Source organism: Rosettibacter primus (assembly GCF_036860675.1).
Classification (GTDB): domain Bacteria; phylum Bacteroidota; class Ignavibacteria; order Ignavibacteriales; family Melioribacteraceae; genus Rosettibacter; species Rosettibacter primus.
The window spans coordinates 57,672-115,342 of record NZ_JAYKGK010000005.1; the positions used below are offsets into that span (position 1 = coordinate 57,672).

A 57,671-nucleotide genomic window follows, 5' to 3' on the forward strand; every position below is an offset into this window, starting at 1 on the left:
TGAATTCTGGTTCCTGACTTCTATAAATCAAGTAACCTTCAAAATCTTTTTTGTAACCTTTTCTTGGGTCGCCATCCTGATAACCAAGAAATGGGTCGCGTGATTCTTCGGCTTTTCTATCCCAGTAAAGAAATACTTTTTTATCTCCAGCTACAGCAGTTAGAGTTGGTTTATAAGGTGGTTTAGAGAAATTATAATTAGCATTATAAATTTGTTGAACTGTTTCTTTATTAAAAATCATATCTTCTTTATCACTTCCAAAAACCAGAGCCATCGAGAATCTTTCTCGTCTATTTAATTTAAGCGGGAAAGGACCTGAACCAAAAACCATACTGATATTAGAATTTTGTAATAAAGTATCGAAGTTAGCATAATTCATCTTACGCCACATTACTTCATCATTTTTAGGCCAGCCATCTGTTGGACCTTTTCCTGCTAAGCGATAAATAGACAAACTTGTTAAGCCAATCTGGTCTGACTCATCTTTATCTGTTTTATCAAAATTTGGCTCACCATCAGTAGGCAAGCCATCTGCTTCACCAATATCTGGACCTTTATATTGTGGGTCCCAAGGACCAACACCATCCTGTCCAACATCATCGTTCAGAGGTTCACCAACATCCCATGTTCCATTTCCATTTAAATCTGAGAACGGAACCCAATCGCCATCATTATCAATTCCATCATCTCTTCTTTCGTCAATCATTCCATCTTCATCGTCATCAAAATTATTCCATGGATTACCTGGGCTTTCGAGATAAGCATAGCCAACATATCCAACTTTCCAGTTATCTGGTGGTGCTTTGCCATCGTTATCAAATCCGTATGCAATATCAAGTTTAGTATCATACGAAGCACAGTCGTCACCGTTATCATCGACTCCGCCTACACCTGTATCGCAGTAGAAACCAAAATAAGTTGTATCGTAATCGAAATCGGACAAGTTTACTATATCGAAGTGCCAGAAAATTATATCTTCGGCAAGAACATGAGACCATTGAAAACCACGCACTTCAACTCGGAGTCCGAGTCCACCACGATTCGGGTCAGCAGCAATTGGGAAATAATTATAAGGCGGACGGGTAAACTCTTTATCTTTTGAATCATCCATGACATAAAAAGTTTCGAAGTCAGCATTTTGAACACCGCGGCCAAAGTAACCATACCAATAACCGTCCCAATTAGCATCAATATTTGGGAGGGCACGGGGCCATCTTTCAGGCCAAGTTTTTGGTTTGTTACTTATTGCCGGTTCTTCTGAACCTGGTGCAGCATAACCTGGTACAGGCTCCATAACCCATAGTTCATTTGTAACAGGGTCAAAATCAACTTCTTCTCGATATGATGTTTGACATGGATGAATTAATTGTCCATTGCCAGGAGCAATTACAGCAGAACTAATTAAAGGAGTAACACCATCAATGTAATTGTGGCCTGTACCTTTAGGCCATTCGCCTGATGGACGGTCGGGCCATGAACCAACCTGACCATCATTTCTAAAAATTGTTCTAATTAAATTTCCATCCATTATTCCTTTTTTTCGATATGTTTTATCCCCGTATGGTTCATTTCTATATTTTTGTATCTGGGGATCAATCTGCGGAAAAATAATTCCCGCATTTATCAAAAAGAAAATTATAATCAAAATATTTCTCTTCATTCTTAACTCCATTTTCTATACTCAATTTTGTCGTTCTAAAAATTTACATTTACCCCTAAACTAATTCTGCGAGGTGCAGAAAAATTACCGGGGTTTTTAATGTATTCGTCAATTGTATTTAATCCGATTACTGGACCGGCAAATTTCACATTCAAATCTTTATCTGCTCTTCCTGTGCTTGCATAAACTCCAACTTCATTTTTAATATCAAATAAATTGTAAATTAGCAGGAAGAAATTGAAATCGTAACCGAATATTTTAAAATGTTTGTTTGCTTTTAAATCTACATTAATGTAAGAAGGACGTCTTCCATTGTTTTCAAATCTAAGACCGCGTGTATATCTTGGCTCTTCTGTATAAGGCATACCTGAGCCATAATTAAAAATTATTCCAGCAACCCAATCATTAGGGTCGCCTACATTAAGTACAATATTTAAAGTATGAGTTTGATCCCAGTTCAATGGAACAACTTTTTTATTTGATTCTACAGGCGGGTCAGATTGATTATTGTTGAACTCTGCCATAGGGTCAGATGCATTTCCCGCTGCAACTTGGTAAGTATAATCAATTCTTGCACTAAAGAAATCAACAAATCTTTTATCAAGAGATAATATTATTCCTTTAACATTTCCATAATCTCTGTTTATATATCTTCCAAAAATAAATCCTTCATAAGTTTCCATTATTTGCATACCAAGGAGATTTCTGATATCGCTGTAGTAAACAGATAAATCAATTGAAACATTCGGGAAAATTACCTGCTGTAAACCAAGTTCATATTTAACTGTCTTTTGTGCTTTTAATTCAGGATTCCCTATATAAGAAGAAAGTGAAGTTGTCTGGTCAATAATATAATTTGGATTGGTATAAAGATTAGAAAAAGTTGGAATCTGGAAAAAATGACCATAAGAAAAATGAATAGCACCTTTATCGGAAATTGGGAAAGATACACCTAAACGTGGACTAATTTGATATTCAGCTTCAGCTTTTCTTTTCTTATTAGCTCCAGGAAAATTAGGATTGTTCAATGGATTTCTTAAATCGAGTGGAAGTTCTGCATTAGAATTAAAATAATCAAATCGAACTCCTGCATTTATTATCATTATATCATATTCCATTTTATCTTGAATGTAAGCAGAAATTTCATAAGGATTTCTTTTGTAAGATTGATTGTATTTTGTGCCCGGGTCACTGTAGCCAAGGGTAAAAATTGGATTGCCAAGTGAATCTAATTGTCCTTCTGTCAAATTTCTAATTGTTTTCCAGTGGTCATAAAGTGTATGTAGTCTTCCCTCAACACCTAATTTTATTTTATGCTCTTTTGTTATTTGTGATTCTAAAGTCCATTGTGCAATATATGTTAAAGTATAACGATTATACCTATCTGTTTCATTTCCTCCCTGACTGAATGTATAACCTGAATATGGGCTACCTTGATTGGGTTCTACATATCTTGGGTCATATTCATCAGCATATAAATGTCCCCAGTATTTAAAAAGATTAGAAGATAATTTCAATGACGAATATGTGCTTTGACTCGGGAAATAACTTACTTGAAAGTTATTTGTAGTATTTACCCTGTAATGATTTTTAATTGCATCAGGAGTCCATCTATAATAATGATTGTAATATTTATTCCAGTTATACTCCCATGCAAAATTGTAACTGAACTTAAAATGTTGAGTTAAATATGTAAGTTTACCATTGAATGACCTTCTTTGAGTTGGATTCATTGGGACATAAGAACCATCGCCGGTATGCCGGTCAATCCATATTGTATTATCCATCGGGTCTGGAAAGATTGGCCGATTATCTGTTGTATTATAAACTTTTTTCCCATAGATATAACCTTCATCGCCAAAATATCTTCCAGAAATAAAGAAGGTAAGATTATTCAAAACTTTAGTTGGACCACTTAAACTGAATTGGATATCTCGTGGACCTTTAGGATTGAACCTGTTCAAATTATAAAATATATCTGTATGATTTGTGAAGTAACTTCCCATGTATGCAGAAACATTGCCTTCAAATTTTTGTCCACCATCCTTAGTTACGATATTCACAATACCGCTCATCGCTTGTCCATATTCAGCATTAAAAGTACCGCTAATTACTTCCATCTGACGAATTGCATTATTCTCAACCTGAATACCCAGACCACCATTGTAAGCATCTGTCACCGAAACACCATCAACAAGATAAGCAACTTCGCCTGTTCTGCCTCCTCTGAAATGTCCATCAATAACACCTGCCTGCAGATTAATTATCTGGTGAATATTTTCTACTGGCATAAGTTTAATATCATCAGAAGAAACAATTGCTGAAGAAGCTGTTAAGTCTTTGATTACTAATGGTTGTGTTGCAGTAATTACTACTTCACCTACACTAACAGCAGTTGAAGTTAATTGAACATCAAGACGTGTTGTTAAATCTATTTTAATAACTACTTTTTCGATAGTAACTTTATTATATCCAACCATACTAACAGTGACTGTATACACCCCTGGTGGAATATTATTGATATAATAATAACCATCTATATCAGCAGCTGCGCCAAAGTTTGTTCCATTAATTATTACATTGGCACCCATCAATGGTTCTTTTGTATCTGCATCTATTATTTTGCCGGCTAATTTACCGGTAGTTCCAGCAAATATATTATATGCAATAACAAAGAACGCTATCAATGTTAATCTAAGAATGCTGGAATTGCACGGTTTACAAAATGAATTAAATATTATCATTTTATTTCTTATCAGTGATTTAATTTTACACATAGTCAAATCCTCAAAATTTTATAATTGTAAATAAACGAGCGCAGCATATTTCAGCTGCGCTCAATAAAAATTATTTAATGAGAATCATTTTCTTAATATCAATAAAGGAACCACTTTCAAGTTTATAGAAATAAACTCCTGTTGAAAGTTTGGAAGCATCAAATGTCACATTGTAAATGCCCGGCTGCTGGAATTTATTTACAAGTTCTGCAACTTGACGTCCAAGTATATCATATACTTTCAAAGTTACATTACCTTCTTTTTCAATAGAGTATTGAATTTGAGTAGTTGGATTAAATGGATTAGGATAATTTTGTGAAAGTGAATATGTAAGAGGAACCGAGCTAATTTCAACATCTGTAATAGGACTCATCTTGTTTCCAATGAAGGTATAAGTCCATCTTGAAACATCAGCCCATGACTGGTCTTGATTATCAGGTGAATAGCATAATATTCCTTCTCTGTTTCCAGTTGCATCATTGTCATTAATTGAGAAGTCAATTGGAATTCTGTATCCTTCTTTAACATAAATTTTGTCTTTCTTTGCATCTGGATTTGCGCGTTTATTCATTAAATCGTTCAAAGGAATTCTTGCTTCTACAATATAACCAGCCGGGAATTTTTCCTGCCAGTAATAATTTGGACCTGGAACTACAAGAGAATCAGTATCGCTTCCACCACCTTCAATTCTAATATGATTTTTATGGAATCTAATATGATAATCCGGTGCATCACCCCTTTGATATGCTGTGTGTTTTAATCCTGTCATATTATACATACCAATAAACAAATCAGGAGCGTCATTAAGATATGATTCCGGTCGAGATGTAGGATTAACAATGTCATCATTTACATCAAATGCTACATAGAGATATTGCTGGTCAATTGCAATCCAGGATTTGACTGAAAGATCATCATCGTTATCAATAAAAGTATTAGGAGCAACGAAAGCTGTTCCTTGTTTTAATTCAAATGGAACGATACCACTCCATTCATCTAAATTTCCATCAGCTTGGAAGTTGACTGATTTTATAGCTACGACTGGAACACCTTTTGCCATATTGGTAACAGGATTATCTGTAATTGCAGGAAGAGAAGTATTGCCTGCTTTATCTGTACATGTAATTGCATAGTAATATGAAACATTCTGGTCATTAAGAGGAGCTCTTAGAACATGTTCGACAACTCCAACACCTTCCGGAACATTAGCTTTAACAGAACTAACTTTTGGAGAGGTCAAATCTGTAATTGGTTCTGGACTAAAATAGATTGTATATTTTTCACTTGATTCACCCGGCACATCAGTCCATGTAATTAAATTAGTATATGAACCTGGAACTACAGTTAAACCTTGTGGTGCTTGTGGAGGTGTTTTATCTGTTTCCTGAAATCCTGATGGAATTAAGAAGTCAAATAAAATTGTTCCTTCAGCAATTACATTTGTTCCAATAGGACCATCTGCATTTATTGAAAATTCAATTTTGAAACCACTTATTGCACTGGTATTAAACATTCTATCATCATTTCCTTGACCATCGGGATTTTTGAAAACTCCTACCTGAAGAGCCCAATCATTTACATCTGCTTGAACGAGAGGAATACGAACTGTTGTCCAATCTGATGGTTCATCAATATTAATATTAAATAACGTAAACCAGCTTTCGCGTGTACTACCACTATTATCATAAAGTATAAGTCTTGCTTGTAATCTTCCTTTTAATTGATTTGGTTCGAGATTTTTAATAGCAATATATAAATCTGTATTTGTAGATAGATTTCTTGGTGTATCAAACATGTGTTCAAAATTAACATAGCCGCCCCAGCTTTGAGATGCAACTGCTTTATAATGAACTTTGAGTGCTGATTCGCCTTCAAATTTATCTACTGTTTCATCAGATAATACCAACTTAGTAATCGGGGCAGCAGCACCATCCCAGTCCATTCTATCAATTGACCAATAACCTTGAATAGCAGCAGTATTATCAAATGTAGAAAGTGGAGTATACCTAGCACCAACTAAAGTAATATGGTCCCATAGTATTACGCCATCAGCCATACCACCACCAGTTAAAGGAGTTGTACATTCAATACTATAACCAACAATTTTATCTAAGTCTAATACACCATTATTTGCAACGCCACTCCAACCTGGAAGAGTAAACCCACGGTCATCTGGATTTGCATTTCCATTATCTACAAGAGGAATTAATAATTCTTTCCAGCCTGGAGTAGCATCATAAGGAACTGCAGTTTCAAAATACCAATCTTCATGGTCTGATGGACTATTCCAATAATTTGCACCGCCACCAGCTTCATGTAATTTAAATCTCATATGAACCGAACCTGGTTTGGAAGATGGCACAAGATTATTATACCAGATACTGATATGAGTTGCCATACTCATATCAATGTATTGTTTATACTCAGGACTTGTAGGTTCTGTCGAATTTAGATGCATTACTTGAACGAACCCGCCCCAGGATTCAGTATAATTAACATGCCATTCTACTTTTAATGCACCAGCACCAAATTTTTGCTGGGTTGTTTCATCTGACAATACTACGTAACCTGTTCCTGTGCCTAAACCATTTAAATTGCCAGGCACTGGATATCTCCAGAAATTACTGGATGCAGTATTATCCAGAGTATTTACTACCCATTGTGCATTAATTTGAGTAGCAAACAAAAGCAGAACAAATAACAGCGTAAATTTCTTCATACAATTACTCCTTATTTTGTTAGAAGTTTTATTACTTGTTACATAAAAAGATACCATAAACCAATTGTTAGTATCAGTATTACACCTGAGATAAGAATATTCATTTTTATATTTTGCATTCTTATATCAATACTGCTGCTTTGCATTCCCATGCTGAAAAAATTTTTTGATGCATTTAAATCATATTCTGATTGAAATAAGTAATTAAAAACAAAAATCATCAGTGATGTTATTAGGAATAAAAAGATTGCAAAGTGTAGATAATTTATTTTTGCATAAGCAAGCAAAATTTTATTGCTTATCAAATTAGACTTCATCATCAATTCAATTACAAAACGCGATAGACCAAAAAATTCACCAATAATCAAACCAATGAATGCACTCTTTGATTTTATCTTTTTGAATAACAATCCAATTATAAATACTGCAGTAATCGGTGCACTTATAAAAGCTTGAGTACTTTGTAAGAAAATATAAATCTGATTATTAATCAACTTCACAAATGGAACGATAAGCAAAACAAATACAACTATAAATATTGTAACCATTCTTCCTACAAGCACTAAAGTTCTTTCCGAAGCATTCGGATGACCTGGTTTGTAAAAATCAATTGTATACAATTCAGAAATTGTATTAAAGGAAGCAGAAAGTGATGACATCATAGCACCCAAAAATCCTGCAATGATAAATCCTCTTACACCTGATGGAATTATATTACTCGAAAGCAATACTGGATAAGCTTCGTCGCCATTAATACCTGGATAAAGAGCAGCAGAAACAAGACCAGGAAGAACCAGAATGAATATTGGGAAAATTTTTAAGAAAGATGCCAGTAAAGTTCCACTGCGAGCATTTTCAATACTTTTTGCTGCAATAATTCGCTGTAAAATATAATTGTCTGCACACCAGTACCAGAAAGCAATTATTGGTGCACCAAAGATTATTCCTGTCCATGGAAATTCCGGGTCATCAATTGGTTTGAACATCTGGAAATAATCTGCTGGAAGTTTTTCCATTAAACCAAAAATGCCACCAACTTCATTTAATCCAAATATTGTAAAAACAAATGCAGTGATAAAAAAGAAAATTCCTTGAAATACTTGAGTTCTTACAACAGCAGAGAAGCCACCTACAAGTGTATATATACCAGTAATTAAAACAATTGCAGATGCAGAAGAAAAAATGCTCCAACCTAAAATACGATTGAAAAGTATTCCACCTGCAAAAAGTGTAACAAGAATTTTTGTTATTATGTATGTGAAAATTGATATTCCAGAATAAAATTTTCTGCTTGCCCTATCAAATCTTTTCTCAAGAAATTCTGAAGAAGTAAATATTCCAAGATTTTTATAGATTGGAGAAATAATCCAGCCAAGAAGAATAAGTAAAAAAATTGCAATTAATTCAAATTGTCCTACAGCAAGACCGCGTGTTGCACCAGAGCCTGCTAATCCAATAAAATGTTCACTTGATATATTTGCAGCAAATATTGAAATGCCTACTGCTATCCAACCAAGATTTCTATTGGCAAGAAAATATTCTGCAGAATTTTTATCCTGATTACGAGCTTTCAAACCAATTGCAAGCACTGTAATCAGATAAATGAAAATTATAATACTATCGAATAAACTTATCGAATTTTCCATATTATACTTTCTGTCAAAATCAATACCACGCAAAACATTTCAAATCTGTTTCTTTTCAAAGGATTTTGTAAAAAATACTCTTAGCTCACTTATTTTTATGATAAGTTTCGATTATTATTTTAATAAGCAGGAATATTATTTAAGATAAACTATTTTGCTAATAGTTTTATTATTGTTAAAGGAATATTGAACAAAATAAATTCCTGTTGATAGGTTATATTTGAGAGGATTAAATAATAATTGATGTTCACCTGAAGTTTGTACTTCATCGAGCAATTTATCAATTTCCTGACCTATGGCATCATAAAGTTTTATTGTTACTCTTTGTGCCTTTGGAATTGACCATTTTAATATTGTAGATGAATTAAATGGATTTGGATAATTTGGATAAACTACAAATTCATTTTTAATTTCTTTATCATTATCAGTTATATCTGTAATTAAATCTTTTCCATTGCTTGGCACAGGAATTTTTTTAGAAGTAAATAACTTGAACTCACCAGGTTTTAATTCAATTGTTATTTTACCATTTTCAATTTTTATACTATCTCCTGTAAAATACTCATACCAATATCCATCACTTGAAAATGTAAATTCGTTTGTTCTTGTTATAACATCAAAGTTACCAATTATACTGACATTCATTGTACTGTCAAACAAATCGATTCTCTTAACCGAAGGATAAACATTAAGAGTGAAATTCGTTGTTTGAAATACTTTATATTTTTTTCTGAGTGAAATTAATTCGGAAATAAATTTGAAAAGTTTCTGCCTTTCAGAATAATTTTGATTTGTGTAATAATCCCACCGAATTGGTTTTTCACCCAATCTGCCGTTATAATCTATTGAATAATCATATCCCAATTCGCCAAATTGCCAAATCATTTTTGGACCAGGCACTGTTAAGAAAAATATCGATGCTAATTTTATTCTACTTAAAGCAATATTTACTTTTTTAATGTCATAACTTCCCAAAGCATTACCCCATTTAAGATTTTTATACATTAATCTTTCTTCGTCGTGACTTTCCATATATCCAACAACATGCGGCTTATTAAATCCTCTCGATTTATATGATATTCTGCTAAAATTAGATTTTCCACTTTCATTCCATCCCATAGAAGCTTCGGAGTAAGGAGAGTTTAAATTTCCCCATACCATCATTCCATAATCAGTCAATTCTTTTTCTTCTCTATCTTCTGTAAAATGTTCTAAAATTACATATGCATTAGGATCAATCGACCAGATTTTATCTGCCATTCTTTTAAGTAATTTTATTCTTGCCGGGTCATAGGTGCTTCCTTCTCCTTTTGTATTGGTTAATCCTTTCGAAAAATCAAAACGAAAACCATCAACTTTAAATTCTTTTAACCAATAAGAAGTAATTCTATCAACTAAATATTTTGTGTTGTTGCTTTCATGATTAAAATCATATCCCCAATAGTAAACTGGATTTGGGGAAACTTGATTGAACCAAGGATTATTAGCCGCGGGTCTTGCATTTAATGTATCCCAGTACATTCTTACAAATGGATTCAAACCATATGCATGATTTAAAACAATATCAAGTATTACTGCAATTCCGTTGGAATGACAGCTGTCCACAAACTCTTTTAATTTTATTGATGGTCCATAATATTTATCAACTGCAAAGTTCATCATTGGATTATAACCCCAGCTTGAATTTCCTTCATACTCTATCACAGGCATAAGTTCAATTGCATTAATATTTAGTTTCTTAAAATAGTTTATAGTATCAATCAATGTTTGAAAAGTATGTGTGCTAACAAAATCACGAACGAGCAGTTCATAAATGATAAGATTTTCTTTCGGAGGTTTATTGAAATTTTGATTCTTCCAGTTATATAAATCCTTCTTTGGCTTAAATACTCCAACAATATTTTCCGTTTTACCATAAGGATAAGATTTTAAATTTGGATATACATTTTGAGGAATTTGTGAATCATTCCAGGGGTCAAGTATTTTTTCTGAATATGGTTCAGGTATTCTCAAACTTCCATCAATTAAATATTGAAATGCATATTCTACATTTTCATTCAGGTTCGACAATTTAATCCAATATAAAACACTATCAGGACGAATTTCGTATCTATTCATAAAATAATTTGTATCAACTTTCCAATCGTTGAAATCGCCCAGCACATAAACAAATTTTTTGTATGGTGCAAAAAGAACCAGATATACATCTGAATTTACGTTATTTATTCCATGTTCTAAGTTAAAAGGCAATGTTACATTTTTTACTTCCGGATTTTTCATGAATACAAATTCTATGGAATCTTTTAATCCCGAAGTATCGGTTGCAATAATCTTAACATAATTTATCCCAGTGGGAAAACTTTTTGAATCAAATAAAAACAGAATTGAATCATTAGTTGTTTGCAGTATTTGATTATTATTTATTACTAATTTCATACCTTTAGTTTTTGTACCAATGGCAACAGATTTTGCAAATATATTCACCTTGCTTTCCTTTTCAACAAAATATGGTGACCTTAATGGGTCGCCAAATGATAAATTCACTTTTGGATTTTTTAATACAACTGAAATACCTTTTTCATAAATAGGGACAAAAATATCTTCGGTTTGTTTTTGACCATCACTGCTTCGTAACACAAAACATAGTTCGACTATCTTTACAGAGGGATTAGTGACATTATAGAATTTACGAGGATTATTAATTACAATCTGGTATAAATCTTTTCCCAATCTTATTAATTTTGGTTGTCTCGTATTATCATTCCATGTACTAATTACATTCTGCCAGCTTGAAACAGAGCCATTCTGATATTTTAAAGTAACTCCAGTATGTGCATAAACATCGCCAGTATAACCTGCAATTTTATTTTGATGTGTTGCATAAGTAACATCAAATACAATTACAATACTATCTGTTTCTACAGGATATTCTGGATAAGTTGTGAATTTAGTTTGAGCAAAAGAAAGATTGTATATTATCAAAAGGGCAATAAAAATATTTTTATTTATCATAATAATTGATTTAATTGGGTAAAGAACTAATTAATTAAAAAAATGTAATGGTGCATTCAAAAAAAATAGAAGGGAGAAATTCTATTTCAAATTTCTCCCCCTCTCAACATTCACAAAGAGTTTATTTAATTAATAACATTTTCATTGTTTTTATAAAATTAGAAGTCTTTAATGTATAGAAATAAACACCGCTGCTTAAATTCTGAGCGATGAAATCGACTTCATAAGAGCCAGCGTTCATTTCTTTATTAATTAAGACAGCAACTTCTTCGCCAAGAGTATTATATACTTTCATAGTTACAAAGTCTTTACTTGGGATTGTAAATCTTATTCTAGTAGTTGGATTAAAAGGATTTGGATAATTTTGTTCGAGTGAAAAATTCTTAGGAATTCCAAGATTTATTTCACGAACATCCGTAGGTAACCCTTGTGGCCATAATTCTACCTGATCAGATTTATCTTCCTTATCTGTCCATTTATCAAGAGGAGCAGTATAAGGTTGAACAAATTGTCGAGAACCTGTCATAGCGCAGAAACGAACTCTGTAAGCATTTTTTCCAAAACCTGCAGTTTCTTGTTTGAAGGAACCGTCTCGTTGTCTCTGGAATGCATAACGATATTCAAAAGCATTGATGCCTGGTCCTGTTACAGTTAATGTACCTTCATAAATTTTATCGCCATCGGGGTCTGTTAATTCGAAGTAAGTTTGCTCATCGCTATCAACCCAACTCATCAATCGAGCAAAAACTGGCTGTTCACTTATCCAGTAAACTTTATCACCAACTTGCATCGGGTCACCTGTTTTATTTGGGTCCATAGCATCTGTCATATCTACACGGAATTTTACAGAAATTTGTTGACCTTGAGGAACTACGAATTGCGGATAAACATCATCGTAATAAACAGGTGCAAGGACTTGATTATTATCACCGGCAAAATTGACTACTCTATTTCCACCTCCCATAGAAAGCGGTCTTTCCCAGCCGTCTTGCCACAATTCATCTGTGTGACCTAAAGCAACATAAAATTTATATTCCTGTTTAGAACCAACTTCAGTTTTAACAAATGGAACCTGTAAAAACCAGTTTGTTGGTATTAACGGATCTTGATTCATCACTGATCGAGGTGCATCACTATCACTCCAGCCATTAAATCCACCACGAACCTGTAACCTATCTACTGCAGGATCATAAATTCCAAGTTCTTCAAGTACGCTCATATCAACATTAAAAGTAATGTTCCCGTCTGCCAATTGAACATTAGGATTAATATCGTTGAAGTATCTTTCAATAACGTTATCACCATCTTCAATCCATGCTTGTTTATTTGGATCTCCTTCCCAGGTAGTTCCACCGGATTTATTTGTGTAAAGGAATTTATAATTAATCATCTGACCAGAATTTATCTGAACTGTTTTAGTATAGACAGAATCATTGTTATCATCAATAAGTTCATCCTGAGAAGTACTCCAACTATTGAAATCACCTGCAACAAAAACTTTACCAGTTCCGGGAATAAGTTCTCCCTGTTTAATTGGTAAACGCATGTCTGCCTTAAAAGTTACATTAGCTGGATTACCCGAAGGCATTGGAATATTATCATAATAAACAACATCGAGAACTAAATCAGAAGCTACATTTTGAACAACGCGATTGTCGATGCTTTCCCAGCCACCATTAGTAGCTTTTGCACCATTGTGGAAAAATTTGTATTCAAGTTTTCCTGCTGGTACCTGAGCGGTAACTTCATAAATTTTATCGCCATCAGGGTCTGCCATTGGTGTTTCACCCCAGCCATTAAAGCTTCCTCTTACAGAAACTTGATTTTGTGCGGGGTCAAACTTCCCTTTTGCAATTTCTACACTCATATTAACCTTAAAAGTAACATTATAATTTTGAGCGTACATTGCAAAAGCAAAAAAGAATAACGTAAGAAAAATAGGAATTATTTTTTTCATGAAGCCTCCATTATTATTAAGTAAATTAATTAGTTTGTTGTGATTCATCATTAGAATCCTATAATAATTCCGAAACTATGTATGTTATCTAAGTATTTGTATTTTTGGTAAGAATAATCAACTGATATTCTAAATAATTCAAAACTATATTTTATTCCTACACCAAGAGTTAATCCTTCTTGATTATCTTTTAAGAATAAACCTTTATATCCGGCTCTAAGACTAAATAAATTATCGAACAGAGATAGTTCGCCCCCGGCATTTACCCATTGATTATTATCGTTGGGGTGTATTGCATCGATTGCTATAGTGAGTCGCTGATTGTTTAAGAATTCAAATTCACGAGACAAACCGATTTGAAGCCTCAGAGGCAACTCAAACTCATCTGTTTTATAATAGGCATCGAGAGTTTCGTTATTTCCTGCTCTTTGGGGATCAGAGTCGTGCCTTATCAACAAATCTTCCCCTTCGATTTTCATTTTTGAACCATAATTTGTAATGCTGCTTGCAAATTTGATTCCATAGAAAGGTGTGTTAAATATTGTTCCAATATCAATTCCAAATCCTTGAGCAGAAGAATTAAAAATATCTTCGCGGATATATTTAACATTTATTCCAATCGTAAAATCTTGAGTTATAAATCGAGCAAAAGAGAAACCGAAAGCATAACTTGCAGCATTAAATTTTTCGCCAGTCCCTTCCGGAAAATATTCAGTAGTTACATCCATTTCCCCAACATTAAATGCTGTAACATTAAGACCAAAAGTTCCAAGATTTCCAAAAGGAATTGCAATGCCAAGATAATTCACATTCAAATCGGCAAACATTTTTGTATAAGTAAAAATTGTTTGCACTTCATTTAGATTAGCAATACCTGAAGGATTCCAGTACATAGAAGTTACATCATTTGCAACTGAGCTGTATGCACCACCCATTGCATTAGCTCGAGGACCAATACCAATACTCAAAAATTTTGCTGCGGTTGTTCCTGTCTTAGTAACTTTCTGCGAAAAAATTTGACTGCTGTTAATCAATAGGAGTGAAAGAGCAATCAATAAAAATTTATAAATCAATATAAAATTCTTTTGCATTTTCATTTTATCTTAAACTCCATTTTTATTTTATTATTGCAAATTTTCCTATCTTGGTTCCAATGCCTGGAGCATCTACTTGGTATACATAAACTCCATAAGAGACTGATAAATTATCTTTACTTAACAAATCCCATTCTGCTGAACCATCATTTAATGGGCTGTCGTGTTCAATTACATCTACAAGTTCTCCATTGACTGTAAAAATTCTTATTGTGCATTTATTTGGAAGATGTGTAAAGTGAATCGAGCGAGGTCCTCTTCCGCTTGAGTATGGATTCTTTGGTTCCCACAGAGCTGTAGCAACATAAGGATTAGGTACAACTTTGATTTTGTCTAGTTCTAATTTTGCTTTGTCAGGGTCTATATAACCTTTCTTAGCTACAAAACGATATTTATCACTTGATAAGAATGGTTTTTTCAATTTAAGATTAATTACATCACCAGCTTTCGGCAACCTGGTTCCTTTTGAAGGATTTGGAGTATCAAGTAAATAAAACCACCAAGTATAAACAGGAATATTATTTTTATTTGGTTCAACAAAAACAATTCTATCTCTTCTGGCACCATTTGTCGAAAGAATTCCATCGGTGCCATCAACCTCAACAAAAATAAAATCGATATATTTATTTTTACTTACATTGAACACTCTAAAGTTAACAGGCTTTGAAGGAAATACACTGTTCCCAAATTTTCCTTCTACAGAAGTTCCAAATCCAACATCTCCAAATTCAATTCGATAATCATTTGGTCTTTCTTCGCCACTTAAACCTGTAGGCCACACAAATTTTTCAAACTGATAATTAACTATTGTAGTATCATTCCATTTTGATTCATTTCTATTTAATTCAACACGACTTTCGTTTTTAAATTTCAATCTAAAGCCATCTATAATTGGTTGTTCTGTAGTTTCTGATAAATCTGTGATTTTGTTAAGAAGAATTTTATTTTCTGTGGAATCAATAAGTGAATAATTTTTTGTTGTTAGTGTATCTGGTTGACCAACTTTTTTAGATACCTTAATTGTATCTTCAAAAATGATATGATAAACATGACCATCTTTAATTTTATTTATATCAATAATTTCATAAGAAATAGTGCCTGAAGAGGAGCCTTCTACTCTTGCAATACTACCTAAAGTTGGTTCAACATAGCCTGCAGCTGGGGCCTCTGGAGTTACTCTAACAACATTGGAACCTAATTTCACAGAACCATCTTGCTGTAATGAAACTCGAATTGGAGATTCAGATGGAATAATTTCTCCTTCAGGGAAACCGAAGTCATAAGCAACAAGAGCATAATAATAAGTAAATCCATTTTTAACAGTAGTATCCACAAAAGTATGTTTAATGCCTGAATCTGTTCCCAAGAAATACTTCACACCATCAATGCCAACGGGGTCAAAACCTTTTATTCCATCAACAAGGTCAAATTGAGCAATAGGGGTTTTAAATTGTTTATTGCCATAACCGTTCGTAATATTTTCGGCATCAAGGAAAGCCGGGTCAGAAGAACGATATAATTTGTAACCTTCAAAGTCTCTACCTTTTCCTCCAATTGCATCAATGTAAGGGTCAAATGAAGATTCTGCCACATCATCCCAGTAAAGTGTTACTTTATTATCTCCAGGAATTGCTGTTAAAGTTGGAATTAAAGGTGCATTAGCAAATCGATAATCGTTATTATAAGTTTCTTGTGCACGCACTCTTTTACGTAATATTTCTTGTTTTCTATATTGTCCATTGGGGTCAGGAACAGGACCATTTGCTAATAAAACAACGAGGGAAATTGGTTCTGTTTGACCGGATTTCAATGGGAAAAGACCAGAAGAAACGAATAAATCATATTCACCTGCTACAACTTCAGCGGGGTCATAAAATTTACCTGGAATCATAAAGTCAAACCACATTTGCGCATCGCTGTTAATATTAAGACCGCCGGCAGGAACATAGTCAGCATTAGTAATACCAATCTGGTCTGTTTCGCTTACGTCTGTTACATCAACACCTGGTTCACCGGGTAAACCATAACGAGCACCTGAAGTTGGTTTTCCATCATTTTCCCCTGGGTCGCCAGTATCTGCTACACCATCCAGGCCAACATCATCTCTCAATGGATTCCAATCATAATCATTGTCGATTCCATCATCACGGGCTTCGTCTATTAAAACATCAATTCCATCATCTATACCTTCGTCAATTGCACCATCATTATTATTATCAATACCATCAGCATATTTTTTACCAAGCGTTGATTGAACAACATTATATAAAATTATTTTATCATTTACGCGATATCTATAAAATGGTGCATCTAAAGCAGCTTGATTAATCATATCTTGTGTAATAACAGGGCTGCCTTCTTCTCCATCATCATCATTATCAATTCCATCTTTATAAGGTAAGCCCAATTTATCGGATGTAACCATTATAAGATGAATTTGACCTTTCTGGAAATCATCAAGTGGCGGCCAGATTTTCCATTTACTTCCAGAAGCTGTATTAATCATATCTTGAGTTACTACAGGAGAATTATTTTCAACTTTAAATCGGGGATGTTTAGCAATAAAATTTGGGTCAATTGGTTGTGCAATTCTATCTGCATAAGTAACACCTCTTTGAACACCGAAAGGAATATGAGTTTGATTTTCATCTATCAAACCATTTCCATTATCATCTATTAAATTATCCGGGATTTCCCCTTCAATCATTTCTGCAGTAATAAAATTATTTAGTTCTGGGCTATCACCATCGTTATCAATTCTATCTACTGCGTTGCCTGGTGTTTCAAGGAATGCAACAGCTACAATACCTACGGGGTCTGAGCCAAATTGAGGTGCTTTATGGTCATTATCACGAGACCACGCAATGTCTTCGAGTAAATCAAATTCAGAAATATCATCTTGAGAATCGCCATCGCCGCCAACAAAATCTGCATACCAGACCGTTACACCAACTTTTTGAATATCTTTAGTTCCATCATTTTTAACATAGTGAAGTAGGTAGAGAGCATCTTCGACAAGAACTTGAGACCAGGCAAGAGCTCTTACATCAAGAAGAATTCCTAAACCTTTTCTTGTTAAATCAGTTGAATCCGGGAAATAATTTACATATCTATCATACCTATCATCAGAAGCGCGATAGAACATTTCCTGGTCTGCATTAAAAACATTTTTACCGAAGTAACCATTCCATGAACCACGCCATCCGGGATCAATTGGGTCATTCATTCTATCAGGCCAGAATGCAGGCCAGGTTTCTTCATCTACACTTGTTGCAATTTCATTTTTCTTTTCGTTGAAGTATCCTGGCACCGGTTCAAAGTTCCATGTCTTACCTTCAGGCGAACGACGAAAATTAAATACATCTATAATTCTTTGTCTTTCCCCTGCGTTATCAATAACTTCTCCACCAACAAAAACTCCAAGCATTGCTAAGTAAACATGCCCTGTATTTTTAGGCCATTCATAAGGTGTTTGAACAGAAATTGGATATTGTCCACCTTCTCTGCCAGTCATACCAAAATTAAAAACAGTAGTCCTGATTCGATTTCCTTCCATCTGACCTTTAGTTCTTTTTGTTGGATCTCCTCTTTCTTTGCCTGGTTTATATTGTGCATTAATATTTATTGTCATTAGAAGTGAAATTAAAACACATAATATTTTGAAAAACTTATTCATTTTTTTCTCTCCTTTTAGAATGATAATTCAATTCCAAATTGAACTAATCTTGGTTCTCCATAATTTGTTGGATATCTTAAATATTCTTCTACTGTATTTGGTCTCTTTGGATCATATCCAATATTTTTTCCTTCTGTAGTGTAATCAGCTTTCCCTGTATCTCCATAAACGTTTATTACAACTTTAGTATCAAATAAATTAAATATGTTGAGGAAAGATGTGAAATCTAAGCCGCCAATCTTGAATGTTTTATGCAGTCTTAAATCAAAAACATATTGATTGGGTTTTCTTCTGCTATTACGCTGCAAACCAGAAGTTATACCTCTATCGGCAATATATTGTGTTATAGAGGGGGTATAAGGAAGTCCCGTTCCATAGCGTGTAACCAAAGAAGCGCCCCAATCCACATCTCCAACAAATAAAGATAAGTTTAATAGATGTCTTTGGTCCCAATCGAGTGGTATTAAATATAAAGTTGGTTCATTATTACCAAGTTGTGCATAAAATTCATCTTCTGGATTTGAATTGCTTCCTTCGGCTACCTGATAAGTATAATTAATATCAATTGAATAATGATTGCTAAATCTCTTATTTAGATTAAAAGTGATTCCTTTTACATTGGAATAATCTTTATTTATATAAGTTGAATAACTTACAAGATTACGTGTCATTATAAGAGGTCCAGCAGTAATCCAGTTTCTTATGTCACGATAAAAAGTTGTAACATCAAGAGTAAATGATTCAAAGAATTCCTGTTTAAATCCGATTTCATACATTGTAGTGCTTTGTGGTTTTAAGTCTGGATTTCCATAAGGCCCATAACTGCTACCGGTATTTGGAACATAATAAGGACCAAGATTAAATAAATATTGAAAAGTGGGTATTTGTAAAAACTGTCCATAAGAAAAATGCAGAACACCTTTATCACTAATTGGATAAGCAATTCCAAAGCGAGGACCAATTGCCCATTTGGGAGTAGCATTTTTATAAAAGTATGGTTCTCTTTCCTTTAAAGTAAAATTAGCAAGTTCTGACCTTAAAGGTAAATTAATATTTGGGTCTGTAGGATCAACCAAAACTTTCCCTTTGGAATCAAAATAGTCAAGTCTCAATCCAATATTAATTATTACACTTTCATACTCAATTTTATCTTGAATATATGCAGAAAATTCTATCGGTGAATTTGAATACTTTGTTCTATTAGGAGTATTCTCTTCTGGTATTGAAGGAACAAATGGTTCAACAGGAACTCCGTTTATTCTTAACGGCTCCAAGTTGTAATCATCAACTTTTAGTTTATGCCATCTTCCTTCAACTCCAAATTTGATTAAATGCTTGTCTGTAATTTGACTGGTAAAATCAAATTTACCAATAAAAGTATTTGTGGTTCTAAAATATCTATGCAAATTCGTACCTTTGGAAGCAAATGCATAACCAACAGTTCTTAATGAATCGGGATGTAAATATCTTGAGTCTAATGGGTCGTCATAGAGTTTTTCATTAAAGTCTCTGAAAAAATTTGATACTTTCAAAACATAAAAAGATTTGCTCGATAGTGTGTGAGTAAGTGTAAATGTAGAATTGTAACTTTTATTAAATTTTTTCACATCGCCATCAGGATTTAGTTTGAAGAAGTGATTATAATCTTTATAATGATTTGTTGAATACAATAACTCAGCATTCATTTTTAATGAAGAAGATGCAAAAAAGCTCAAATTAATCTGTCCAAGAAATCTTTTACTCCAGTTCATTGGGGTTAATTTTTCATCACCTTTAGAACCATCGGGATTAAATTTTCTTATGCCATAGAGATAGCCATCATCATAAGTATAACGCAAATTTGAAAAGAAAGTTAATTTATCACTCGTTAAAGGGATTGGACCACTTAAGCTGCCTTGTAGATTATAGTTTGCAATTGGATTGAATTTGTCAATACCTGTGAAATATTCTGTAAAATTAGAAACATAATCGCTGCTGTATACTTTAATATTCCCATTGAATCTTCTTCCGCCTTCTTTTGTTACTACGTTTACAATTCCTGACAATGCCTGACCATATTCTGCATTAAAAGTTCCACTTATTACTTGAAGTTCTTGAATACTACTATTATCAATATCTATTCCTCTGCTGTTGTCAAATGCATCAGTTATAGAAACACCATTTACCCAGTAAGCAATTTCAGTTGTTCTCCCGCCTCTAATGTGAAATTCTCCTCCAGCACCTTTTGTTACTCCAGCCTGCAATTGTAAAATATCATTCAATTCCACTACAGGAAGATTATTAATTTCATCAGCAGTTACTTTTGCCTGGCTTGATGTAATATCTTTTTGAATTCCATAAACATTTGCTTTTATTACAATTTCTTCCAGTGCTACTGTTGATTCTTCCATTTCAACATTCTGAACAGTAGTCAAATCAATAGATATCAAAACGTTATTTACTATAACTGGTTTATAACCAACAAATTGATATTTAACATTGTATCTACCTGGAGGTATATTCAAGATAATATAATTGCCCTCGATATCGGTACTGCCGCCTAAATTTGTTCCTTCGATTGTAATGTTTACAAGCGGTAATGGTTCTCTCGACTTTTTATCAATAACTTTACCTACCAGCTTACCAGTTGTACCGCCATACATTGCAATCGAAGCAAAAATTAAAAGCATAAAAATCGTAAGTAGTTTCTTCATATAATCTCCTGCTCAATTTATTTTTATATTACTTAATATTAATTCATCATAAGTGATTTCAACATTTTTAGAAAGTTTGTCAATATAAGACTGAACAATAAATTTTGATTTTTCTTTCTTTAATAAACGATGAGCTAAATCATAAACTTCAGTAAATTCTTTAAGTCTCCCATCTTTCTTATCTAACACTTTATATAGAACAAAATAATTATCAATTCTTATCGGTCCATATACTTTCCCAATTTCTGACTTTTGAATATTGTCACTCAATGCACCAAACTGCGTTGAATTTGAGAAATCAATTATGCCTTCATTCTCTGCAGAAATTTTTCTTAAAGAAAATGTTTTAGCAAGTATCCCAAAATTTTCTCCATTTTGTATTAGAGTTAAAATACTATCTGCTAATATTTTTTCTTTTACAATAATTTCTTGAATCTTGAATTGTGGTTCTGTTTTGAAATAAACTGAATTTTCTTTATAAAAATTATAAATGACACTATCAGGGAATTTGTAATTATTATGAATTTCTTCTCTCTTATATTTTAAGAATATATTTCTTTTATACTTTTCAATTGTTGTAAGCACTTCAGTATCCTTATCATAATTTTTCTTTAATGCCAAATTCATCAATATATCTTGAACAACTATTCCTTTAACTGCTGTCCTTAACAAATCAAGTGAATTGATTTTTATACGGTGAAAAACGGGAATATCTTTAATTCTTTTTTCAAGTTCTTCTACTGTATAATTCTTGTTTTTGTATTTTGCACAAATAAGTTTGTTATTCTGATTTTCTAAATTTTTGTTTTGCATTAACATCGAAAAAAGAGTTTTTAGATTTTTTTCATCTATAGAAATGCTGTTCAAATCAACAACGTTATTCAAGTACTTTAATTCAGCATCTCTTTTCTTCCTAAGTCTAATTATTTGCCGCATATGATTTTTTTTCTTTTGAAATTCCCATTCAGTAATAATTGGATTGGTTACTTTATCTTCAACTTTTATGATGCTGTAGCCATATTTTGTTTTAACTGGTTTTGATATTTCACCAATCTTTAAACTATAAGCTGCATCTTCAAAAGCCGGGTCCATATCACCCCAGCTGAAATAGCCAAGGTAACCTCCATTATTTGCTAAAGTAGAATCAGTAAAAATTTGTTTTGCCAGAGAATCAAACGAAGCCCCATTCATTACAAGATTATATAAACTATCGGCTTCTTCTTCAGTAAAAGCAAAAAGATGTCTTGCTGCAACTTTTTGATTTGTTTTTAGGAACGCATCTCTGAGTTCTTCATCTGATGCAGTAATTTTTGCATAAACTTCGCGGTCTTTTAAGAATGCTAAGATTGTTTGTTTTCTTGCCCACTCTAATTCTTTATGATATTCCGGATTATTGAAAATATTTTTATTATCATCATAGTAATAAAGAAGCAATTCGTTAATCATATTCTGAAGAATGGAACGGCGCGTTACAATATTGTCTTTAATTCCTGATGCAAGCAGGTATTCTTCGTATCTTGTTTTAAAATCATTTACATAAATTTTATGATTGCCAACTACAGCCAGTATTTCATTTTCATAAAATCTAAATGAAAGAATTATTGGCAATGCAGTAATAATTAAAATGTATTTATATTTTATTAATGCTGTCATAAAATTAATTCAGTATAATAACTTCATAGGGCTTCAATGTGTAACTTTTATTAGAAAACATTCTATTTGTTAATAAATCTTTCCAATTATTTTTCTCTTTATAAAATGAAATTGAACCTAAATCAACACTAACTTCTTTTGAATCAATATTAGCAACTACTAAAATTATTTTATCATCAAGTTCTCTTTTGTAAATCAATAAATTTTGACTTTGTGAATCATCAAAGTAAACTTTCCCTAAGGACAATACTTTATTACTATTTCTTATCGAAGCTAACTTTTTATACCAATTAAAAATATCTTGATCAAAATAAACACTGTCTTGAGGTCTTGGTTTACCGAGTGGATGTGAAATTTCGATATCATATTTAAATTCTTTCCATACCATTGGTTTACGGCAGTCGGGGTCGTCACCTCCCCACATTCCTGCTTCATCACCATAATAAATATGCGGTGCACCAGGTAGTGTAAATTGAATTGCAACAGCTAATTTTTGTTTTTTACGTTCTTCTTCATTCGGTTTTCTTACATCAAATTCAGGATTTTGTCCTGGATTTCCATTGTGGTCATATAAATTATCCGGATTGACTATCAATGATGCTAATCTTTCTGTATCGTGACTCCCAAGTAAATTCATCATCACATAATAATTCTCTCCGTATTGATTCATCATTGTTTTGATTGTATCAATAAAACCTTTAACACCAGTAAAATATTTTTTTGAAAAGATTAGATTTTTGACGGCGCGTGTAAATCTATAATTCATAACTGCATCAAATTCATATCTTAACCAGGGAGATGCATTATACATTTCATCATTCCGCCAGTCTTTCCACCATACTTCTCCGACAAGATACGCTTCTGGATTAATCTCACGAACCCAGCTTCTAAATTTTTGCCAGAATTTATGATTGACCATTTCTGCCACATCAAGTCTCCAGCCATCAATTCCATCTTCAGGATTGCCATCTTTATTTGGGTCCATCCATCTTTTTACTATTTCATGAATATGATTTGCTGGACCTTCAACAATTCCATTTTCATCTTCTCTAATTTCAGGCAAATCTTTTACACCATACCAGCCTTGATAGTCAAATTCATTTTCAGGAGTTGATAGGTCATCAAATTTCTTTATTGTGTACCAATCTTTATAAGGGGAGTTCTGTTGGTTCTTTACAATATCTTGAAAAGCCCAGAAAGTTGTGCCAGTATGATTAAACACTCCATCAATAATAATCTTAATATTACGCTTATGAGCTTCTTTGATTAGATTCAAGAAAAGCTTATCAGCTGAAGTCCACTGCCAAGTATTTGGGTCAGCAGGATTTTCACTTTCCCAAATTTTCCTGTCACCTTCCGGGTCTGGTCCAAAATTATTATCGATATGATGATACATCGAAGCATCATATTTGTGGAGTGATGGAGATTCGAATATTGGATTGAGATAAATTGCGTTAACTCCAAGCTCTTTTAAATAATCAAGTTTGTCAATAATTCCCTGTAAATCGCCGCCATATCTTCTCAAGCCAGCATTTCTGTAGAAATCCATTCCAGTATTTATTTCCCACGATTGCATTTCATACCAATCAGAAGTCCAGGGATGAATTTGCCAATCATCAGGGACAAAATATGGCCAAGCACCTTTTATATCTATTGGTTTGGGATCGTTGATTTTATCTCCATTAAAAAATCTTTCTGGAAAAATTTGATACCATACAGCTTCTTTTGCCCACTGAGGAGGTTCATAAAAATTTGACTGGGCAATAAGATTACAGAAAATAAAACTCCAAAGCATCAAGTATTTAATAATTATTTGTTTCATCTAATTCCTAAAAAATTAATTCCAATGTTTTCAGTTCATTAGAAGCTGTAATTATTTTCAGCATTTTATTTTCATAAGAATAATTTTTTGTTTCCTTTCCATTCAATAAAACTTTATTCGGAGAGTTTGTGCCTACAAAAGTTAAAGTATACTTTTTAACACTACTTTGATAATCATTTTTAATTTTTTCGACAGTCATTTTAATTGATTTAGAATTTTGCATAACAGAAAATTTTGTTAATGTAAATTTCCCGTTTTCGTATTCATATGTAATCCCATCATCTTCATAAAAATTATATTCAGAATAAGCGGAAGGGAAAATCATAAATTCAAGTGAATCAATTGTTTTTTCACCAACATAATTCAGAACTTTTTGAAGTGGTATAATTCCACCTTCTTTTAAGAAAAGTGGAACTTTGTTGATAGGCACTTCTTTTACTATCCAATTTCCTCCATCAACAATTTTATTTTCATCAATATCATACCATTTACCTTTTGGCAGATATAATTTTTTAAATTTATCAAATGAATTTAATACTGGAGCAACAAGCAAATTTTCTCCTACCATATATTGATATTGAGCATCGTGATAATAACAATTTTCATCATTTTGAAAATTTATAAACATAGCTCTCATTATAGGCAGACCTGATATAGAAGAATTATAAAATTCATTATACCAGAAAGGAAGCAGTTTATATCTTAATTCAATGGCATTTTTTATATGAACATTTACAAATTCACTTAAATGAAATGGTTCACGAAAGCGAGTATCAATTGAAGAATGTGCTCTAAAGAAAGGCGTAAAAGCTCCTAATTGATACCAACGAACAAGCAAATTATCTGAGGGCTCGCCAATAAAACCACCTACATCTGAACCAATGAAAGGGACACCACTTAAACCCATATTAATAGACATAGTACAGGCAAGATAGAGATGTTCATCATTAGCAATATTATCGCCAGTCCATACAGCTGCATATCTTTGAATTCCAGAAAAACCGGCACGAGTAAGAATAAAATGTCTTTTGTCAGAATGTTTTCTCAACCCTTCGTAAGTAGCACGAGCCATTGAAAGACCATAAACGTTATGAATTTTTTTATGAGAAGCATAATAGCCATTATCATCGAATAATACTATGTCGGGAAAATTTTGTCCCCACACAGCAGGTTCGTTCATATCATTCCATATTCCTTCTACGCCATATTTTAACCAATCACGTAATTTTTCACCCCACCATATTCTTGTTGCTTCTTTAGTGAAATCAGGAAAGAAAGACCAGCTAGGCCATACTTCACCTTGATAATATGTTCCATCTGGATATTTAGCAAATAAATCATTCTTAATTCCTTCTTTCGCTACAAAATAATTTGTATCGGCTTTTACTCCTGGGTCAATTATTGTTACAACTTTAAATCCGAGTGATTTTAATTCGGAGAGTAATTTTTCTGGTTCTGGAAATCTTTCTTTGTTCCATGTAAATACACGATAGCCATCCATGTAGTGAATATCAAGATAAATAACATCACAAGGAAATTTTGTTTCTCTAAATGATTTAGCAATTGTTCTCACAGTAGATTCTGGATAATAACTATATCTGCTTTGCTGGTAACCGAGTGCCCACAAAGGAGGAAGTTTAATTCTTCCTGTTAATTTTGTGTAATCAGAAATTACTCTTTTAATATCAGGTCCATAAATAAAATAATAATCCATCTCTCCTTGTTCAGCACCAAACCAGTAGAAACGATTATTGCTTGCACCAAAATTAAAATATGACTTATAAGAATTATCAAAATAAATTCCATATGCTTTATAATTTTTTATTCCAATGAAAAATGGAATAGATTGATAAAGTTCATCATTCCTGCTTGTGTATGCTGGAAAATCAGAATTCCATAATGTATACTGCTTGCCGTTTTTTAAGAGGTCGTCCGATTTTTCACCAAGCCCATAAAATCTTTCATTATTAAAAAGTTTTTTGAAGCATCTCACTTCGTCATTGTCAAACGCTACACCAAAACTTTCTTCATCTGCATTTATTAAATTATTTTCAGAATCATAAATCGAAACTCTGCATGGATTCTTGGAAATGTTAATTTGAAGTTCGCCTGTTTTCACAATTAATTTTTCTTTTTGTTCAATTACCTCGAATTGTGATTTTTCAGGCAAGGAGTAAATAATACCATAAGAAGGTGCTAAAGAAAAGTCTTTTTGATTTGTAAATCGAAATCTTACAATATTTTTGTCAATTACATACAAATTAAATTTTGCATTGGTAAGCTTAAATTCAATGCGATTATCAAATACTTTATAATTCTTTATTTCACCTATAAATTCAAAATCAGCTTTTACAGAGGTATACAGGCAAAGAAAGGGCAAAATTAATAGTAAGATTTTTTTCATGGGACAAACTCAAATTGTTTAGGATGAGTTAAAATATATACTTCAATCAAAGAATTAAATAAAAATTTTTGCATTAAAATTCATGCTATCTTAGTAACAAGCCAAAACATATTACAAATAAAATACCAATAGAAAATTTAGAAATGGATTCCTTTTCAAATATAAAGCTAAAATTCAGTAATCGATTGCTTATTAATTTGATAAGTTCTGATTATTATTTTAATAAGCAAAGCAGTGATACTTTAATTTGAAGTACAATAATTGCCGAGGGGGGATTTTTACTTTTTATTTTAGTAAAATCATTTTTTTAGCTTCAAAAAATTTGTTCGTTCTTAGAGTATAGATAAATACACCAGAAGAATATTCATTGCTTGTGATTGTTCTATTTGATAATTGATAATTGTTTATTGAAAATTGAACATCATAATTCCCAGCTTCTTTGTATTCGTTTATTAGAGTTGCAACTTCTCTTCCTAATATGTCATAGACCTTTAATGTTACAAAACTTGCTTCAGGTAACGAAAAGCATATTGTTGTGCTTGGATTAAATGGATTGGGATAATTTTGTTCGAGTATAAAATTTTTATTTAAAATTTTTTCTTCTTCAATGTTAGTGTTTATAATACTTGGTAAATAATATGGGTCTGCAATTGCATCCTGATAAGCTTTTAACGAAAGTTCAGAAGAATTAATTCGCCAGTCAGTATCAACAGTACCTTCATACTTTCTTATATGGAACCATGTAACTGCTTTGATTTTGGGAAATGAATATTTTAAATAGATTGAATATGCTTTTCGAATCCATTCAGATTTACTGCCACCAATTTCAACCGATGCAAATTCGGCAATCATCAATGGTTTGTTATAGCTAACAAATTTTTGATAAAGACCAGAATAAATATCAAAAAATTCTATCCAGCCAGACCAGCTTTGAGTTCTTCCAAAATTATATCCATCGAAACCAATCCAATCTACATAATCATCACCTGGATAATAATTTTCTGGAACATTCCAACTTTCATTTGGAGAACTTCCATTGTTTGGACACCAAATCCAGACAACATTATTCACACCTTCTTCTTTGAATAAATCATGAACTCTTTTATATGCTGCTATGAATCTTTCAGGACCATCCGGTTTATTCGGGTCGCCAAAGCCATTTTTTGTTCCACCTCCATTTTTAGCTCCGCCATATGTATACCAATCTCCATTAAATTCATGTCCCAATCTTATGAAAAGTGGCTTACCAAAATTTTTTACTTGTTTTGCATAACCTCTTATGTAATTATCATAACTGCCATTAATAATTCCATCAAGCGGATATGGAGAGCCAGAAACTTGAGGCATCCAGGTTATATGCGGAACCGAACCATTCGATACAATTTCATTACATTTTATAAGCGGAAAATCTGGAACTTTGTTACTCGGCCAACCAGTGAAGAACATTTCTATTGCAATTTCTTTTTTAGCAAGGTCAACAAATTCTTTGTGTGTATTATTTCCCGTAAATGCAGCGTGGTAACAACCTGTTTCAGGAACTGGAATTAGTTGCGCATATGAAAAAGTTAAAAATATAAAGTAAAAGAAGATTAATTTTTTCATTCAAATTTCCTTCCCTTCATTTTAATAAAATCATCTTCTTAGCTTCAAAAAATTTGTTCGTTCTTAGAGTATAGATAAATACTCCAGAAGAATATTCATTGCTTGTGATTGTTCTATTTGATAATTGATAATTGTTTATTGAAAATTGAACATCATAATTCCCAGCTTCTTTGTATTCGTTTATTAGAGTTGCAACTTCTCTTCCTAATATGTCATAGATCTTTAATGTTACAAAACTTGCTTCGGGTAACGTAAAGCATATTGTTGTACTTGGATTAAATGGATTGGGATAATTTTGATAAAGCCGATATTCATCTGGAATTTTCAATTCATCTTTTTCTTTCATATCTGTTATAATTCCATCTAAATTATAAAAAGGTGCATAAAGTGATTTAAGTGCATTTGCAACTGGTTTTGCAGTTTTTCTGTCCATTGAATACAAACCCATAGTTTGCCATCCACCAGTTTTATTCTGATACCAATCAAATACTGTCCACCATGTTGTTGCTGCTAAACATCCACTCTGTTCGTTTAATTTACCAGATTCGTCATACGGCAAAAAGAATCTGAATGCTTTGAAAGTTTCATTAAGAACTTTTAGTTGAGTTTGTTCTTCGGTTCCATCTTCTCTTGACCAATATCCAAATTCTGTATCAATAATTGGTTTTGTTGAATAATAATTTTTTGCATCGAGAAGAAATTTTACTGTTCCGCCGTAATAATCAAAAGTCTTTCCATAAAAAATCCCAAAGTACATTGTCCAGCCGGGAGCATCTAAGGGAGATTGAGTTAAATCATCATAACCAGGATTATTTGCTGCTGCAGATTGAGTTATTAGTCTGCCATCGGGATAATTATTTTTTATGTCATCTTTAATTCTGTTATTGTATATCAATCTGTTCGTTGTTTCTTTACACTCATTTGAAGTACTCCACATTATAATAGATGGTCTATTAAAATCTCGAAAAACCATTTCTCTGAACATCTGTTCATGAATATGACGTTGATTATTTTGGATTTGCCATTCTTCTGCATTGTCGAACCACCAAACCGGAATCTCTTCCATTATCGATAAACCAATTCTATCTGCAATTAAATAAGTATATAAATGATTTGGATAATGAGCAGTTCTTAAGAATTTTGCATTAAGAGATTTTACCGTTTGAAGGTCAGAAAAAATAATTTCTTTTGGAATGCTTCTGCCGTAAGTTGGATGGTCTTCATGTCTTGCCACACCAGGCAAAAAAACTATTCTATTATTTAATATAAGTTTATTTCCCCTTGTTTCAATCTTTCTAATCCCAAACTGAGTATAATATTCATCAAGAATTTTTCCATCACTTAGGAGACTTACCTTTATCACATAAAGATTAGGTTCTTTCATTGACCAGAGTTTTGGATTATTAATTTTCAACTTTGTCTGCCATACTGTAAAAGAATCCGATGGAATATTGATTGTTGTTTGAGCTGTTCCTTCAACTGAAATTGAATTTCCAATTAAGTCGGCAGCAAATTCAGAAGTTATATTGTTTTCTGTTACATTAGCTTCATAAACTTCAATCGATAATGAAAAAGTCTTTGCTTCTTTATTTTTATTTGATAAAACAATTGTAGTTTCAATATTTCCATCTAAATTCAGAGGGACAATATTAGTTCGTATTACAGAAATTGGATTACTTACTTCGAGATAAACATCATGAATTATTCCTGTGTAATTAAACCAATCACATTCTGTGAAAGGAACTATATCTTTACGTGTTCCCCATTTAGGATTATCAACACGAACAGCTATATAATTTAATCCACCGTAATTAATTTTATCTGTTACATCGAATGCAAAAGATGTATAACCTCCTTCGTGATAACCAACATATTTATCATTTAACCAAACATCTGCAATATAATTGACAGAATAGAAAATTAATTTTATGAACCTTCCTGATAATGAATCATCTACAAAAAATGTTCTTCTATACCAAACTCCATCTTGATAAAGTTCTGGTGGAGTAGTTGATGAGGTAGTTACATTTTCTACTGATGGAATTAATTTAGAATTCCAATTGGAATCATCATAATTCGATGATTGTCTGCCTGCAGCTTCGTTAATTAAATTGTTGTATCCTGCAGCATCTCTTTTTGATAGAGAAATATTATCAGATGCATTAAACCTGCTTTTTTTCCATTCTCCTTTTAAGTCAATTATAATTCTTTTTTGTTTTTCGAAAGATGGTAAAGGCATTCCATTTTGATAAGGAATTTTTATTCCATTAAAATCGATTAATTTTAATGTGGGTTCGAGAGTTGCAGTTTGTGAGAATTCGGTTTCATAAAAAATTGAAATAAAAAAAATTATCGAGTAAATAATTCGTATATATATTTTCATATAAATCTTTCTTTCTTTCTTTTTTGAAAATTAAATAGACAAAAAGAATACCATAATTATTTTGGGAAAGAAATAGAAATGATTCGAATTTATTAATAAAATTTACTCGAAGAATTTAATACTTATTAAAGTGATAAGTGGTTGTTATTAAATTAATAATCTTGCAATATTTATTTGAACAAAATTTTACTCACAGATTTGCGCTGATTACTTTCCGCGAATATCTGCGACAAATACGCGCTATCTGCGTGAAAATTATCTTGTCATTCCGAGGATACTGCCGATAGGCAGACGACGAAGAATCTTAAAAACCATTCTTCCATATTCAAGAGATTCTTCTTCGCCTTCGGCGAGTCAGAATGACAATTCTGCTTTTTTCTGTCATTCTGAGGAGTTCGCCAAAAGGCGAATGACGAAGAATCTAAAAACCAATTCTACATTTTTTAGAGATTCTTCATTCCACTTCGTTTCATTCAGAATGACTGTATTATTTTTCTCCTGTCATTCTGAGTCCGCCACTAGGCGGACGAAGAATCTAAAAACAATCCATCATTTTTTAAAAGATTCTTCCTCGCCTTCGGCGAGTCAGAATGACAATTCAATTTCCTCTGTCATTCTGAGGAGACCACCAATGGCGGTCGACGAAGAATCTAAAAACCAATTCTACATTTTTTAGAGATTCTTCATTCCACTTCGTTTCATTCAGAATGACTGTATTATTTTTCTCCTGTCATTCTGAGGAGTTCGCCAAAGGCGAACGACGAAGAATCTAAAAAAACATTCTTCCATATTCAAGAGATTCTTCCTCGCCTTCGGCGAGTCAGAATGACAATTCAATTTCCTCTGTCATTCTGAGGAGTTCGCCGAAGGCGAATGACGAAGAATCTAAAAAACACAAAACTAAAAATTGATTTTTCCTTGCTTAATATGTATCAGAATTACTATGAATGATAATATTATCTCTATAAAAATTTCGCAGATTCTCACTTATTCATTTCTTTACTCCACTTACATTAGTGCTAATCTTTATTAACTGCGTAAACTACTTCTTCAATCGCGATTCCAATTCGAGCATCTGTTTAATTTTTTTGTCTAAAATTTCATTCTGCATTTTTAATTCATTTAACTTTTTCTCAATCTCATTTTCGTATTCAACTTTATTCCAATAACCTCTTTGTTCAAAATAACCTTTGAATAACCAGTTGTGTTTAAGAGCTTCCATATTTTCGGCCAAACTTGATGTAGCCATTCTCGCTTCTTCTGATGTTTTTGTAAGATTATATAAAAGTGTTTTTATTGAATCAGCTACTGCCTGGTCAGAAATTAATGTTCCTAAAAGTCCTTCACCTTTATCTACACGACTAACAAGATTTCTTATACTCATCGAAGCACTATCAACATTATCAATAATAGTTTTAATATTTTCGGTCATATTAATAATCACATCAGAAATATCAGTCAACCGTTCTGTAACTGCAGTTAAACTTCTATCGGCATTTTGAGTTATGCTTACAGCAGAACGATAAAGTCTATCGTCATTTACAATTTTACCGATAGTTCCTTCACCTTTATTTACTTTATTTACAATATCAGCTAAATCCCTTGTAAGACTTTTAAGATAAGATATAACAGCTTCAGATTCTTCAACAATCACAGAAATATTAAGTGGATTTTTTGATTTAATAATTCCGCCGTCAGAAATTTCTTCGACGTTTGGCGAGCCTGGAGTTATTGTTACAATTTTCTTTCCTACTAATCCTTCAGTTTCAATTGCAGCTTGACTATCAAGTCGAATAAACCGTTTTAATTCACTGTCAATTCTCATACGAACTTCTACATTGCCGGTCTTTTCATCAACAAGAGAGATTCCACTAACACTTCCAATATCATAACCACTAAGTCTAACAGGCGCTCCAGTTTTTAATCCTTCTATCTGGTCAAAATAAGCTTTTATTTCAATTGTGCCGGTAAATAACTGTTCTCTGCTTCCAATTAGAAATATAGAAATGATAAGCAAAATAGTACCAATAAAAATAAAGATACCGAGCCGCGCACCTTCTAATTGTTTTAACATTTACACCTCACTAAACTTTTATAAATTCATGACTAAAAAAGTTTTTCAAGAATGGGTCGTTTGAGTTTGTAAATTCCTGAATACTTCCTTCATAAGCAATTTTTCCATCTTTAAGGAAAATTGCTCTATCGGCAATAATCTCTGCACATATTAAATCATGTGTAACAACTATAGAAGTCATATTTAATTTTTTTTGAAGTGTAAGAATTAAGTCACTAATTTCTTTTGTTGTTATCGGATCCAATCCAGTAGTAGGCTCATCATAAAGCATTATTTGAGGGTCTGTAATAATTGAGCGTGCAAGACCAATTCTTTTTCTCATACCCCCAGATAATTCTGAAGGCATTTTATCAATTGCTTCTTCGAGCGAAACTAATTCGAGAGTATATTTTACTTTTTCATCAATTTCTTTTTCTGTCATTTCAGGAAAATGTCTTTTCAAAGGAAATGCTAAATTCTCTTTAACAGTCATAGAATCATATAAAGCAGAACTTTGAAAAAGAAATCCAATATTTTTTCTAAGTTTATTCAATTCATGAATAGAAAGATTTCTAATATTCTGACCATTAATAAAAATATTTCCTTCGTCAGGAGTCATAAGTCCAATGATACATTTTAACAAAACACTTTTTCCCTGACCACTTCTTCCAAATACAACTAAATTTTCTGCTCGATTAACATTAAAGGAAATGTTATCGAGAACTGTTATTTCACCAAAGCGCTTGGTTAAATTTTCTACAATTATTATCCGAGAGTCGGCCATAACCATAACGAAATTTTTACTAATATCATATCAAAAATAAGAATTAATAATGATGAGAGAACAACAGAAGTTGTTGATGCTCTTCCAACACCTTCTGTTCCTCCTTCTGTAGTAAAACCTTTGTATGAACCAACTATTCCAACTATATAACCAAACACAAAGGTTTTTGCTACGCCAGGAATAAAATCACCAAACTCAATAGAGCGAATAACAGAATCAATATAATATTGAAAACTCATACTTTCAGTTATAATAATTGCAATGAATCCGCCAAAGATAGCAATAACAATTACATAAATTGTTAGTAAAGGTAAAATCATTGTAGTTGCTATTACACGAGTAACTACAAGGAATTTGAAAGGATTAACAGCAGAAACTTCCATTGCATCAATTTGTTCTGTTACTCTCATCGAACCGAGTTCTGCCCCAATTCCCGAACTAACTCTTCCAGCAAATATTAATGCAGTAATTACGGGTCCTAATTCTCTAACTACAGATAAAGCAACCATGCCTGGTAAAAAGTCGGATGCTCCAAATCTTTGCATAACTGGTTGACTTTGCATTGCTAATACTAATCCGATAATCAAACCTGTAACACTAACAATTCCAAAAGTTTTTACTCCTAATTCATCCATGTGTTTTTTAATTTCTGATATTTCATAAGGTGGAATAAAAACCTGCTTAAAAAATTCTAAGTTGAAAATTGTAAGACCGGTAATCGTTGCAAAAAAATTATAAATATAATCGGAAGCTCTTAATCTTCTTCCATATTTCAATCTTGGTAATTTCATCGGAATTAATATGATTTTTCGATTTCAAAATAACAAAAGTTTACGAATTAATTTTATGTTAATTTATTAAATAAAATTATTATGCCTTTAGTTTGTTAAACATTGCTTGCAATTTATCTTTATTGCAAAAAATATTTATTAATAATTTTATAACTTTAAAATAAAGATTAGTTAATCTATGGAAACATTTAAGTATTCTTTCTTTGCAAAAATTATTTATCGATATGGAAATATTATCGCAACTTTAATGTTGTCTGTTCACTTAATTTCATCAATTTACTATATAAGTGAAAAAATTTTTTTCATAATACCCGCAATTATTAATAGTGCAATAATTTTCTACTTGAACAAATATTTTTTCAAAACATATAAATTATTTCCATTCGAAATTACCATTTCAAATAACAAACTGATATGTAAAGATTTTTTCTTAAGCAAAAAGAAAATTGAAATTGATTTTAGAAACATTGATAAATTAAGTGGTGGCATTTTTAGCGGGTATCCAACAAGACCAATCTATATTCACGATAAAAGTAACGGTACAGTAATTGGCTTTTATTCACATGTGGGCAATTTTCAAAAACTTCTTACCCGTATTCTTCAAAATATTCCTGAAAAACTTTACAACGAATTAATGAAAAATGTTCAAAGAAAAAAGCCCACCAGATGATGGGCTTTCTCTTATGCTTTATAAACTAAGATTGCATCTTTAGCTTGTTTAGCAACTCTAAACTTCACAACTTTTTTTGCTGGAATTGTAATAACTTCTCCAGTCTTAGGATTACGTCCCTGTCTTGCTTTTCTTTCTACTAAAACCAATTTTCCTAAGCCCGGAATTGTAAATGATTTTTTTGCTTCTTTGTAAGCAAGTTTTACAAACTCACTTAAAAATAAATTAGCTTGCTTTTTTGTAATTCCAGTTTTTTTTGCCATGTAATCAAGAATCTGGCTTTTTGTCATTGCCATTATGTAACTCCTTAATTTATGGAAGTTAATTCGCTCGAAATTTAATACTTTTTCATTTTAAAACAAACAATTTTATATATTTTATTTAACAATTTATAAATAATAATTCATAAATATTAATCAATAATTTTATTCAAACTTTTTTCTTCTCAATTTATGATTATGAAATGACATGATAATAATTCAAAATTCTTCTTTCATTGTATTGCAATTAAATCTATTTTAGTAAAAAAATTTTTTGAACCCATGTATAAATTTATTGTCGCAATAATTTTTCTTTCTTCCTTTCTTTATTCACAAGGCATCGATAGAATTAATTTTTCAAAAGTTTTAACATCACTTGATAATAAAATTTTATCCGAAGATACAACTTTAGTAAAAAGTGATACATCAAAAATTATCCCGCTAAATGTTCCTAATTTATTAACTCATTCAATTTTGAAAACCATCATAAAAAAAGATGAATTAAATTTTACTGACTACCGATATGCAGGAAATTTCTTTACAAATATTCCTTTTGGATTTTTAAGAGATTTAGGTTCACTTGGTCAACCAAACGAAATTTTATTTTATGGATGTGGATATAATAACATTTCTTTTTTATCTGATGGAATTACTTTAAATAATCGATTATTCAACACATATGATTTGTATTTATTTCAGTCAGAAAGTATTGATTCAGTTGAAATTATTACACTGCCGCGAGGTTTTCTTTATAATAATTACAATAACTCTGCTTCTGTCAATTTAATTTCGAAATATATTTCTTCTTCAAAACCTTACACACGAATAAAATTTTACCAGGCACCTAACGAGGAAGGAATGATTGATGGAATTTTTTCCTCTAACTTTGGTAAAAGACTAAATATTTTTTCTGAAATAACAAATCAAAGTGTAAATCCATTTTATAGAAATACAGATTACAGTCTATGGCTTGCAAGTTTAAGAATCAGCTATGCATTATCAAATAATTTAACTCTCAGCGGCAATTACCGTTATTCTAAATCCAACACTCAATTAAATGGCGGTGTTAATGCAGATTCAATTTTAAATTCATTTCCCGAAGAACAATTCGAAGAAGTTCTTTATAACAATATCCTTGCACCAGTGAAATTTTATAACAGATATCAAAAAATAACCACACATAATTTTGCTTTAAGATTAACAGGAGAATTTAATAAAAACTCTTTAACTGATTTTTCTATTTATTATCAAACAGGATTAAATGAATTCAGACAAAACGATACAACAGGAATAAATTTTCAAAGCAATGCCGAAAAAATATTTCACAACAATGAATATAAAACAATTGGAATTAGATTAAAACATGATTTATATTTTTCCGCATTTCACATTAATTTTATTAATGAATTTGAGAACAATGAACTTTCCACGCCAATATTAATTAATAATAAATCTTTGAATTCATTTTCTTCGTCAATCTTGTTGACTTCTTTTTTACCAGATAAAATTGCTCAGATTTCTTTATACGGAAAATATTTGAAACGTAATGAAAAATCTTTTATTGGGTTTGGTGGCGATATTTCATTCATACACAATGACAAAGTAAAAATATATGCCGGAGTTTCAAGATTTCAAAAAGCTACTACTTTATTCGAAACCGATCAATCCATAACAGAGAAAAAACAAATCAATACTGTTGCAGAAATTAAATCAATTATTACAATCAATCCATTGAAAATCAATTTTGGTTATTTTTATTCTGCTGCACTTAATAAATACATTGCTGCTTTAATTCAAAACAACACTCTTCTTAATGATTATGCATTTTATTTCAAAACAGATAATTTATATCTGCAGGGGATTAATCTTTCCTTCGAAGCAAAAATTTGGAAGATAATTTTAAACACAAATACAAGCTATTACTTCTCAGAAACCAATAGAAAAAAGCAGGCTTTACCTGAATTCACTTTATCAGGTGGAATTTATTATCAGGATATTCTCTTCAACTCAAATCTGAATTTAAAAATTGGTTTGAACTATTTTTCAATTGGAAAAAGAAATGATTTACTAATCGATTTTGAGAAAAGCATTACTACACCATATTTGTGGTTTATTTCTCCAAATATCAGGAGTGTTCCACAATTACTTACAAATGAGTATCACTCAGAATTTCAAGTAGATATATTTATTGCAGGACAAATTCAGAAAAATGCAATTATATATTTTGTATTCGAAAACTTATTGAACCGGAAATATTTCATAGTCCCATATTATCCAAAGCAGGAACGCGGGATAAGATTTGGTGTTGCATGGGAATTTTTTGATTAATCAATTATCTCTTACTTTCTTTGACAGTTCAGATAAAACAACAGCGGAAGCAGAAGCCACATTAAGTGATTCTGCATTACCAAAACGCGGAATTGTAATTTTTAAGTCTGAAACTTGCAATAAATTGTTTGATGGTCCATGTGCTTCACTTGAAAAAGTAACGATAGATTTTTCAGAAAGTTTTAATTCATAAATACTCTTACCATCCAAATCTGTACAACAAATTTTATATCCAGATTTTTTTAAATCGTTCAATGTATCATAAAAATTTTCTGCCTCATAAAAATTCACATGAAATAAAGAACCAGCAGAGGCTCTTATAACTTTGGGATTAAAAACTTCAGCGCAGTCAGGACTAAGTAAAATATTATTAAATCCAAACCAATCACAATTACGCAATATCGTTCCAAGATTTCCGGGGTCAGATATATTTTCAAGAGCGACAATTAATTTTTCTTTAATAATATTTTCTTTTTGGTTCAGATTGTTTTCAGGGAAATGAAATACTCCTATTATTCCTTGTGGTGTTTTTGTATCACACAATTTTTCAAAAAGATTTTGATTTATTATTTCTGTTCTAAGATTTTTATTTTTTAATTGATTTAATACATCATTATTTTTTTGTGCATAAATATAAGATGATATAATAATTTCACATTTATAATTTGAGTTAATTGCTTCTTGGATTAAAGTAATGCCTTCGACAAGAAATTTATGGTATTCCTGTCTATATTTTTTCTGTAGGAGTGAAGCGTAATATTTCAGTTCTTTTTGAGTAAGCATAAAAAATAAAATTTGTGTTCTAAAAATAAATAATAGTTGCAATGAAATATAAAATATTAGTAGATTTGCGCACAAAATTTTAAAAGCTGGCGTAGCTCAGCTGGTAGAGCAGCTGACTTGTAATCAGCAGGTCGGGGGTTCAAATCCCTTCGCCAGCTCAAAAAAACCTCATTTTTGAGCAAAAAATGAGGTTTTTTATTTTCTCTAAATTTAAATTGTCCCGCTGATTGGCTGTATTTAGACATATTTTTTTACGAACTTTTTTACGAACTTTTCGATATCCTGTCCGTTTTATCCCGCCACTCATTAAATGCTTAGTGAGATAAAATTTTGTGGAGGTGTTTATGATTAAAAATTTTTATCTCACTAAAACTAAAAACTCTCCTTACTGGCAAATTATCTACTACCAAAATGGAAAACGAACTTCTAAAAGCACTGGTACCAAAATTAAATCTGAGGCTCTCCGCTTCTTAACTCATTTCAAAGAATTAATCAATCAAAAAAAATTTTTACCTAAAACTTTATTTGATTTCGAAGAAGAGTATATTAATTACATTTCCAAAACTCACTCCAAAAGTTATGTCGAAAAATCTGTTAAGCTTTCCTTTAAAATGTTTCGTCAATTTTTAGGTAAAGATATTTTACTTACTGATATCACTGTTAATCTTGTAGATAATTTCCTTACTTCTGTTTATCATAAAGCTGAACATTCGGCAAGACTTTACTTAAGAACTTTGAAAAGTGCTTTTAACAAAGCTATTAACTGGGGATATCTGGAAGATAATGTTTTCAAAAAAATTAAATTACCTAAGAGCATAAAAAAACTTCCTGCCTATATCAATGAAAACGAATTAGAAAAAATTTGCAGTGTAACTAAAGAACAATATCTAAAAAATTTATTCCAATTTGCTTTTCATACTGGAGCAAGACTCAATGAAATTCTTTCTCTCACATGGGAAAATATTAATCTCGAAGAAAGAATAATTACGATAAGTAATTCTAAATCATTCATCACAAAAAATAAAAAGGATAGAATAATTCCTATCAATACTACTCTATACGAAATTTTATATAAAATGAAAAAGAAAGCATTAAGTAACAAGGATTTACTTTTTTATAGAATTTATGGTGTTAAATTGAATCCAGATTTTGTAAGTAAAAAATTCAAGAAAGCAGTGCGATGTGCTAAGTTATCTGATAAATATCACTTTCACACCCTAAGACATTCTTTTGCATCATTATTACATCAAAAGGGAGCTCCTCTTTCAGTTATAAAAGAATTGCTTGGTCATAGCAGTATACAAACAACTTTAATCTATGCACATATATCAAAAGAAAATTTAATCGATGCTGTTGAATTAGTCAGCACCAATAAAAAAAATGAACCTATGTTTGTTTCATTAGCAAAAAATATCCCTGTAAAACTATACCTAAATTAAAAGTGTGTAGCATTTTTAAAATTAATCAAAATATTCTTTCAAGTTTCTAATCTGGAATCTGTTTTATGACAATATTAACAAAAAATGCATTTTTATTATTAAACAAACTTGAATAAGCATTTTCAATTTTTCGGTTATTTTTAATATCATCTTAAAATTAATATTGCGAAAAAACTTTGGAATTATTCTTATAGTTACACTTATTACAATAGGTATAGTTAGGGGTCTAAAAGTCTATCAATTTCCTAAACTGTAATGCTCATTTATTAAGTATTAACAAACTTATTACCCTCATAATCTATTCAAGAATTTAATAACACTTACCTTTCACAACTTTATACCCCACAATAATCAAGTCCATTCTGTGACAAATTTATACATAAAACAATCACTAAAGTCTTTATACTTTATTAAGAAATTTTATAGAACTAATAATGTGAACCACTGATAGTATTACTCTATGATACAAACTGTAAATAAAAAGAAGGATTTATCAAAAAAAATCTAATTTATTACTGATGTCAGAAATATTAAAAAATAATTCTCGTAAACAATCAAATTAAAACTCTAACTCTTAGAAACATTGCTTATGAAAAATGTCAATACACCAATAGAAGAGTTGAAGATTATTCTTAGTAAATTTTTGCTTGAATCAAATAAGTTGAATTCAAAATCATTTGAAGAAGCTTTTAATGATTATTTACGCTGGGCAGAATATAATCTTTCTTCTGCAAGCATTAGAAATATCAAAATTTCAGCTAAACATTTTCTGACTTATCGTGGCAATGTAAATCTTAATGATGTTAACTCACTATTCATAGACAATTTTATAATCGAACTAATGAAAAAAGCTCCCAAAGGTTATCGAGTTTATTTCAGAACATTAAAAGCAATGTTCCAAAAATTTGTCCACTGGAATTTTATTTCTAAAAATCCTTTTACAGAAGTTAAACTTCCAAAACAACAAGTTAATGAAAAAAAATTTTTTGATAATCATTCTTTCATATCCCTCATCTCAAATGAAAAAAATAGGAAATTAAGATTGCTCTTCTTATTCGATTTTTATACAGGTTTAAGATTAGGTGAAATAGCAAACTTAAAATGGCAAGATGTTAATCTTAAGGGGAAATATATCTCTGTTGGCAATGAAAATTTTCAAACTAAATCAAGAAAGGTAAGAAAAGTTCCACTTAATGACGTTGCTCTATCTATCTTAGAGGAATTAAAATCAATGTCTCACAATTCTTCTTATGTTTTTTGTAAATCAAATTCATTTCCTTTTACTACAGATTATATTTCTAAAAGATTCAAAAAATTGCTGAGAGCTAATGGATATGACGAAAATTATTCCTTTCACAGTATTCGTCATAGTACTGCAAGTAATTTAGCATGCATTGGTGTACCCATTCCAATAATTCAACAAATTTTAGGTCACTCTGACATTAAAACAACTATGATTTACACACATACAAATTTTAATGACGTTCTTTCTGCAATTCAAAAACTCAATGAAATTAACATACCTCAAGAAGTTATTGACAAACAAAATTAAAAATACATTAAATATTTTCGAACTTGGTAAAATTCTTGGCTTTAAGGTTACTTCTTACTTTACCTTCAGCATTTATAAAAACGAAATTTTAGCTTAAAACTATAACCCTGCTATAAATAGTTTTTAATGTTTTTTGTTATCGTAACGTTTTAATAACGTTTATTAGTGTTTCTTTAATTTTTCACCAAGAAACGGAAACACTCAATTACTCTTTTTATTTAGAAAATAAAAGAAAAAACAGGTGTTTTTATTAAAAATTGATTTTTGTCGGGCTTTTCTATCAACAATTTTTTTAAAAACTTTGTAAAATTTTCTTCATTATTTTTAAAAAAATAAAGTAATCCGTTAGATTTTATAAAACAATAAGAACAAAATTAAATTTCTTTCGACAAGCATTACCAATAGAGAAATAGTAAATATTTTTTAAGTTTAACTTGTCAAATAACTTAAGTTCTAGTATGGAGAATTAATAATAATTATTTACTTAAACCTATCAATTGTTAATCTTAGTTTATAATTAAATATTATTGTTTTCAGTAACAAAGATTTTTTAGTAACAATCTTATCCAAGATATAAAATTAAAAAAAATAGAATGCCCATTTATTTGAATATATAACTTATCATTTAATTTCATTTTACAAATTTTCATGAAAATTTTTGCTATAAAATTTATTTGGAAGGGATTGAAACCTTTTGATGTTGTTGTCTGAATTTAGCCGGTGAAGTATTATAATGTTTTTTAAAGATGTGATAAAAATGACTTAAATTTTCGAAACCAGCTTCCATAGAAATTGTTATAATACTTTCATCAGTATTAGATAGTAAATTTGCAGCATAGTTAAGTTTTAATTCATTTATAAATTCAGTTGGTGTTTTATTCAAGTACTTTTTGAACATTCTTATTAAATGTTCTTTAGTATATGGGCTTAACTCAAAAAGTTTTTTTATACCTATAATAAAATTTTCTCTCTTTTGAATTTCATTTATAAGTTCTTCTAACCACCTTGGAAGGTTCTTACCATCATGAATATTATTTATAAAATATTTTGTAAATATATCAAATAAAAGAATTCGTAATCTTGTTTTAATAATTTTTTTATCCTGCCTCGAAATCACATTCAATTCTTGTAATTTATTCACTAAGATTTCTTTATCTTGTTTTGTTAGAATTATCTGCGCGGGCATATCGCTTTTTAATAATGATGCAGCCGGAAAACCTTCTGATAAGTAATTAATTAATTCTTTTAGCAATGATTCTTTAAATGCAAGATTAATAATTTTACATTTATGGTAATTACTTTTTTTATAATAGTGTATATCATTGGGTCTTATAAAAACTAAAGTCCCCTCTGTTAATCTTTGAGAATTATTGTTAATTACATGAATTACTTCTCCCTCAACTACTAAGAATATTTCATAAAAATTATGATAATGTTTAGTTGTTATATGCTTAAGTGAACTATGAAATGCATAATGCACTTCTGTCACAGGATCCATTAATTCTTCAGAATAAAGTTTTACAGATTTTATTTTTTTTTCTTTCATAATTGGCTTAAATATCAATATAATACAATTATTCAATCAACTTAAAACAAGATTATATTAGTTATTTAATGTAGTTATGCATTGCAAAATAAACGAGTAAATAATTAAAAATCAATCAACATGAAAAATTCAAAATATAATACTGAATTAAAATTTACAGAAACATATAAAAAATATTATAATGAACATCCTGCAATCAGAGAAGCAATGTGCTTAAAAGCAGAGTATCCTGACTATTTCTTAGAAATTCAAGATAATGATTTATTTGCCGGTAGAATTAAACATGGCAAAGTAGGATTTAGTCCAGATGAATGGGGCCCTACAGCTTTTGGATACTATTGTCAGTTCGAAGAAATTGAGAAGGACTTAACGGAAAATAATTTTACCCAAGAAGATAAAGAAAAGATTATTGAAATGATGAACTTCTGGAAAAATGAGGACACCTCAGAAAAGCTTAGAAGAGCTTATCCACCTATAATGGCCAAATATCTTTTCTCTGACGATTGGATGAACACATCGGGAATTGCATTTCCACTTTATAGATTAACAGGGGGTACTCCTAATTTTAAAAAATTACTTAGTTTAGGAATTCCAGGCCTTTATCAAGAAATTGAAAGGTACAAAAACATCGCTGAAGAAAATAATGGAGACATAAAATTCTACGAGGGGATGAAATTAGCCCTTAATGTTTTGGTAGATGTTTGCATGTATTATAAAAATCAAGCAGAGGAAAAAGCAAAAATCGAAATTAATGAGGAAAGAAAGAATGAATTACATGAAATGGCAAATGTTCTGTATTCAATTACAATTGTAAAACCAAGGACTTTCAGAGAAGCAATTCAACTCTTCTGGTTATATACGCTTGTAGCAGATGTGAGAAATTATGGAAGAATGGATGTTTATTTGGGTGATTTTTACGTGAATGACTTAAATGCTGGTGCTCTATCAGAAGAAAAAGCATTAAAACTACTTCAGTCTTTATGGCTACTCATGGCAGATAGACATACTATTGTTCATAATCGTGTTATCATTGGAGGAAAAGGGAGACCAAACGAAGAAAATGCAGATAAATTTTCTTTACTAGCATTAGAAGCTACGAGAACTATAAAAGAAATTGAACCACAACTATCTCTAAGAATTTATCATGGGATGAACCCAAAAGTTTACGAAAAGGCACTCGATGTTATTGGAGAAGGAAGAACATTTCCTATTCTTTATAATGACGATGTTAATATCCCTGCAATTATGAGAGCTTTTAATTTTACTGAAAAGGAAGCTGAACAATATGTTCCATATGGATGTGGCGAATACATTTTAGAACATCAAAGTTTTGGAACACCAAGTGGTGTTATAAATTTATTAAAAGCACTCGAAGTAACATTACATAATGGTGTAGATCCATTGACAAAGAAAGTTATTGGGTTACAATTAGGTGAATTCAATGATTTCAAAACGTTTGATGATTTATGGAATGCTTACAAAAAACAGGTGGAATTTTTTGTTGATCTTTTGGCAGAACAGGAAGTATTAGAATATAAAATTGCAGGAGAACAAGCCCCATTTCTATTATTAAGTATGTTATATGATGATTGCTTGGAAAGAGGGAAAGGAATATTTTCTGGTGGTATTAGATACTTAGGGGGAACAATTGAAACTTATGGAAATACAAATACTGCAGATAGCTTGTTAGCAATTAAGAAAATGGTCTATGAAGACAAAGAAATAACTCAAGATGAATTATTAACAGCTCTTGATTCAAATTTTGTTGGTTATGAAGCATTAAGAAAAAAACTTATAGCTCTTCCTAAATACGGTAATGATAATGAAGAAGCAGATTCAATGCTTTTAAAGGTTCATAATCATGTTTGTAATTATGTTAGAAATAAAGCTAAAGAAGTCGGTCTACATTCTTATCTCGTAGTAATCATAAATAACAGTGCAAATACTTTAATGGGGAAATCAACTTCAGCTTCTGCTGATGGCAGGTTGGCTTATGAACATATGAATAATGGAAATGCTCCATCAGGTGGATATGATAGAGAAGGGGTAACTGCAATGCTTAATTCAATTGTAAAACCTGACCCAAGTATCCACGCAGGTGCTGTCCAAAATATGAAATTTAGCCCAGAATTATTTTTTGAAAAAAGGGAGGTCATAAAATCATTACTTAATACTTATTTTCAGAAAGGTGGCACTCAAGCTATGATTACAGTAGTTAATCGTGGTGATCTGGAAAAAGCTCTTGTAGAACCTGAAAAATATAGACATATCTTTGTAAGAGTGGGAGGATTTACAGCAAGATTTGTTGAGTTATCAAAAGAAGTTCAAAAGGATATCTTAAGTAGAACTTTATATTAGCCAATGAGCAAATACTCACAAGATAGTCAAGGTATAATCGTAGATATACAACGGTTTTCGATTCATGATGGACCAGGAATAAGGACAACAATATTTTTAAAGGGATGTCCCTTATATTGCATTTGGTGCCATAATCCCGAAGCAATTAGTCGTAAACCTCAGCTATCTTTCAACTCTGAAAAATGTAAAAATTGCTTTGAATGTATTAGAGTTTGTCCTTCTAGTGCTCACTATCAGATTAATGGAGTCCATAATGTATACTATCATAAATGTAATCTTGCTAAATATTGTGTAGATTCTTGCCCAAATAATGCATTAAAAATAATTGGCAGATATATTAAAACGTCAGAGATAATTAATATTATTTTGAGAGATGTGGATTATTATAAAAATTCTGGTGGTGGAATTACAATATCAGGCGGTGAACCTATGCTACAATACGAATTTACAAAATCAATTTTAATTGAAGCAAAAAAAAATTCAATTCATACAGCATTAGACACGAGCGGATATGCATCGACGAATAAATATATAAAGATAAAAGAATATGTAGATTTATTCTTATTCGATTATAAAGAAACTGATGCTATAAAACATAAACAATACACTGGCGTTGATAATAACTTAATACTTAAAAACTTAGACACACTTTATAAACTTGGTGCTAAAATAATTCTACGTTGTCCTATCATTCCTAGTATCAATGATACATATTCACACTTTGAAGGTATCTGCAAATTACACAAAAAATATCCTAATATAATAAGCATTCATATCATGCCATACCATAATATGGGATTTGATAAAGCTAAACAAGCGGGAATAGAAAATAAATTTATTAAACTTGATACAGTAGGGAAAGATTTAGCACTGAGCTGGCTTAGTCAATTAAAAAAAATGGGATGTGAAAAAGTTTGCCTTGGTTAATTTTCAAAATAAAATTTTAATATACCACCTTTAATTAAATCATTATGAGATATTTTATAGTCACGTATTAATTTACCATTCAACTCAATCTTTTTCATTAAAAATGATTTTCTGTTTCCAATGCTCTGTATAATAAATTCTTTTTTAGAATAATAATTTTCATTAAGTCTAATAATTATCTTATCGAAAAATGGCATTCCCAAAACATAATCTTGCGAGGCTGGTAGAAATGGATAAAATCCCATTAATGAAAATAATAACCATCCTGAAATAGTTCCACAATCATCATTTCCAGGTAATCCTTTTTCATTAACCCCATAATTTTCGGAAATAATTCTATTAATAAAGTAATAAGTATAATATTCATATCCTTTAAAAAAAGTAAATAAGTAAGGATATGAAATATCTGGTTCGTTAGTTATATCAAAATGATTTTCATTAAAACATCTTAATAACTTACTAACGCAAGCTTTTTCTCCTCCAAATAATTTAATTAATCCATTAACATTATGAGGAACAAACCAAGTATAATTCCATGCATTTCCTTCGACATATCCTGGTCCACCAGAACCAGGCCAATCACCCGAACCTTCTTTTGTTAAAGAATCAAATGGAGCTAGCCAAGAACCGTCTCTTTTTCTCGGACGCATAAATTTTGATTGAGCATCAAAAAGATTAATGTAAAATTCTGAACGTCTAATAAACTCATTGTATAATTCTTTTTCATTTAATTTTTTTGCTACCTGTGCTATAGACCAATCAGCTAAACAATATTCAAGACTAGTGGATACAGGGCCCCATACCCACCATTCTTCATTCCAATCCTGTTCGAAAGGTATATAACCATATCTTAAATAATCATGATATCCTGGACGGATTGGGTATGCTTTTTGACCCTCTTTCAATAAAGTTGGTTTCAACATTGCTTCAAAAGCTGTATTGATATCAATATCACTAATTCCTTTTATATAAGAATCAGCAATTACAATTGGAGCTGGGTCTCCTACCATCATATAAGTTTCATTTCCTGCTAATTCCCATTTTGGTAAAAATCCGGATTCTTTATACATATCTATCATAGTTTTAATAATCTCTGATTGTCTCTCAGGAAAAATTAAAGTAAGGAATGGGTGCAAAGTTCTATATGTATCCCATAATGAAAAAATTGAATATCTGTTTCTATTAAAATATTTTCCCACACCACTTCTCCCCATTAAAGGATATTCACCATTAACATCGTTGATAATATTAGGATGAATCAGCATATGATAAAAAGCAGTATAGAATTTAATTTTATTAGTATCATTTATATCATAAATTAAAATTCTTGAAAGCATTTCCTCCCACTTCTCTTCTGCTTGCCTTTTTAATTCTGAAAATGAATAATCTCTGCATTCGATTAAATTAAGTTTTGCATTATTAGTACTCACGTATGAAATTCCTACTTTAACTATAATACTATCTCCCTTTAATAATTTATAATATAAAATTGATACTAAATTCCCTCCCTCAACATAAGCAGAATCTCTTTTAATATATTTATTATTATCCCATATTATAATTGAATCAGCATTTTTATTTAAAAATGCATAAAAATAGACTGACTGACGATTAGGCTCCCCACAAAAGCCACCACTGATATTAAATCCCTGAATTTCATTTTTTGATACGATTTTAATTTTCCCTCCGCCTACAAGATTCAAACTTCTACCAATATCAAAAATAATTCTCAATGTAGTATTTTTTGTTGCAGTAAATTTTGTTATACCACATCTTTCAGTAGCTGTCACTTCGGCTGTTACATTTTGTTCGTCTAATTTTAATTTATAATAACCTGGTTTTGAATATTCCTCTGAATAAATAGTTTTGTAATTTTCAAAGGTTGGTATATCAATATTACGATTAGATACTGTCACAATAATGCTTCCCAAATCTGAACAACCGGCCCCGCTGATATGAACATGACCGAATCCATAAAAGTATTTTTCCCCATATATATACCCTGATGGAGTTCCAGGAGCATTATGAGGACTTACAGAAACCATGCCCCAAGGAACCACAGCACCAGGAAATGTATTCCCACTATTGGAAGTACCTATAAAAGGATTGACATATTTAATTATTTTATTTTCAGTAATATTATATAATGAAAATACATTTTTATATAAAATCAGAAATATCAAAAGGAAAATTCTTCTACTCATATTCAATTATACTTTATTTAATTCATTTTTTACAATTTCTCCATCTTTTAGAAATAGCACATCTAAACCCTTCAGTGAGCCATCTGGCTCATAAATTATTTCGGGTGAATATTGAAGAGACCAAACTCTTCTCATCTTGTCGGTATAATTTGCTCCAGAACGGTGAAAAGTTACGCTTGAAAATACAACTATAGAACCAGCTTTAACATTCATAGGAATACCTTTCTCAGGACCAAAATAGCCTTGCCTATCACTTGAATTTGGAATTTGTTTATGTTCTACTTTTTCTTTAGTTCCTGCAATAGAGTATGGGAGTATATAAATAGTTCCATTTTCTTCATTTACATCATCCAATGGTATCCAACAATTTACATAATATTTATGAGGCCCATCTACATAACCTGAATCTTGATGCCATGTAAATTCAGCCCCTTTCTTGTCTGTACCTTTTACCACAAATTGTTCCCAAAATAAATATGCATTGTTTCCTATTGTAGATTTACATATCTCTGCCATTGGTTCAGAAAATATAAATTTTTCTAAATATGGTCTATACTTATAAGCATTAAAAATAAAATATCTACTGTTCCTTTTACTTAAACCAAGAACATCTATTTTTTCTTTATCCATTTGAGCTTCTTGCTCCTTGACTAAGTAATCACATTCAGCTCTGATTTCTTTTAATTGATCTTCTGATATAATATTTTCTAAAACGAAATATCCTTCGTTCTGATACTGTTCTATTTGTTCTTGTGTGATTTTATATTTAATATTCATATTACCTCCTTTAATATAATGAAAATAGATTAAGATTACTTTTTTGTTTGATAATTAAATTATTTTTTGTAATACCCCCTGATTTTTGTAAAGTTAAATTTTTATTTTTCTTCAACAATTGTTGATTATTCATGGTATTATTTAATTATTTTTATGTAAAAACATCACTTAATAAGTTAATATTAAACACAAAATTATAGAATCAACATTTTCTTATTAAAATTTATTAATCATTAATTTAATACTACTCATAACAAGAACTAAGCAAGTCAAATTATTAGAGCAATTTTTTTATGATATATAACAAAACTAGAACTAAGCATTTATTAATTAAAAAGAAATCATACTCTTTCACTAATGTATAATATTTGTTAAAAATTGGTTTTGTATTAGTAAATACTTGGGATAATTTTTAACCACTAATTAGCAAAATCTAGTATTGGAATTAATAGTGGATGTCGAAATTTTTCATTTACTTCTTTTGATATCATTGTTAATTTTTTATTAATATTTATACCTGTCAATCGATGGTATGGAATTTTGCATTAAAAACTTTTTTATTGCATTATAATCCTATAATGTATCCCATTCTATTTCATTAATATTTTTTATTTCTTCTTTCAAAATTACCAACCATTGATATCATAACCTTTTAACAATGTTGGAATTTCAGCATCAATAAAAATAGCATAGCAATATTAGAGAATGGACTAAATATTAATAAAATAATTTCTTGAGGGTTTGCATGTATTATCTGACACATAAATTCAATAGCTTCATCTTTGAGAAATTTAGTTATATTCTTACATCTATAAAATAAATTAGTTTGATGAACTTGAGTTAGTTATTGCTTCGTTATTAATGGTCTATCAATAACTAAATAAATTGTGATATTCTTTATGTATACTGCACGTGCAATCATAGCTCTTTTTTCAACTTCACCAGTTACTGTTGTTAAGTTCTAATATCACAAATTCAGAATAAGCAAGAATAAATACCAAAACAATTGCGCTATCTTTCAATCTATTCTATTGTGTGTATTTAATAAAATTTTAATAACAAAAAACATTTAATTGTTATCAACAATCTATTAGAAAGATTACAATAAATCTTGTGGATAATTGATTTATAATTTGTAATAAATTGATTGTTTCACTGATGTGCTAAACGGTCTAATTGATTTCTTCTATATGTTTCAAAATACCACTGTGGATAAAGTTTACTAGGTTGACTTACAAAATCAAGCATCTCCATTTCTTCATCATTTAGTTTCCATGTGCTTGCTTTTAAGTTATCTATAAGCTGTTTTCTATTTCTGACTCCGATTACAACCGATGTAATGCCCTTTTTTCTTAAAAGATAATTTATTGCAATTTGAGAAAATGTTACATTTCTACTCTTAGATATCTTTTCCATTTCAGCAAATACTTTTATGGTCTTATTAATATCAAGAGGTCTTAAATCATCTGGTGAATTAAGCCGAGTACCTTTAGGCCATTTTTTAATATTTCTATACTTCCCACTTAAATAACCCCCATGCAGAGGTCCCCAAACAATAATTCCAATTCCCTGATCCATACAAACATCAATTTGTTCATATTCAAGTTCCCTACTTAAAATTGTATAAAAAGCCTGATTTGAAATAAACTTTTCCCAGCTATTTCTTTCACATATAGCTTGGGCTTTCATAATCTGCCATGCATAAAAATTAGATAGTCCTATATATCTTACTTTCCCTTGTTTTATCAGTTCATTAAGGGTGCTAAGGGTTTCCTCTAAGGGAGTAACAAAATCGTAAGAATGAATCTGATATAAATCAATGTAATCTGTATTAAGTCTCTTTAAACTATCATTGCAAGCTTCAATAATTCTTTTTCTTGATAATCCATCACCATTTGGTCCTTCTTTCATCCTGAATCCAAATTTTGTTGCAATTATTACATCATTTCTTTTCTTCCCTAATGCTTTTCCCAGCATTTTTTCAGAGATACCATTTGAATAAATGTCGGCAGTATCAAAAAAATTAACACCATAATCAATTGCTAGAGCAACCTGATAGTTCGCTTCTTTTTGATTGGTATGGGCAATATGAGTCCAACCCTTATCTCCTGTAAATGACATGACACCAAAACAAATTTCTGATACAAATAAACCAGAATTACCCAATTTATTATATTTCATTTAAGCCTCCCCATATGCATGTGTGTGATTCCAAAGATGTCCTGTTCTTTTTTTACCTTTTAACGAAGTTTCAAAATATATTCCTTTCAGTCTCTGGTGTATAATTGGAATATCATGATGAAACCCTGCTTTAGTTGCTATACAAACTCCTTCTTGTAATTTATAGAAATTACCTTCCGATACAGCTATTCCTTCCCCTTCATAGAATATCCAGTATTCATCACAATCATGAAAATGGTTATCAAAGTTAGTATTTCTTGAATAAGAGGTATAATCACCAATGTTCCTAGGAAACTCTGTGTTATCCAAAGTAAATATTCCAGAGTTAGTAATTTCAGTCCAATTTCCTGTCGCTACTATGATAATGCTAGTTTGATTACTTACATTCCTCAAAAATCCTACTTCATTCATATCTATTATATCCCCCTTTTTTATTCTCTTTTCATTTTCCTCAGAAATCTTAAATGTTATTTCGCCTTCGCATAAAAACAATAAAGACTTCTGATATATATATTTTTTTAAAAATAATTCATCATCATTCTTTAATATAAAAATGTGATATTGTCTTAGTTCACACCAATCAGGGAATATTTGTTTTTCATAATATATTTTCGGCATTTACCCTATCTCCCGTCTTTAAATCAAAGAAATGAAGTTTAGTAATATCAGGCTTAAAATTAAGTTGATCTCCTACTCGAAATGAGTGTCTCTCATAAGATTTTGATACAAAATTATTTTTCACATTTGAAGCATAAACCAAAGCTTCATCACCAAGCCATTCAACAACATCAACTGTACCTTTAATAATGTTTTCTTCTTCATTTGTAATCTGAATATTTTCTGGTCTAATACCTATTAAGATTTTTTTATTAAAATAATTTTGAAGTTCAACATTTTCATGCAACTTAAGAGTAAAACAATCATTTTTAAGTATAATATTCTCGCTTTTTATTACTTCCACTTCGAAAAAGTTCATAGAAGGTGACCCAATAAAGCTTGCTACAAAAACATTATTGGGTTTCTCATAAAGTTCAGTAGCAGTACCCATTTGCATAATTAAACCATCCTTCATTACTACTATCCTATCTCCCATGGTCATTGCTTCAATTTGGTCATGCGTTACATAAACCATTGTTGTTCTAAGTTTTTGATGAAGTTTTTTAATTTCTGAGCGCATTTGAGCTCTTAATTTTGCATCAAGGTTAGAAAGGGGTTCATCAAACAAAAACACCTTTGGTTGTCTTACTATAGCCCTTCCAAGAGCCACTCTTTGTCTTTGTCCACCTGATAATTCTTTAGGCTTACGGTGAAGGATATCTTTTATATTCAGAATTTCAGCTGCTTCATATACTCTTTTTTTAATATCTTCTTTAGGTAATTTTCTTATTGTTAAACCAAATGCCATATTATCAAATACGTTCATATGGGGATAAAGAGCATAATTTTGAAATACCATTGCTATATCCCTATCTTTTGGAGGAACATTAGTTATACATTTCTCACCAATGAAAACATCACCACTAAGAGGTTCTTCGAGTCCTGCTATAATCCTTAAAGTGGTAGTTTTACCGCAGCCTGTTGGTCCAACCAGTACTAAAAATTCTCCATCTTTTATGCTAAGATTGAAATTATCCAATATTTTAACTTCCCCATATGTCATAAATATATTTTTCAATTCTACAGATGCCATATTCTCTCCTTTAATTTTTTTTACTTTTTTGGATAATTTGAAAGCAACGGAACATCATTATTTATGTCAGGTCCAAAAAACTTGAATATAATAACTTCCTCTTTCCCTATATTTGAAATTTCAACACCTTCAACAGCGGTTTTATATGTAATTAATAACTCATCATAACCATAATTATTTGCTTCAATCATTAGACCGCCATAATTTGCTTTACCTTTCCAAATTAAAATATTATAAATACCTTTTTCTTTAGTGAAAAATTTTCCGTTTGGTTTGATTACTAACTTTTTACCACTGAATTTTGTAGTATTATAAAAAATCCAATACTCTTCGGCTTGATTTGTTTTTGTAATTAAAATTGGGGGTGTATGTCGATTTTCATAAAAATACGGGTCACCGCTTATTTCCCAATTTATCATTTCTATAATAATTCTTTCCCCATATTTTTCTCTATCAACTTTTCTAACATCTTTAAAAAGAAGTTCCTTATCAATCATTTTATTTCCGCATTTTGCTTGCATCATTGCAAATACATCAGAATCCTCTTGTAATTCTATAGTAAGAGCAGTGCCAGGCGCATGCAATGTCCCTGCGGGCACATGAAATCCATCATTATGAATTTGTTTATAAGCTCTTGAATGTTGCAAAATAGAGTCATCTTTCCATTCTATTAAATGGGGTAGTAATAAATCATATTTTTTTTCTAGTGCAATGTAGGGGTGTATACCAAAATATGTTTCGGGACTTTTTCCCAATGGAACATTCTCGGGGAAATAATACGCTTCTTCTTTGGGATTTCGTCCAACTAACTTCGCGTGCTTTTCCATTTGATGTATATGCAATGGTAATCTTTCTTCATAATCAAAAATTTTTGCAAGCCTCCCTAATCCTTTATGATTCTTAAAATATCCTTGACCTAAAATTAATTCAGGTAATAACTCAATAGCTTCTTTCAAAAGGATTTCTTCTTTTGAATTAACATTTAATATGCTTAAACCTTCATTTTGAACTGAAATACGATTATCTGCTTTTGTTGTGGAAGCAAGCCATCTTTCACAAATACCACCTCTTTCACCAAGATTAAATTGCGATTCGTGGAGTGCAAATCTTCTACCCGGTGGTAAAAAATCTCTTGCAACCCATGCTGGATGTAATCTCAAAATCCCGTTATTCTTTTCTAATTCTTCGATAATTATTTTCTTTTTATCACTCATAAATACTCCATTTATAATTTTATTTTACTTAAAAAATTTTCAGAGTTGATATAATGAATCATATTATCTAGTAAATATGTCGCATAAGGATCTATACTATAATTATCTAACAATTTATATGACGTTAAGATTAAGTTTCCTTTACCTACTTGAATTTTAACTGTTACAGGAGACGAAAAATGTATCCACCCAATAAATAATCCTGATAAAACATCATTAAAATTCTCTGATTTTATAGAAGAAATGATATAATTGGGAAAGACATTAACAGCTTCAAAACCTTGAATGGGTGTAAAGTTAATTTTCTTAAAAATTTCATCTGACTTTACCCAACTAAAACTTGAGACCCAGCTCCCATCAAGCCATGATTCATCTCTTTTAATCTTAACAAAAGGTAAATTATAGAAATTAGTTGAACTATCTATTAAGCAAATTACTTTCCTACCATTTTTTAACTTTTTATAAATACTATCATTTATTGTATTTGTAATTATTATAGAGTTTGTATCCGAGAATAAATAACCTTGACTTGATAAATTATTCTTGAATATAACCTCTTTTTCCTTAGAAGATGGCAGTTCAATATAAAGCTTAGTACTAACATTTATATTTCTTCGAGGATAAATAAAAATTTCATGATAATTTGTTGAGATTATTTCCTCCTTATTATTTATAAGATAAAATTTAATTAAGTATTTTTGTGGCTCCGAAAATTCCTTACAAGTAATTTTTATAAGACCAACTTTTTTAACACTTGTAGGTATAATATTTGAAATAATTATTTCACCTCTCTGATTATCGGAAGTTACCCAAATAATTTTTGAATTACTTAAATTAAGGTTAGAATAGTGAGAAAGAAAAATATCAATTATAATGGTTTCATCTTCCCAATAATTAAATTTTTCAGTTCGTGGAATTATCAAATCTGCATTTTGAATTTTAGATAATTCCTTATGATAAATTTTAAAATTCCTCCACATATCTAATAATCCATTACATTCCCAATTCAAATCAGTAAATTCAGTTATCACATAACCTTGAATTTCATTATTAAGTCTAATTTCTTCTATTTCATACTTTAATGCTCTAAATTGTGCCCATTGTGTTTCTTTAGCTAAATTATTATAAGAATAAAAAATTTTTGAATATCCAAATTCATTGAATCTTTTTATAACTCCTTCAGGCATTACAACATCTATATCATTAAACTTTCTTGAGAACCAGAACGGTTTTTCTTTAGGATATATAGGTAAACCCCAATTACCAAATTCAGAAATTATTAATGCTTCATTACCTGTTTCATAAGAATCTCCATAACTACTAAAGAGCCATTTAGGTCTCGTAGATACTTCTTTTATTGTATTTGAAAATTCTTTATATCTTTCTGGCATTGACCAATATGTATGATAATCATTTATATCAGTTTTTAAATGAAAATTACCCCAGCAAGCACTGTTATCTACTATTAATCTGCCCTTAGCTTTATCTTTTGCATAATTAAATTCATTAACTAGCCATTCCCGATGTGGTGATTTAGATAAATCAATACCCCAGCTTTCATTTATTAAAGAAATTATAACCAATGATGGATGATTCCAATCACGCTCCAACATTCTATCAAAAGTATTTCTTACACGAATTTTTACATTTTCGTCGAATAAATCCCAATTGGGAATTTCATACCAAATAAGTAATCCAAGTTTATCAGCAGCCTTGAGATACCTTTTATCTGGAATTTTTATATGACATCTTAGAGTGTTCAATCCCATTTGTTTTGCTTTAATCATCTCATCTTTCAAATATTCATCATCAGGTATCTCGTAAATTGTCTCAGGGTAAAAATCCTGATCGAGAGCAGCTATCATGTAGAATGGTTTATCATTTAAATAAAATTTTTTGTCAACTATCTTGAATTCACGAAAACCAAAATAGTCTTCGTAATAATCGACACCAAACTTTATTTTAATAGAATAAAGATTTGGATTATTTAATTCCCATAATAATGGAGATATTATATTACCTTTAACTATCAATTCATTTTCATTTTTTACAAGTAACTTTTTTTCATAGACCTTCTTATTATCTGGTGAATAAATCTGAAAAATTAAATCAACAGGTTTGTGAAATTTTGAAAAATGATTAAGAAAAATTTTAGCAGTAAAATTACCAGATAATTCAGAATCTATCATAACATTTTTCACAAAACTCAAAGGTTTAATTAATAAATATACCTCCTGCCATATACCACTATTTTGTACATACCAATTTTGTTTTCCATGAGGAATATGATAATAACTTATACCGTCAGTCCCTAATGAGTCAATAGAGGGATCAGTTACTCTTAAAAGTATTTCATTCTCCCCGTCTTTAAGAAATTCAGTAATATCAAAATCAAAAGGTAAATACCCCCCTTCATTTTCACCTACATATTTTCTATTAATAAATAACTTAGAATAATAATCTACAGCATCAAATCTTATAATATACCTTTTATATTTTTTAAGAATAATTTTTATATTTTTTTTATACCATACAACACCCTGATAATCCAAAAAGTCGTTATTTAATCGATGCCAAGAGCAAGGCACAATAATTTCTTGCCAATCTTTTGTGTTATCAATATTCTCCAATGTTATTGAATTTGAATTATCTTTGATAATATACCATCTACCACTCAATGAAATACTCTGACTATTGCTTATAGACGACATTAGAAATAAAATCAAAGTAAAATACAATAGATTTAATTTCGTTTTCATAATAATCCTTGAAATAGCTTATTTTTAATTTCCTTGTATCTATTAATAAACTCTATTTCTGCTCTTCGATTTTTATAGCCAACCGAGTCACCATTAAATTCATTAAGATACCAATTTATTGTAATAGGCATCCATGTTTCAAAGGGCGTTGACTTATAATTCACATCCTTTTTTATTTTTTGTAAACTATAAATTGCTGTCCTTCTCGTATTGAAAGGAAATACATCCCCTTCATGTGATAAACTAAATGGTAACTT

At 30.7% G+C, this 57,671-nt stretch carries 34 protein-coding genes and 1 tRNA gene (2 of these 35 cut by a window edge); 7 read left to right on the forward strand and 28 right to left on the reverse strand.

Annotated elements, in window-relative coordinates; translation table 11 throughout:
* The 17 genes from VJY32_RS07965 to VJY32_RS08045 all read right to left on the reverse strand — a co-directional run.
* Positions 1 to 1,660 carry the 5' portion of a hypothetical protein gene (locus VJY32_RS07965; RefSeq protein WP_353677380.1) on the reverse strand. 1,430 nt of this gene lie to the left of the window's left edge, so the window shows 1,660 of its 3,090 coding nt (coding positions 1-1,660); it begins with the start codon at positions 1,658 to 1,660; its stop codon lies beyond the left edge, outside the window.
* 35 nt (positions 1,661 to 1,695) lie between these two features.
* Positions 1,696 to 4,437: a TonB-dependent receptor gene (locus tag VJY32_RS07970; RefSeq protein ID WP_353677381.1), complete on the reverse strand. Its 2,742-nt coding sequence runs from the start codon at positions 4,435 to 4,437 to the stop codon at positions 1,696 to 1,698.
* A 70-nt stretch (positions 4,438 to 4,507) separates the two neighbouring features.
* Positions 4,508 to 7,156 carry a T9SS type A sorting domain-containing protein gene (locus VJY32_RS07975; RefSeq protein WP_353677382.1) on the reverse strand — a complete coding sequence of 883 codons (2,649 nt, stop codon included), beginning with the start codon at positions 7,154 to 7,156 and terminating at the stop codon, positions 4,508 to 4,510.
* Between the two features lie 38 nt (positions 7,157 to 7,194).
* Positions 7,195 to 8,802: a sodium:solute symporter family transporter gene (locus VJY32_RS07980; protein WP_353677383.1), complete on the reverse strand. Its 1,608-nt coding sequence runs from the start codon at positions 8,800 to 8,802 to the stop codon at positions 7,195 to 7,197.
* Between the two features lie 135 nt (positions 8,803 to 8,937).
* Positions 8,938 to 11,814 carry an alpha-amylase family glycosyl hydrolase gene (locus tag VJY32_RS07985; RefSeq protein WP_353677384.1) on the reverse strand — a complete coding sequence of 959 codons (2,877 nt, stop codon included), beginning with the start codon at positions 11,812 to 11,814 and terminating at the stop codon, positions 8,938 to 8,940.
* A gap of 121 nt (positions 11,815 to 11,935) precedes the next feature.
* Complete coding sequence (locus tag VJY32_RS07990; protein WP_353677385.1) at positions 11,936 to 13,771, reverse strand: carbohydrate-binding module family 20 domain-containing protein; 1,836 nt, start codon at positions 13,769 to 13,771, stop codon at positions 11,936 to 11,938.
* A gap of 50 nt (positions 13,772 to 13,821) precedes the next feature.
* The gene (locus tag VJY32_RS07995; RefSeq protein ID WP_353677386.1) at positions 13,822 to 14,868 is read right to left on the reverse strand and encodes a PorV/PorQ family protein; all 1,047 of its coding nucleotides are present in this window, start codon (positions 14,866 to 14,868) and stop codon (positions 13,822 to 13,824) included.
* A 19-nt stretch (positions 14,869 to 14,887) separates the two neighbouring features.
* Positions 14,888 to 18,541: a hypothetical protein gene (locus tag VJY32_RS08000; protein ID WP_353677387.1), complete on the reverse strand. Its 3,654-nt coding sequence runs from the start codon at positions 18,539 to 18,541 to the stop codon at positions 14,888 to 14,890.
* A 14-nt stretch (positions 18,542 to 18,555) separates the two neighbouring features.
* A complete protein-coding gene (locus VJY32_RS08005) occupies positions 18,556 to 21,234 on the reverse strand; it encodes a TonB-dependent receptor (protein WP_353677388.1) in 2,679 nt (892 codons plus the stop codon).
* Between the two features lie 12 nt (positions 21,235 to 21,246).
* Positions 21,247 to 22,887 (reverse strand): peptidylprolyl isomerase, encoded by a 1,641-nt coding sequence (locus VJY32_RS08010; protein ID WP_353677389.1) that lies wholly within the window; start codon positions 22,885 to 22,887, stop codon positions 21,247 to 21,249.
* 4 nt (positions 22,888 to 22,891) lie between these two features.
* Positions 22,892 to 24,709, reverse strand: a complete 1,818-nt coding sequence (locus VJY32_RS08015) for a glycoside hydrolase family 13 protein (RefSeq protein ID WP_353677390.1) — start codon at positions 24,707 to 24,709, stop codon at positions 22,892 to 22,894.
* A 7-nt stretch (positions 24,710 to 24,716) separates the two neighbouring features.
* A complete protein-coding gene (locus VJY32_RS08020; RefSeq protein WP_353677391.1) occupies positions 24,717 to 27,113 on the reverse strand; it encodes a glycoside hydrolase family 31 protein in 2,397 nt (798 codons plus the stop codon).
* 285 nt (positions 27,114 to 27,398) lie between these two features.
* Positions 27,399 to 28,715 (reverse strand): glycosyl hydrolase, encoded by a 1,317-nt coding sequence (locus VJY32_RS08025; protein WP_353677392.1) that lies wholly within the window; start codon positions 28,713 to 28,715, stop codon positions 27,399 to 27,401.
* Between the two features lie 16 nt (positions 28,716 to 28,731).
* The gene (locus VJY32_RS08030) at positions 28,732 to 31,098 is read right to left on the reverse strand and encodes a glycoside hydrolase family 2 TIM barrel-domain containing protein (protein ID WP_353677393.1); all 2,367 of its coding nucleotides are present in this window, start codon (positions 31,096 to 31,098) and stop codon (positions 28,732 to 28,734) included.
* A 1,042-nt stretch (positions 31,099 to 32,140) separates the two neighbouring features.
* Positions 32,141 to 33,172 carry an MlaD family protein gene (locus VJY32_RS08035; RefSeq protein ID WP_353677394.1) on the reverse strand — a complete coding sequence of 344 codons (1,032 nt, stop codon included), beginning with the start codon at positions 33,170 to 33,172 and terminating at the stop codon, positions 32,141 to 32,143.
* 10 nt (positions 33,173 to 33,182) lie between these two features.
* Entirely contained in the window at positions 33,183 to 33,935 is a 753-nt protein-coding gene (locus VJY32_RS08040) for an ABC transporter ATP-binding protein (protein ID WP_353677395.1), read from the reverse strand.
* Entirely contained in the window at positions 33,917 to 34,726 is an 810-nt protein-coding gene (locus VJY32_RS08045; protein ID WP_353677396.1) for an MlaE family ABC transporter permease, read from the reverse strand. Before VJY32_RS08045 ends, VJY32_RS08040 begins: the two co-directional genes overlap by 19 nt.
* Before the next feature lie 178 nt (positions 34,727 to 34,904).
* Here VJY32_RS08045 and VJY32_RS08050 point away from each other — a divergent pair, with 178 nt between their 5' ends.
* Positions 34,905 to 35,396 (forward strand): hypothetical protein, encoded by a 492-nt coding sequence (locus VJY32_RS08050; RefSeq protein ID WP_353677397.1) that lies wholly within the window; start codon positions 34,905 to 34,907, stop codon positions 35,394 to 35,396.
* Between the two features lie 11 nt (positions 35,397 to 35,407).
* Here the strand turns inward: VJY32_RS08050 and VJY32_RS08055 are convergent, their stop codons facing one another.
* Positions 35,408 to 35,692, reverse strand: a complete 285-nt coding sequence (locus VJY32_RS08055) for an HU family DNA-binding protein (RefSeq protein ID WP_353677398.1) — start codon at positions 35,690 to 35,692, stop codon at positions 35,408 to 35,410.
* Positions 35,693 to 35,938: 246 nt separating this feature from the next.
* Here VJY32_RS08055 and VJY32_RS08060 point away from each other — a divergent pair, with 246 nt between their 5' ends.
* Positions 35,939 to 37,984 (forward strand): putative porin, encoded by a 2,046-nt coding sequence (locus tag VJY32_RS08060; protein ID WP_353677399.1) that lies wholly within the window; start codon positions 35,939 to 35,941, stop codon positions 37,982 to 37,984.
* On the opposite strand, the gene VJY32_RS08065 is transcribed toward VJY32_RS08060, so the two are convergent.
* Complete coding sequence (locus VJY32_RS08065; RefSeq protein WP_353677400.1) at positions 37,985 to 38,767, reverse strand: TrmH family RNA methyltransferase; 783 nt, start codon at positions 38,765 to 38,767, stop codon at positions 37,985 to 37,987.
* Between the two features lie 85 nt (positions 38,768 to 38,852).
* On the opposite strand from VJY32_RS08065, the gene VJY32_RS08070 reads away from it, so the two are divergent.
* The 3 genes from VJY32_RS08070 to VJY32_RS08080 all read left to right on the forward strand — a co-directional run bounded on the left by VJY32_RS08070 (position 38,853) and on the right by VJY32_RS08080 (position 41,758).
* A tRNA-Thr gene (locus VJY32_RS08070) sits at positions 38,853 to 38,925 on the forward strand.
* Between the two features lie 186 nt (positions 38,926 to 39,111).
* Positions 39,112 to 40,206, forward strand: coding sequence for a tyrosine-type recombinase/integrase (locus VJY32_RS08075; protein WP_353677401.1), 1,095 nt, complete (start codon positions 39,112 to 39,114; stop codon positions 40,204 to 40,206).
* Between the two features lie 589 nt (positions 40,207 to 40,795).
* Positions 40,796 to 41,758, forward strand: coding sequence for a tyrosine-type recombinase/integrase (locus VJY32_RS08080; protein WP_353677402.1), 963 nt, complete (start codon positions 40,796 to 40,798; stop codon positions 41,756 to 41,758).
* Positions 41,759 to 42,428: 670 nt separating this feature from the next.
* Here VJY32_RS08080 and VJY32_RS08085 read toward each other — a convergent pair.
* Positions 42,429 to 43,304, reverse strand: coding sequence for an AraC family transcriptional regulator (locus tag VJY32_RS08085; RefSeq protein ID WP_353677403.1), 876 nt, complete (start codon positions 43,302 to 43,304; stop codon positions 42,429 to 42,431).
* Positions 43,305 to 43,424: 120 nt separating this feature from the next.
* Between VJY32_RS08085 and VJY32_RS08090 the strand changes: the two genes are divergently transcribed.
* Positions 43,425 to 45,662: a pyruvate formate lyase family protein gene (locus VJY32_RS08090; RefSeq protein WP_353677404.1), complete on the forward strand. Its 2,238-nt coding sequence runs from the start codon at positions 43,425 to 43,427 to the stop codon at positions 45,660 to 45,662.
* Between the two features lie 3 nt (positions 45,663 to 45,665).
* Positions 45,666 to 46,589 carry a glycyl-radical enzyme activating protein gene (locus tag VJY32_RS08095; RefSeq protein ID WP_353677405.1) on the forward strand — a complete coding sequence of 308 codons (924 nt, stop codon included), beginning with the start codon at positions 45,666 to 45,668 and terminating at the stop codon, positions 46,587 to 46,589.
* Here the strand turns inward: VJY32_RS08095 and VJY32_RS08100 are convergent.
* The 8 genes from VJY32_RS08100 to VJY32_RS08135 form a co-directional block, all read right to left on the reverse strand.
* Positions 46,586 to 48,793, reverse strand: a complete 2,208-nt coding sequence (locus VJY32_RS08100; RefSeq protein WP_353677406.1) for a GH92 family glycosyl hydrolase — start codon at positions 48,791 to 48,793, stop codon at positions 46,586 to 46,588. The two genes, VJY32_RS08095 and VJY32_RS08100, sit on opposite strands and share 4 nt — an antisense overlap.
* 6 nt (positions 48,794 to 48,799) lie before the next feature.
* Complete coding sequence (locus tag VJY32_RS08105; RefSeq protein ID WP_353677407.1) at positions 48,800 to 49,570, reverse strand: phytanoyl-CoA dioxygenase family protein; 771 nt, start codon at positions 49,568 to 49,570, stop codon at positions 48,800 to 48,802.
* A 1,152-nt stretch (positions 49,571 to 50,722) separates the two neighbouring features.
* Positions 50,723 to 51,751: an aldo/keto reductase gene (locus tag VJY32_RS08110; protein WP_353677408.1), complete on the reverse strand. Its 1,029-nt coding sequence runs from the start codon at positions 51,749 to 51,751 to the stop codon at positions 50,723 to 50,725.
* A complete protein-coding gene (locus VJY32_RS08115; protein WP_353677409.1) occupies positions 51,752 to 52,369 on the reverse strand; it encodes a hypothetical protein in 618 nt (205 codons plus the stop codon).
* Positions 52,350 to 53,441 carry an ABC transporter ATP-binding protein gene (locus VJY32_RS08120; protein ID WP_353677410.1) on the reverse strand — a complete coding sequence of 364 codons (1,092 nt, stop codon included), beginning with the start codon at positions 53,439 to 53,441 and terminating at the stop codon, positions 52,350 to 52,352. Before VJY32_RS08120 ends, VJY32_RS08115 begins: the two co-directional genes overlap by 20 nt.
* A 20-nt stretch (positions 53,442 to 53,461) precedes the next feature.
* Positions 53,462 to 54,655 carry a hypothetical protein gene (locus VJY32_RS08125; protein ID WP_353677411.1) on the reverse strand — a complete coding sequence of 398 codons (1,194 nt, stop codon included), beginning with the start codon at positions 54,653 to 54,655 and terminating at the stop codon, positions 53,462 to 53,464.
* 11 nt (positions 54,656 to 54,666) lie between these two features.
* A complete protein-coding gene (locus VJY32_RS08130; RefSeq protein WP_353677412.1) occupies positions 54,667 to 57,414 on the reverse strand; it encodes a glycoside hydrolase family 2 protein in 2,748 nt (915 codons plus the stop codon).
* Positions 57,411 to 57,671 carry the end of an NAD-dependent epimerase/dehydratase family protein gene (locus VJY32_RS08135; protein ID WP_353677413.1) on the reverse strand. The gene runs 783 nt beyond the window's last position, so only the last 261 of its 1,044 coding nucleotides appear in the window; its start codon lies beyond the right edge, outside the window — the gene reads right to left on this strand; the stop codon is at positions 57,411 to 57,413. The genes VJY32_RS08130 and VJY32_RS08135 overlap by 4 nt, the downstream gene beginning before the upstream one ends.

Bases quoted from the DNA above. Each gene is read 5' to 3' on its own strand.
- VJY32_RS07970 (WP_353677381.1), bottom strand. From the start codon at position 4,437: ATGTGTAAAATTAAATCACTGATAAGAAATAAAATGATAATATTTAAT.
- VJY32_RS07975 (WP_353677382.1), bottom strand. From the start codon at position 7,156: ATGAAGAAATTTACGCTGTTATTTGTTCTGCTTTTGTTTGCTACTCAA.
- VJY32_RS07980 (WP_353677383.1), bottom strand. From the start codon at position 8,802: ATGGAAAATTCGATAAGTTTATTCGATAGTATTATAATTTTCATTTAT.
- VJY32_RS07985 (WP_353677384.1), bottom strand. From the start codon at position 11,814: ATGATAAATAAAAATATTTTTATTGCCCTTTTGATAATATACAATCTT.
- VJY32_RS07990 (WP_353677385.1), bottom strand. From the start codon at position 13,771: ATGAAAAAAATAATTCCTATTTTTCTTACGTTATTCTTTTTTGCTTTT.
- VJY32_RS07995 (WP_353677386.1), bottom strand. From the start codon at position 14,868: ATGAAAATGCAAAAGAATTTTATATTGATTTATAAATTTTTATTGATT.
- VJY32_RS08000 (WP_353677387.1), bottom strand. From the start codon at position 18,541: ATGAATAAGTTTTTCAAAATATTATGTGTTTTAATTTCACTTCTAATG.
- VJY32_RS08005 (WP_353677388.1), bottom strand. From the start codon at position 21,234: ATGAAGAAACTACTTACGATTTTTATGCTTTTAATTTTTGCTTCGATT.
- VJY32_RS08010 (WP_353677389.1), bottom strand. From the start codon at position 22,887: ATGACAGCATTAATAAAATATAAATACATTTTAATTATTACTGCATTG.
- VJY32_RS08015 (WP_353677390.1), bottom strand. From the start codon at position 24,709: ATGAAACAAATAATTATTAAATACTTGATGCTTTGGAGTTTTATTTTC.
- VJY32_RS08020 (WP_353677391.1), bottom strand. From the start codon at position 27,113: ATGAAAAAAATCTTACTATTAATTTTGCCCTTTCTTTGCCTGTATACC.
- VJY32_RS08025 (WP_353677392.1), bottom strand. From the start codon at position 28,715: ATGAAAAAATTAATCTTCTTTTACTTTATATTTTTAACTTTTTCATAT.
- VJY32_RS08030 (WP_353677393.1), bottom strand. From the start codon at position 31,098: ATGAAAATATATATACGAATTATTTACTCGATAATTTTTTTTATTTCA.
- VJY32_RS08035 (WP_353677394.1), bottom strand. From the start codon at position 33,172: ATGTTAAAACAATTAGAAGGTGCGCGGCTCGGTATCTTTATTTTTATT.
- VJY32_RS08040 (WP_353677395.1), bottom strand. From the start codon at position 33,935: ATGGCCGACTCTCGGATAATAATTGTAGAAAATTTAACCAAGCGCTTT.
- VJY32_RS08045 (WP_353677396.1), bottom strand. From the start codon at position 34,726: ATGAAATTACCAAGATTGAAATATGGAAGAAGATTAAGAGCTTCCGAT.
- VJY32_RS08050 (WP_353677397.1), top strand. From the start codon at position 34,905: ATGGAAACATTTAAGTATTCTTTCTTTGCAAAAATTATTTATCGATAT.
- VJY32_RS08055 (WP_353677398.1), bottom strand. From the start codon at position 35,692: ATGGCAATGACAAAAAGCCAGATTCTTGATTACATGGCAAAAAAAACT.
- VJY32_RS08060 (WP_353677399.1), top strand. From the start codon at position 35,939: ATGTATAAATTTATTGTCGCAATAATTTTTCTTTCTTCCTTTCTTTAT.
- VJY32_RS08065 (WP_353677400.1), bottom strand. From the start codon at position 38,767: ATGCTTACTCAAAAAGAACTGAAATATTACGCTTCACTCCTACAGAAA.
- VJY32_RS08075 (WP_353677401.1), top strand. From the start codon at position 39,112: ATGATTAAAAATTTTTATCTCACTAAAACTAAAAACTCTCCTTACTGG.
- VJY32_RS08080 (WP_353677402.1), top strand. From the start codon at position 40,796: ATGAAAAATGTCAATACACCAATAGAAGAGTTGAAGATTATTCTTAGT.
- VJY32_RS08085 (WP_353677403.1), bottom strand. From the start codon at position 43,304: ATGAAAGAAAAAAAAATAAAATCTGTAAAACTTTATTCTGAAGAATTA.
- VJY32_RS08090 (WP_353677404.1), top strand. From the start codon at position 43,425: ATGAAAAATTCAAAATATAATACTGAATTAAAATTTACAGAAACATAT.
- VJY32_RS08095 (WP_353677405.1), top strand. From the start codon at position 45,666: ATGAGCAAATACTCACAAGATAGTCAAGGTATAATCGTAGATATACAA.
- VJY32_RS08100 (WP_353677406.1), bottom strand. From the start codon at position 48,793: ATGAGTAGAAGAATTTTCCTTTTGATATTTCTGATTTTATATAAAAAT.
- VJY32_RS08105 (WP_353677407.1), bottom strand. From the start codon at position 49,570: ATGAATATTAAATATAAAATCACACAAGAACAAATAGAACAGTATCAG.
- VJY32_RS08110 (WP_353677408.1), bottom strand. From the start codon at position 51,751: ATGAAATATAATAAATTGGGTAATTCTGGTTTATTTGTATCAGAAATT.
- VJY32_RS08115 (WP_353677409.1), bottom strand. From the start codon at position 52,369: ATGCCGAAAATATATTATGAAAAACAAATATTCCCTGATTGGTGTGAA.
- VJY32_RS08120 (WP_353677410.1), bottom strand. From the start codon at position 53,441: ATGGCATCTGTAGAATTGAAAAATATATTTATGACATATGGGGAAGTT.
- VJY32_RS08125 (WP_353677411.1), bottom strand. From the start codon at position 54,655: ATGAGTGATAAAAAGAAAATAATTATCGAAGAATTAGAAAAGAATAAC.
- VJY32_RS08130 (WP_353677412.1), bottom strand. From the start codon at position 57,414: ATGAAAACGAAATTAAATCTATTGTATTTTACTTTGATTTTATTTCTA.